Genomic DNA, 53,911 nt, shown 5'->3' on the forward strand with positions numbered 1-53,911 from the left:
GGCGCCTTGGTGGCATCGATCTCGTGGTCGACTTGCGCCTCGGGTGCGCGAGGACCGTAGCGAATTTCGTTGGCGCTCAACGTGCTCCTCCTTCGGTTTTCTCGGCATGCCGGCCGAGAACGTCAACCAGGTAGTCGGGCTCGCCGCGGGCGAGGATCGATGCCGCCTTCTTGCTGACGACTTGATCGGCCGGTGTGGGCGGCCCCATCATCCAGAAGCGGTCCGCCCGAATCCCTTCCACGACGAGGTCGGCTACCGTCTCGAGCGGGGTGAACTCGACATGTGCGCCGGCTGCCTCGAAGCGGGCCACCACCCGTTCCAGTGTCTGGTCGGGCGTGCGGCGTTCCTGCGTCGCGGCATAGCGCTCCGGGCGGTGCCGCCACGACTCCCAGATGCCGGTGTTCAGAAAGCCGCCGGGGAAGAGGACGTGCGCCCGCACCCGCGTCCCGGTCATCTCCAGGTGGGTATAGAGGCTTTCGGTCAGGCAAAGCACCGCTGCCTTGGTCATCGGGTAGACCGCCGTAGCCGGCCCGCCCATGGCCCCGCGGGCAATCGGTGCGAATCCCCCGTTGCCCGAGCACGTGTTGACCACGTGCCCGTCGCCCTGCTCGAGCAAGATCGGGACGAAAGCCTTGATGCCATGGATGACGCCGAGCACGTTGACGTCGATCCCCCAGCGCCAATCGGCCAGGTCGTGCTCCCACATGTAGCCCTCGGAGACCCCGCCGGTGCCCGCGTTGTTGCAGACGACGTGCACCGCGCCGAAGCGATCGAGCGCCTCCTTGGCCAGCGACTCGACCGAGGCATAGTCGGTGACGTCGGTGACCACGCCGACCGCCTCGATGCCCTCGTCCACCAGCGCCCGGGTCGCCTCGTCCAGCGGTTCGGCGAGGACGTCGGCCAGCACCACCTTCATGCCCTCCCGGCCGAAGCGCCCGCCCATGGCCCGGCCGATGCCACCGGCTCCCCCGGTTACGACGGCGGTCTTGCCTCGAAGGTCAGACATTGTGGTCATGGTCACATGGTCGCGCATGCCACCGCAAGAAGTCGCACTATGCGACCATAGGCACTATGGCTCCGCGCCCCTCCCCCCAGACCGAGCGGGTGGTGAACCTGTTTGAACACCTGGCGGGTGATGGCAGCGGGGGGATGACAGTGGCCCAGGTTTCGCGCCAGTTGAGCGTCCACAAGGCCAGCTGCCACTCGATGCTGACCGAACTACTCCGCGCCGGCTGGCTGCTGCGCGACCCGGTTCGCAAGACCTACCACCTCGGGCCCGCACTGGTCCGCCTCGGCCGAGAGGCCGCGGGCCGCTATCCCGCCCTGGTGTTGGCCCGCTCCGCGATGGCCGAGCTGTCGGCCGCGACGGGTGCGCATTGCGTTGCCTTTTCGGTGAGCGATGACTACTCGACCGTCGTCGATCAAGTCCGAAGCAGCCGCGGCGGCGGTAACCCGATGCCTGTCGGCACCCAGTTCCCGCACCGCCCGCCGTATGGCGCGTCGACCGTCGCCTGGGCCGGGCCAGAAGCTCGCGAACGCTGGCTGGCCACCCTTCCCGACGACGTGCGCGATCGCTACCGGCAGGCCATCGCCGCCGCCAAGCAACGCGGCTACGCGGTCGGCCTGCACATCCTGCCCGACCTGCGCCTGCGCGAACTGGCACAGATCGTCCGCAATGCCGAGGTGCGTTCCACCCGGCTGAGCCAGCTGGCACAGGAATTGACCGACGAGCTGATCCATCAGGAGGACTGGTTCCCGATCAGCCTGGAGCCGGACCGCACCTACGAGGTGAGCCACATCGACTCCCCGATCTTGGAGGCCGAATCCCGCATCGCCCTGATGCTCAGCCTGGTCCCCAGCGCCGAGCCGATGAGCGGCGCGGCGGTCACCCAGCTCGGCGCGCAGCTCGCCGCTGCGACCCGCCGGCTAAGCGAGGCGTTGGCGGAAGAGTCGTCGGCCGGTCACGAAGTGGCTGTCCGTCATACAGTGGAGTCGCTGATCAGACTCAGGTAACGCATCACCGGTGGCGGTTCCGTCTCGACCGCAACCGGTTTGGACATGCGGCCCTCGGCGAACGCCGCCCTTAGGTTGGTGCGTGCCGTGTCGACGTCGGTGTCGATCTCGTAGAGCGTGACGAACGAGTCACCATCGGTTTGCCAACGTCGGGCCGACACGAATCCATCAATTGTCAGCATCTCGGGCACATGCACCCGATCGTGCCAATGATTGTATTCCTCAACCAGTTCCGCTGATGCCGGCTTGCTCTCTACGAACAGTAGTGACTTTGTCATTCACGGTTCCCTTTACTGGATCGGCTCGTCGCCGAGGACGGTCGTGCGGAGCATTTCGCGGGCTGAACGGGGATCGTAGGGAGCCGCGCGATGGAGGACCCCTCGGTTGTCCCAGATGACGGTGTCCCCGACCGACCAGGTGTGGCTGTAGACGTTCGCGGGCACGGTGGCGCGCTCGAGGAGTTCGGCCAACAGGGCACGCCCTTCGTCGAGATCCATTCCGACGACGTAGTCGGCCGAGGCGCCCAGCACCAGTGACTTGCGGCCGCTGCGGTGTGTCCACACCAACGGGTGCTCGTGGGTACGCCGGGATCGCCATCGCGCCAACTGTTCTGGGGTCGGATCCGGGTTGACGCTCCGTTGTGAGGCTTCCAGGGAGTGCACGACACGTAACGTGCTGAGACGGCGCTTTTCTTCGTCGCTCAGCCTGTCGTAGGCGGCGTACGAGTTGGCGAATTCGGTTTCGCCGCCCCATTCGGCGACCTGCACGGCCGAAAGGACGGTGGCTTTTTGGGGATACTCGTCCCCTAGCGGGGTGCATCCGTCGATATGCCAGTCGAACGTGGCCCGAAGATAGTCCGCCGAGGAGTTCTTCGACTTGTCCAGCGTGATCGGGTATATCCCGGGCACGGGGTGGTGCCCGTCGGAGGAGTGATCGACCTCTCCCAGGTGGCGGCAGAAGGCGACCTGGGTCTCCGGTTGAAGCCGGAGCCCCGGAAAGACCAGCACACCGTTGTGCTCCAACGCATCCAGGATGACCTCACCGACCGGGTCGTCGGAACTGAGCTGAGCCGGATCCAGGCCGGTGACTTCGGCGCCGACGGACTCGCCGAGCTTGGTTATGGTGAGCAGACTCATGAAAATCCCTGCCTGGCCTTCCTTGTGGTCACGCGGATGTCACGGGACCGGTTCCTCGGTGCGGATCATGACCGCATCGGCGGCATCGGTCGGAACGGGCTGGTGCATGACCTCGACCGCCATGGCGACCATGATCAGCGAATAGATCAGGTGCAGCAGGTTGAGCGCATCCTCGGGTAGGTCGTCGAGCGGGAACTTGTCGCAGTAGTCGATGGCCTCTTCCAGGCGCGGGAAGAACGCATCGTAGAACTCGTGCATTTCGGGCATGGTGCTGGCCACCCGCGCGTTCCAGCGCTCGGTCTCTGTGGCCAGGCACCACATTTGGGCATAGCGCTCCAGCTCGGCGAATGCACTGGGCAGCAGGGCGTCCGGCATGATCAGACCCCCGCCGGCGCCGGAGCTTTTTCGCGTGGGTATGCCTCTACCCAGTCGACGATGACCTTGTGCAGGTGGCGCACCAGGATCTCCTGGTCGTTGAGCGGGAACTCGTCGACAACGCCGTACTCCAGTGCGGCCTGCGTTCCGCCGAGCATGCCGGCATCCTGCAGCGCGAACTCCTTCAGCACCACCGCGGCGACTTCGTGTTCAACGCGTTCCCGGACGGTGCGCGCCGGGTGGAAGTAGGTGTAGGCCTCGAACCGGTGGGTGTTGTACGAAGTCGGCCAGTACCGGTACAGGAGATACCAGCCGCCGTAGATCAATATCTCGGTGTTCGGGAAGATCTGGAAGTTGCTGATTCCCCAGGGCTCAATGCCCCCGGGATTGAGGCCGGCCGGTAGCTCCCCGATATCCGGGGTGCGCCACGGGCCGACGAGGCCGCTCTTGGTGGCCCGCTCGATGGGATACATGAACTCCGGCGGCAGCAGCCAACGGCGCCGTCCCGCGGTCGACACCAGCCGGTGCGGGCCGTCGAGTTGGAAATGCCCACAGGTGAATCCGGACTTAGGGTCGCGCACCTCCGCCGGCACCTGTTGTGGGTGCAGCGACGGCACGTGGTAGTACTCTTGGAACGCGTCGGCGAAGATTTTCCAGTTGCTGTTGTTGTGCGCCACCCACTCGTAGCGCTCGGTCAATTTGCCGAACGGGTAGTCGTCAAGGCCGGTGATCATCGGACCCAAGAACTCGCGCAGGTTTTGACGCGGTTCGGCATCAAAGTTGATGAATATGAAGCCATTCCACACATCGCAATGCACCGGCCGCAATCCGTAGTCCGCGACGTCGAGGTCGAAGAACTCTTCCGGCTGCTGCACGAATGTCAGCGCACCGTCGAGGCCGTAGCGCCACCCGTGGTACTTGCAGGTGAACTGACGACACGTCCCGCGTGTCGCTTCACCGGGAAAGTCGTTCCATACCAACTTGTTTCCCCGGTGGCGGCAGACGTTGTAGAAGGCGCGAATGCGATCGTCGCGGCCCCTGGCCAGAATCACCGACGTGCGGGCCACCTCGATTTCCTTGGTGACATAGCTGCCTACGCGCGGCAACTCCTCGACGCGGGCAACGTTCAGCCACGCCCGTTTGAACACGGCCTCGCGTTCCAGTTCGAAGAATTCCGGCGATGTCGAGTCTCGAAACGAGATGGGGCCGGTCCCCAGCTCGGGATAGTGCTCCGTCCAGGAGCCCTCCGAGGGCCTTCCGGACCGCGTCATCGTGAACCTCCCTGTGTCACCATGCTTTTAAGACCAACCTCGTCACATCACCGCTCCGCCGTTGACGCCCAGCACCTGACCGGTGATGAAGCCCGCCTCGTCGGAACACAGAAAACCGACCGCCGCGGCGATGTCGGCTCCGGTGCCCAGATGGCCCATCGGGATATTCCTGGCGATCTCCTCGTTGGACTTCACAAACCCCGCCTCCTGGGCCTGGAGCTGCATCGGCGTTTCGATGCCCGACGGCGGGATGTTGTTGACGGTGATCCCGTCCGCCGCGTACTCGCGGGCCAGCGATTTGGTGAGGGTGATGACCGCGCCCTTGGACGCCGCGTAGTGGGCGGCGAACGGCGATCCACGCTGGGCGCTCGACGACGAGATCATCACGATCCGGCCCCATTTCGCGGCGACCATGTCGGGAATAGCGACCTGGCAGCAGTGAAAGGTGCCCGTCAGGTTGACGTCGATGATATTGGCCCATGACTCTGCGGTGATCTCGGTGAACGGAGAGTGCCCGAACATGCCCGCACTCGTCACCAGGATCGAGACCGGGCCCAGCTCACTGCGCACCTTGGCGAACGCCTGCTCGACGGCGCCCCGGTCCGTTACGTCGGCGCCGACTCCGATGGCCGTGACACCCACTGCACGCAAATCCTCGGTGACGCGTTGCGCGGCTTGCTCATTGATGTCGAGAACCGCGACACGGTGGCCGCGCCGGCCCAGCTCGTGGCACGTCGACTCACCCATGCCCGATGCGCCCCCGGTCACAACGCAGACCCTGTTCACTCGTACACCACCCGCACCGTGGGGCTAGTCGGCAGTGCCTGACAGGTCAGCACCCAGCCCTCCTCCACCTCGTCATCTTCAAGTGCCTCGTTGTTGATCATCCGAGCGCTGCCCTCGACCAAGCGGGCCATACACGTTCCGCAGTTCCCGACTTCGCACGACGACGGTGGGCTTAGACCCGCCATGCGGCCCGTCTGCAGCAACGTGTCGCCAGGACTGTAGGTCACGGTGATAGTGCACCGGTCGAGCTCGATGGTCACCTCTACTGCGACGACGTCGGCATCGGTCGGCTGCACCGTAGCGCGGGAGTCTTCCATCGTTCGCCACAGTATCAACTACTTGCGATTAATCTCAAGTACTAGAGACGTGAATCAGCTCTCGATGTTGTCTTTGAACAACTCGTGCCCGGTGCCCTTTTCGACCACCCTCGCGAGCAGTTCACGCAGGGTTTCCTGCTCCTCGCCGCTGAGTACACCGAAGACCTCCTCGTGCGCGGTCAGGGCGTCACCCAGCACCCTCGCCACGACGTCGCGTCCTTCGTCGGTGAGATAGGCCTGCAGAATGCGCTTGTGTTGGGGGTCCTGCTTGCGTTCAACCAGGCCGCGGCGCTCGAGCGCGGTGAGAGCCAGTTGAACACCCTGCGGGCTGATCAGCAGGCGTCGGGCGAGTTCGGCGCCCGATAGCCCGGGTTCGTTGGAGAGCTGACGCAACACACCGATCTGGGCCGTGCTGACACCGTGGCTGCTGATCGCGTCGTTCACGCTGGTCAGCGAGAAGTAGAACGCCTGCTTGAGCAACCATAGGAGGTTTTCGGTGAGTTCCATGCCGGTCTCCTTGTCCCGATTCACGCGGCCAGCTCTTTGAAAATCCGGCCGTCCTTCATGACGAACGAGACGTCCAGCGTCGTGGCGATGTCCTGAGACGGATCACCGGGTACGGCGATGATGTCGGCGAGGTAACCCGGCGCCAGCCGGCCCAACTCGTGGTCGGCCTCGACGAGTTCGGCCCCCACGACCGTCGCGGCCCGGATCGCTTGCATGGGGGTCATGCCGCGCGCCACCAGCGCCCCCAGCTCCTTGGCGTTCTGGCCGTGCGGGATCGCCGGTGCGTCGGTGCCGCACGCAATCCGCACTCCGGCCGCAATTGCTTTGGGCAGCATCGCCTTTGCGCGGGGAAAGACCTCCTCGGCTTTCTTCCGGAGTTCCGGCGCAATCCGGTCGATCGCCATCGCCTCGGTCAGATAGGTGGTGGAAACCAGGAAGGTGCCGTGGTCGACCATCATCTGGATCGTCTCGTCGGTGGCCAGAAACCCGTGTTCGATGCAGTCGATGCCGGCGCGAATGCACGCTTGGATCGCAGTGTCGCCGACGGCGTGCGCGGCGACCCGCACCCCGGCGCGGTGGGCCTCGTCGGCGATCGCGGCGAACTCCGCATCGGAATACTGCTGGGCGCCCGGAGCGGTGCTGTGCGACATGACGCCCCCCGACGCCGAGACCTTGATCAGCTTGGCGCCGTGGCGAATCTGGTAGCGGACGCAGGCGATGACGTCGGGCACACCGTTGGCGATACCCTCGGCGATGGACAGCGGCATGATCCCGGGTGCCAGCCGCTGAAACACCGTCGGGTCCAGGTGCCCGCCGTAAGGAGTGACGGCGTGGCCCGCGGGATAGATGCGGGGGCCGATGTGCCAGCCCTGGTCGATGGCACGCTGCAGCGCGACGTCGAGCAGGTAGCCGCCGGTCTTGACCATGAGCCCGAGGTTGCGCACGGTGGTGAAGCCGGCGTCCAGCGTGGTGCGCGCGTTCACCGCGCCCCGCAGTGTGCGATACGCCGGATCGTCCTGCACGCCGTGCATCGGTGCCGGGAGGCCCTCGGGGCCGTCGGGGCCGCCGATCAGCAGGTTGAGTTCCATGTCCATCAGGCCGGGTAGGAGCGTGACGTCGCCGAGCTCCACCACCGTGGCCGGATCCGGTTGTGGCCCTTCGGGATTGACGGCGCTGATGCGCTGCCCGTCGATCACCACGACCGCCGGGGAGCGCACCCGACCGGCGTCGACGTCAGCCCAGCGCGCTGCCCGAAGCACGAGCGTCACGGCACGGGCTCGGACACGCAGTCCAGGGTGGAAGCACCGGAATCGGGAACGCGGGGCTGCTTCCAGCACTCCACCGGGAACGACACCATGATCATCGAATACAGCAGGTGCATCAGGTTGAGGACGTCGTCCGGCAAGTCGTCGAGGGGGAACTTGTCGCAGTAAGCCAGGGCCTCCTCGGCGCGCGGGGTGATCGCGTCGTAGAACGTCTTCATCTCGGTCATGGAGCTGGCCAGCCGTTTGGCGTAACGCTCGGGTTCGGTGGGCAGGCACCACTCCGCAAACGGCTCCAGGTCGGCGAATTCCGTTGGCAGCATGGCGGACACCGCGTTCACACTCCTGCCTTGGTTCGTTGATACTCGTCGATCCAGGCTGCGGTCTCCTTGTGCAGGTGGCGCAACAGTATTTCCTGGTCGTTGAGAAGAAACTCGTCGATCGCCCGTGACTCGATCATGCTTTGGGTCGCCTCTAAGGTGTTGGCGTCCTGCAGTCCGTACTCCTTGAACGTCACCGCCGCCAGTTCCTGCGCGACGCGGTCACGAGGGGTGCGTGGTTGCGGGAAATACAACGTCCCCTCGAACACGTGGCTGTTATACGACGTCGGCCAATAATGGTAGGTCAGATACCAGCCTTGACCCCAGAACAGCATGACGAAGTTGGGAAACAGCTGAAACGAATCCAGGCCCCACGGATTGCATTTCGCGGGATTGAGCCCCGCCGGCATTTCCCCTAGGTCCGGCTTTTCCCAGGGGCCGAACAGCCCGCTGCGGCAGATGTCGTCGATGGGCTTGCGCATCTCGTCCGGCATCTCCCAGGCCCGCACCCCCGACGTGCTGACCAGCCTGTGTGGACCTTCCAGGCGATAGTGCGGGGCCTCGAAGCCGGCCTCAGCGGCCGCCTTGGAGTAGGCGGTCGGCGACTGGTTCGCATGCAGCACCGGCGCGTGGTAGAACTCCTGGAACGCGTCCATGTAGAGCTTCCAATTCGCCTTCACCTGCGACCTGTAGTGCCAACGCGACGTCAGCTTCCCGAACGGGTAGCCCTCTAGGCCCGTCACCATCGGCCCCAGAAACTCGCGCAACGACTGGGCGGGCTCCTGCGCAAAGTTGATGAATATGAAGCCTTCCCAGACGTCGCAGTGCACCGGCACCAGCCCGTAGCGGCTCTTGTCGAGGTTGAAAAACTCCTCCTCCTGTTGCACGAACGTCAGGTTGCCATCCAGGTCGTAGCGCCAGGCGTGGTACTTGCAGGTGAATTGGCGGCACACGCCGCTGGTCTCCTCCAGCGGCATGTCGTTCCAGACCAGCTTGTTGCCGCGGTGCCGGCAGATGTTGTGGAACGCGTTGACCTCTCCAGAAGCGTTGCGCACCAGAACGACCGACGTGTTGGCTACCTTGAGCTCCTTGGTGAAGTAACTGCCCTTACGCGGAAGCTGTTCCACCCGGCCGACATTCAGCCACGCGCGTTTGAAGATCGCCGCCCGCTCCAATTCGTAGATCTCCGGGCTGATGGAGTCTTCGTAGGACACCGGCCCGGTGCCCAGTTCCGGGTAATGCTGCGTCCAGCTGCCCTCCGAGGGCTTGGGGAAGCGAGCCACAACCTCTCCTATCTGTAGGAGTCCGTCGGGCCGACGGTATATGCTGATCACCCGAATCGCAAGTAGTTGATACTCGGCAGACGAAGGGTCAAAAGGTGCGGTCGCAGGCCAAGCTCATCGAAGTCATCTCACCCCACACCGAGCAGACAATCGCCGAAGTCCCTGCCGCGACGCCCGCCGACGTCGACGAAGCCGTCAACGCAGCGCGCACCGCCTTTGACACGGCCTGGGGCGCGAGCAGACCCCCGGATCGCATCGCCGCGGTCCGCCGGCTCGCCGACGTCTACGACCAACGGCGCACCGAGATGGCCGAGACGATCACGGCCGAGATCGGCGCACCCATCACCTTCGCCCAGCGCGCGCAGGTCGGTCTGCCCGCCATGATGATCAACGCATTCTGCGACCTGGCCGAGCGCCACCAATGGCAAGAGAGCCGCGTCGGCTTTTTCGGCGCCGATGTAGTGGTCCAGAAGCAACCGGTCGGCGTAGTCGCAGCGATTGTCCCGTGGAACATGCCGCAATTTCTGATCATTACGAAGCTGGTGCCCGCGCTGCTGGCCGGGTGCACGGTGGTACTCAAGCCCGCACCCGAATCACCTTTGGATGCACTGCTTTTGGCGGAGATGATCGAACAAGCCGGTCTGCCTGAAGGCGTGGTCAGCGTGGTACCCGGCGACGCCGCGGTTGGTGAACGCCTCGTCGCGCACCCGAAAGTAGACAAGGTGTCGTTCACCGGATCCACGACCGCGGGGCGGGCGGTCGCCGCCGCATGCGCCGCCAACCTGACCAGGGTCAGCCTCGAACTCGGCGGCAAATCCGCCGCCATCGTGCTCGACGACGCCGAACCTGACAAGGTAGCCACCGGCATCCGGTCGGCCAGCCTGTCCAACAGCGGCCAGATCTGCAACGCGCTGACCCGAGTGCTCGTACCCGCACACCGCCACGACGAGTACGTCGACGCGCTCGCATCCGAGATGGCCAACCTGATTGTTGGCGACCCAAACGATCCCGCCACCCAACTCGGCCCCCTGGTCTCGCAACGTCAACAACGACGTGTCCGCGACTACATCCAGGTGGGTGAACGAGAAGGCGCCCGGCTCGTCATCGGGGGCACCGGCATGCCCAACGGCCTCGCACGCGGGTGGTACGTCCAACCCACGCTCTTCGCCGCCGCCGACAACGCGATGCGCATCGCGCGCGAAGAGATATTCGGACCGGTGATCACCGTCATCCCCTATCGCGACGAGGACGATGCGGTCGCCATTGCCAACGACTCCGACTATGGCCTTGCCGGTTCGGTGTGGACCGCAGATACCGTGCGAGCCTTGGCGATCGCCGGGCGCATCCGCACCGGCACCTTCGGGATCAATGCGGGCTACACCATGGATCCCTTTGCGCCGTTCGGCGGCGTCAAAGCCAGCGGTTACGGTCGCGAACTGGGCCCGGAAGGCCTCGACGGCTACCTGGACACCAAGTCCATCGCGGTCTTGCCGGGCGGATGACCACGATTCTCCGGCTTGAGTCCTGCTCGACGTCGACGTTCCCGTGACGTTCGACGAGCAACCACGCTATGCAGTCCTAGGATCGTTGCCATGCCCGACATCCATGCCCTGGTCACGGGGCGGTCCTTCTTGGAGGGTCCGCGTTGGCACGATGGGGCGCTGTATGTCTCGGACATGCACGGTGACGCCGTGCTCCGCGTCGGCGAAGACGGCGAAGTTCGCACCGTGGTCGAGCTGGAGCAGCCGTCGGGGCTGGGCTGGCTCCCTGACGGCTCGATGTTGATCGCTTCGATGGCACGTCGCCACCTGATGCGCTTCGACGGTTCGGATCTCGCGATCCACGGCGACTTGAGCCCATTCGCATCCCACGAAATCAACGACATGTGCGTCGACCCCCGCGGCCATGCCTTCGTTGGCCAGTTCGGCTACGACTACGCGGCAGGCAACGAGCCGGTGGCAGCCGCCCTGTTGCGTGTCGACCCGGATGGCTCGGCTTCCGAAGTGGCCCACGATCTCCAATTCGCCAATGGCATGGCGATCACGGCCGACGGGTCGACGCTGCTGGTGGCGGAGAGTTTCGGACGTCGGATCACCGGCTTCGACCTGGCGGATGACGGCTCGCTTGATAACCGCCGAGTGTGGGCCCAGCTCGAGGATTTTCCCGACGGCATCGCCATCGATGAAGACGATGGCGTCTGGGTGGCCAGTCCGGCGTTTGACCGGTTCGTCCGCGTGGTTGCCGGTGGCGCGGTGACGACAACCATCGACACGCCAGGTCGCCACGCGATCGCGTGCGAATTGGGCGGTGCCGACGGGCACACGCTGTTCATGCTCACGGCCACCACCCTTGGTCAGCGTGCCGAGTCGCAGACTGCGATGGGCGCTGCCATCGAGACGGCGCGCGTCTAGAACGGGTCTGCCGTCCGGCCACGAATCTCCCTGTACGCGAACGGATTAGCACTCGCGTAGTCAGACTGCCGTGGTGCCGCCGTCGACCATCAACTCCATACCATTGACATAGCTCGAGTCGTCCGAGGCGAGAAACAGTGCGACCGATGCAATCTCCGCGGGGCTGCCCATCTTTCCCCGCGGGATCATTGCCTCGAACTGCGCCTTGGTCTCCTCGTCGAACAACTGTTCCTGTATCGGCGTGGCGACCTGGCCCGGGGTCAGCACGTTGACCCGAATCCTCCTGTCCTTCAACTCGTTCAACCACACGCGGGCGTAGGCATGCAGCACGGCTTTGCTCGCCGCGTACACACTAAAGTGAGGAAAACCCTTCACCGAAGCGATCGACCCGGTCATGAAGATCGAGCCACCGTCGTTGAAAAGCGGCAATGCCTTCTGCACCGTGAACAGCGTGCCACGCGCGTTCAGCCCGAAAGTCGCGTCGAAGTGCTGCTCCGTGATCTCGCCGAGCTTGCCCTCCTCGCCCATCCCCGCGCTCACCCACAACACGTCGACGGCGCCCTTCTCCCGCCTGACCGCGTCGAACAACCGGTCCAGATCGTCCAGGTTGGCCGAATCCGCTTGCACGCCCGTCACATTCCGGCCGATCAGCTCGACGGCTTCATCCAGCGCTTCCTTCCGCCGACCCGAAATGAAGACGTGAGCTCCTTCTTCAACGAACAACTTGGCACCGGCCAGCGCCATCCCGCTTGATCCGCCCGTGATCACCGCTACCTTGCCGTCAAGCTTTCCCATCATCACCCCATCGATCGATTACTTGGCTGGCGAAGTCGAGCATCTCGCCAAGGCTAGAAAACATTGCGAAGGCATCTACGATTCCCTCATCAGCCCCCGACCGGGCGAGGCGCTCGAGCCTGAGCGCAACCGAGTCAACGGACGTGCCTGGTTCGAGATTGATCCGCATGGCCGTCTTCAGCGCGTCAGGATCGCGGCCGGCGTCCTTCGCCGCACGGCGCGCAATCGACCACAGGTGGTCGGTGACCTCGTCCTGCAGCCCCTCGACCCCGAGCCATCCGACGGCGCGGCGGCCGACCCGGCGCATCGCGGCCTCGCTGGCACCTCCGATCCAGATGGGCGGACCGCCGGGCTGGACCGGGCGGAGGTCGGCATGGACCGGCGGCAGCGAGAAGAACTCGCTCTCCCAGGACACCGGAGTCGTCGTCCACCACTCGTGCAGGAACGCCAGCACGTCATCGAGCATCCGCCCGCGCCGGCGCCAGTCCGCGCTCCGGGCGATGTCGTGTTCGTCCTTCATCCACCCGATTCCCACGCCAACATCAAGGCGGCCATCACTGAGCACGTCGAGCGTGGTCAGCAGCCGGGCCAAATGCACCGGCTCGTAGTAGAACGTGCTGAGCGTGCTGGCGTTCAGCCGCACCCGGCTGGTCGCCGTCGCAGCGACGGTCCACAGCAGCACCGGATCGAGGTAACGGGTCATCTGCGGCGGGTACGGCTGTTCCTTGCCCGGATAGGTGCTGTGCATATCGACCGGCGTGACGAATCGATCGCCGACCCACAGCGTGTCGTAGCCAAGGTCCTCGAGCCCGCGGCAGAACGCGCTCAGGCCAGTGGCGCTGCTGATAGCGGGCCCGACTATGGGAAGTGCGAAACCGAGCTTCATAGCGAATCCTTTCGGTGATCCATCAACCAGTCTTTGCGTGCACGGCGCCCCTGTTAGTCGCGGCTTAGCCAGGAACCGCGGCGCCGAGGGCGAAGTCGAAGTTCCCCACTCCGTGACGCGCGAGACCCATCACGACCAGGCCGGTTCCCTCCAGCCAGTGCGCCATGTCCAAGCCGCCGACGTCCAGCGGGCGCAGCCCGAGGCTCTCGATGAACTCCGCCACGCTCGCCTTGGCGCGCGCATCGTCGCCGGCCATGAAGACGTCGAGTGGGCGCCCCTGGGCCAGGACGACGCCGAAGACGGTGTTGAATGCCTTCACCACGCTGGCGCTGGCCGGGGCCGCCTTGGCAACTTCCTGCGCGATCGAGGTGTCCTCGGGGATGGCCAGCCCGTCGGCCGCGGCGTTGAAGGGGTTGCTGATGTCGACGATGACCTTGCCCGCCAAGGCGTCTCCATATTGAGCGACGACCGGAACGACGTTGGCGTACAACAGGGCAACGACGACGATGTCCCCGGTCGGGACGGCGCCGAACTCTCCCGTCGTGGCGCTGCCGCCGAGGGCCTTGGCCAGGTCAACGACCTTGGCTCGATCGCGGCCGATGACCTCGACGCTGTTGCCGCCCGCTATCGCCAGCGCGCCGATGGCGCGGGCCATGTTCCCGGTGCCGATGATGCTGATGCTGCTCATGAGGTGTCCTGTCCTAATTGACGGTCGAAAAGGTTGACGTCTCAACCTTAACATGCTTTGTTGATGCGTCAACAAATCGGTACTATGGACGCCGATGGAACCGAAATGGCTGACCCCGCGTGAAGACCGCGCCTGGCGGGCCTTCCAGCACGCGCATCACCAGCTCGCCGTGCACCTGAACCGGGGCCTGCAGCAAGCGGGCCTCTCCGCGGCCGACTACCAGATCCTGGCGGTGCTCTCGGAGCACGACGGGGACCGCATGCCCGCGCACGACCTGTGCAACACACTGGGCTGGGAGAAAAGCCGGGTCTCCCACCAGGTGCGGCGCATGCAGGAGGACGGGCTGATCTGCCGCGAGCCCAACCCCGACGACGCCCGCAGCACCATGGTCCGCCTGCTGCCGGCCGGCCGCGCCGCCATCGAGAAGGCGGCGCCCCGCCACGTAGAGGACGTCCGTCGCAAATTCATCGATCTGCTTTCCCCGGCGGAGCTCGACATGCTCGCCGCCCTCAACGAACGCGTCCTGCATCACTTGGCCAACGACGACGACTCTGCCGAAGACGAGCGCTCACAGCCTTATCAGCCGTGAGGCCTTGACCTTCACGCCGGCCGCGAGTTACCGCCCTCAGGACGACAACCCTTGGCCTCCAAGCCATAACGGGGGCTCCTGGTCGTTGTACATGCTCTTGGGCCGCCATCGCTGTCTGCGCAGCAGACGACCGGCGTGGTGCTCGGCAACGTCCTTCAGGTACTCGACGTCGTCGCTGGTCCACGGATGCTGGCCGGTCCCGTCCAACCACCACCTCGGTTGGCCGTCCTGCTCATACCGGGTTATCCGGTAGCGCCAGGCGATGTGCCTACCCTTGGCGTCAATCTCCCAATCCAGCAGTCGCGGGCGGAGTGCTTCGGGCGTCGACTCGAGAGATTCCCAGGGCTGGGTTATGCGGATCTCGACGAACTCGCCACCCATGAATCAACCCTAATCGAATTGATCGAGGCCGCATCGGATCAAATTCGAAGCTACTGGTGTTGAAGGGCTTGACCGCGTCCTGTGACCCGGCACTGGTGTATCGACGAAAGGCGCAGCTGGCAGCTTGCGCTGATGTTTAGGTTGGAATCATGAGCGACCTGCAGTCCCAATTTTCGGCCCTGAAACGAACCGCCGATCCGGACATCGCAGACGCTGTCGCGCGGCTGATCCAGGACGGCGAAGATCATGAGCTCAATCGAATCAACGCCCTGGACTTTTCCGAGCGCACCGGCTTCGACGAAGAGAAGGTGATTTCCGGCTTCCTGCATGCCTCGCGGCTTGGCCTGTTCGATCTCACCTGGAATGTGCTTTGTCCTGGTTGCAGCGGCGTACTGGACGCGCACGACACGCTGAAATCGCTGCGTGATGACGACTATCGCTGCGGATTATGCGCGTGCGGCTATGAGCCTTCCGTCGACGAGCAAGTCGAGGTGGCGTTTACGGTCAGCCCCAAGGTCAGGCGGATCGGCGCGCACGATCCCAACACGCTCCCGCTGTGGGACTACTACAAGCAGGTGTTCTGGAGTTCGGGCATCGATCTCGGCGAGGATTCTTTTGCCTCGCTGTCCGGGGAAGCGACGTTGGATGCGATGGAGCTGGCCGCCGGCGAAAAGGCTGTGCTGTCGTTGGAGCTTCCGCCCCAATTCATCATCGTTTTCGAGCCGGTGACGCATTCCGCACATTTCATCGACGTCCAGGGCGAGCCGACCGAGGAAACTCAGCAGCTCGGGCTGACCTTCAACAAGGCGCATCCGCCGACCGAGTCGATCACCTTGCGACCGGGTCCATTGCGGCTCGCGCTCGACAACCGGTGCAGCGTGCGGACACTGCCCACCGTCTTTGTCGCCGACGCGCTCCACGATTTGCTGGCCAAGCGCAGGCCGTTCCTCACCGCCAAGCGGATGCTGTCGAACCAGACGTTTCGCGATGTCTTCAAGGCCGACAACCTCACCATCGATCAGCGCCTCAAAATCACCTCGCTGACCTTCTTGTTCACCGACCTCAAGGGTTCGACCGCGCTTTATGAGCGGGTGGGCGACCTTGCCGCTTTTGACTTGGTGCGCGCGCATTTCCACGCGCTTCTGGAAATCATCGCGGCCGAAAAGGGCGCCGTGGTCAAGACCATCGGGGACGCTGTGATGGCGACCTTTGTCCAGCCGGACCACGCGCTCGCCGCGGCCTTGCGGATGCGGGCCGCGATGGAAAAGCTCAATGCCGAACGCGGCAGGACCGACCTGATCGTGAAGATCGGCATCCATGAGGGGCCTTGTCTTGCAGTGATGCTGAACGAGCGGCAGGACTATTTCGGCCAGACCGTCAACATCGCGGCGCGGGTGCAGAGCCTGTCGACGGCGCAGGAGATCCACATCACCGGTCCCGTGATCGACGCTCCCGGCGTCGCCGCCATCCTTGAGAAGGAGTCGATCCGACCGGTTCGGAAGGAGGCCGCCCTGCGCGGCATCGCCGACAAGATGGTTGTGTACGAGATTCCGTAGCCCGCGTTCGAGCGCCGCGTCCCCTCATCCGCTCTGGCCTTTAACTCGGGCCGGTGAATCGCAAAAACCGATTTGATATCGACTGCTGCCGGCTACTTCTGTTCACAAAAGTCGAATACTTAACATCACGCGATGCAGGACTTTTCGGTAAATGTGTGTCTCCAGCGACCGCGCGCTATTCCCCGCCGCGACGTATTGCGCTACGCCGCTGCTATCTCTGTGTTGCCAGCGTTGTATGCGGCATCGGCAGTTGTCACCGCCCGTGCGGCGGTTGGCACTACTCCCACATTGATCGACTTCGCCATGCGCCAGATTCCAGCGCAGCAGATTCGAGCTGCCGGCCACTCCGGCGTCATCAACTACGTCTCGCTATCGCGTCCCGGCTCGTCTATGGGCGCCAAGCCGATCACCCGGTCCTACGCCGAGCAGCTGACCGCTGCTGGGCTGATGATCGTCAGCAATTACCAATACGGAAAGCCGGGCGGGACGGCACCATCGGACTTCAGGCGCGGGTTCGAGGGCGGCGTCGACGATGCTCGCACCGCCTGGAAGCTGCACACCGCGGCGGGTGGCGGTCAGAGCGCCCCGATCTTCTTCAGCGTCGACGAGGACATTAACCACGACACCTGGAACAACTTGGCACTTAAGTGGTTTCGCGGAATCAATTCGGTACTGGGAGTGCAGCGCACCGGGGTCTACGGCGGTATCGATGTGTGCCGATGGGCCGCCGCCGACGGCGTAATTGGAAATTCGCGCACCCCCGGCCACCGGTGGGCCTGGCAGACCCGGTCCTGGTCCCGCGGCCAGGTCGAGCCGACCGCGGTCCTCTACCAACGTGTGGTGAGTACAGCGTCGAATCCTGGCCCTGTAGTCGGAGGACTCGAAGTCGACGTCAACGACGTCCTTGCCGAAGATTGCGGTCAGTGGAACCTGCATCCCTGAGCCTGGTGCTTTGTCGGCGATCGTCAACGAGCCTTGACTGACGATATGGTCGTATGTGACGATTTCGTCATCAGAAGATGATGCAGCCAACGCGCCGTACATAGCAACCGATTGTCGAAGCGCACCGCGGCGCGGTAGGCGTAGCACCCTCGTTCCGTCCGTGCCCACGGGCGGGCATTGACGTCAACAACTAAGGCGAGCTGTGGTGCACCGACCCCGCGACATTCCGTCGTACCGGCCTGACGTCTACAGCACGTCGGCCATCCTCGACCCTTACCCGCACTACCGGACGCTTCGGCGCCTTGGTCCGCTCGTCTGGCTATCCCGCCGCCGCATGGTCGCTCTCCCCCGCTACGCCGAGTGCAAAGCCACCCTGCGCGCCGACGACTCGTACCTCTCCGGACATGGTGTCGCCGCCAACGCCGCTGCCAACTGGTTGTCCCGCGGGACCACCCTCAACAGCGATGGGGCCGACCACGACCGGCGTCGCAAGCTCGTTGCCCACCGTCTGATGCCCAGGGCGCTGCGTGGGGTCACTACCTCCGTGGAAGACGCGGCGGGCGCCATCGTCGACCTCGCGCTGACCAGGCGCCGAGTCGACGGTGTCGCCGATCTAGCGACCGCACTGCCGCTGGCTGTGGTTCCGGATCTGGTCGGCTGGCCGCAGGACCAACGCGAGCACCTGATTCCCTGGGCCGCAGCAACCTTCGACTTCCTTGGACCGCTCAACCATCAGGCAATCCGAGCCATTCCGCGCAGCATGCAGATGCTGCGCTTCGCGCGTGCTGTAGTGCGTGACCGAAACGTCCTGCCCGGCAGCATGGCTCACGAACTCTTGACGGCCGTCGATGAAGGCGCTTTGTCGTTCGAAGACGTGCCGCCGCTGATCATTGACTACATTGCACCGTCGTTGGACACCACCATCAGCGCGATCTCCAGCGCGATCTACCTGTTCGCGACCAACCCCGATCAGTGGGAAATGCTGCGAGCAGAACCAGAATTGCTGTCGAACGCGATCAACGAGGTGGTGCGGTACGAATCGCCGGTGCGTGCGTTCACGCGGAAGACCGCCCGCAATACCTCAATAGCCGGAACGAACATCCCTGCCGGTACCCGATTACTGGTGCTGTACGCCTCGGCAAACCGCGACGAACGCGAATGGGAGACCCCTGAGGTGTTCGACATCCGCCGTGATGCCGGACGGCACATTGGGTTCGGCAACGGCGCTCATGCCTGCGCCGGCCAGGGTCTGGCCAGGATGGAGACCGCCGCCATCCTCTCCGCGATGCTCGAACGCGTCAAGCGTATCGAGGTCGACGGCACCCCAAAGTGGGGAGTCAACAACGTGATTCGCCGCCTCGAACGGCTGCCGGTCACGCTGATTCCGGCGTGACCTCCCGGTCACGACGGCTAGGAAGCAGTCCGCCTGCGACGAGGCGTCCAAATCCGGAAGCGGCTTTCAGCGCATGTCGTTAAGCTCCTCGCCGGACTCGGCGCTGCTAGATGACGGGATTGCGTGCTACTGAGAACCGTTCGAGCTGCATAGGCGGTCCGCCCGCGGGCGGCGGCGGTACCACGCTGGCCACCCCGTCCACCACAGCCATGACGGTTGAGGTCTGCCGGTTGAAGCTCAGTGTGCCGTGCTGAAAGTTCTGCACGATCCACTCCGGCTCGTGAATCTCGGCGCTGGTCGGCAGGCCCAGCGGGCCGCGCTCGTAGCCCAGCGTGGCCCAGGCCTCGTAGATCCTGCCGGTGAGCGGCTGAGCCCCGGTGGCCGGTGACCAATAGATCGCGCCCTTGGCGAAGACAACGTAGCGGATCGAATCACCGATGGGCGCTTCGGGTGACGTCGGTGCGCCGAGCCCGCCGGTCATGCCGCCGGTCGCCTGCCAACGGTCGTAGATCGCACCGCCGTTCAGCGACTGCGCAACATCTTGTGGGTTGGGCGGTTGCTTGTACCGGGCGGCGATGTCGCGGATCCTTTCCATGAACGCGTACCCGGCGTTGCCGGGGCAGGCGGTTTCGCCGACGTCACGATGGGCGAAGATGCTCGGTAAGGTCGCCGTGGCACCTCTCGGGAAGCGTGTGTTAGGGCCGCCGGCGGAAGTCAGGGTGACGGTGTCCTTCGGGTCCACCGTGTCCATCGCGAGCCGCCATCCCAGCAGCTGGCCGACCGCCCGCACTTGTTCGGGCGTGGGCGGCGCCTGGCTGAGATCGCCGATCATGCATACCGCCCAGGTGTCGGTGTTGAATCCGCCGGTGTGGACGCCCAGGACGGGTTTGGCGATGCCGCCGAACCGGCCCTCGAAGACCTGGCCGTACTTGTCGACCAACGCGTTGTAGCCGATGTCGCCCCAACCTTCAGTCAACGCGTGGTGCTCGTAAATCGAGCGCACGATGGCCGCCGAGTCTGTCGGCGCGTAGTCGTTGCCGGTCGCGGAGTGGTGCACGACCCCGGCACGAATTCCATTGCCCCAGAGGGGCCCTCCGCGCCGTATCGACTCATTGGCGCCCCACCCGGCGCGGGTGATGATGTTAATCGGCTGGCCTGGCGCCATCGCCGCTGATGACAAGTAAGGGTCCGCGGGTGCGCGCGCCGGGCCCACGAGCACGTCCGTGGCGATCCCCAAACCGAGGACAACTGGCGCGGCCGCAGCGCATTTCAGCACACTACGCCGGGAGGCCCGCGGTTGCGATCCACAGCTGCAGCGATGTTGCACGGCGACACGGTAACCCGCGTCCGGTCGAACGAAGTTTTGCCGCGCCGTTACCGAAACGAATGAATTACGTGCCCATTTCGAGTTGCGAAGCCGCCACACATCCCGTGGAGGCCGCCACCGCGGGACCAAACCGGTATCTCACGCGCTCACCGACCGCCAAGGCCCTCAACGTTTTCGACGATGACAACGCAAGTTTGCAGTCTTATGCGGACCCGTCACGTCCATCCATCCGCAGCCGCGGCTCCTGGCCGTTGTACATACTGCTGTCTGCGCACTCGACGTCGTCGCTGGTCCATGGGTGCTGAACGCTCCCGTCCAGCCACCACCTGGGTTGGCCGTCCTGTTCGTAGCGCGTGGTTACGCGACCGAGGCGCTGTAAACGGTTCGTCAATCCGGCGATCAGCAGCCACCACATCAACCCGAGAAAAACCCGGCCGGTGACCGGGCAATTTGTAACCCGGGCGGCGACTGATCTCACGTATGGCTCAACTCATCACATTGGTGGAGCTAAGGGGAGAACTCTCGAACCCGCAGACGGCCGATCGCCTCGAACGTTTGCAATCAAAGATCGCCGGTTCGAACGACGAACGGTAGCCCTGCAGCTTAGCCGTCAGGTCGTTGAATACATTGCCGAGCGGCCGCCGAAGGCCACTTGTCTGTTGCTCGTACTAGCGTCGATTGCATCGCCGGGCGAGGCAGAGCGTGGAGGGTGTGGAGGCCGGTTCGATGACGAAGACCGAGCGTTGGTATGCGATTGTCGAGGAGTTGCGCGCCGTATCGCCACGACCTCGAAGTGCGCGGTGGTTGGCGGACAGGTTTGAGGTCAGTACCCGCACCATTGAGCGTGATCTCGACGGCCTCCTTCAGGCGGGGGCCCCGCTTTACACCCATGCCGGCCGCACCGGCGGATGGGTCCTGGACAAAGCTGCAACGTTCGCCGCACCAGCTTTGGACGTCGCCGAGATGACCGCGCTGGCCGTAGCCGTCGCGCGGCTCGCCGGTACTCCGTTCGCCGAGGCCGGACGGTCGGCAATGACAAAAATCGCGGGTTCCCTCGGCGAAGCCCGTCGCGGCGACGTTGCGCGGTCGGCGCCAATGGTCGGACTCATGAACTGCAGCGACGACGATGCGCAATCGATACCTCGCGACGTGCAACGGGCGCTGCGTGACCGCCGCGTCATCCGCCTGCAATACGTCGATGCGACCGGCTCGACGTCGGTCCGCGAGGTTGAACCGGTCGGGCTCCTTGGCGGGCGCAGCTGGTATCTCGTGGCGTGGTGTCGGCACCGCGAGCAGATGCGGACATTTCGGATGGACCGCATCTGCGCCACGGAGGTCTTGCCCGAATCAGTGCCCCCGCGCCCGGTCGATCTGAACGACTTTGCGCGCGGCTACCCACTAGATGTCATTGATCCTGTCGGAAACTCCGACACTACGGTGTCGCTTCACCGCTAGAAGCTCAGATCGTCCACTGATCGACGACCTGAGTGAGGATCAAATGAACGCCCTCGAGTTGGCGCAGCGCTGGACGGCGCTGTGGAACGGCGAGCTCGACATCGCCGGGAGCCTGTTGGCCTCGGAATTTCGAATCCACTTTGGCGACAATGTCGCTGGCGCTGCCGGTGACGCCGTTCGCAACCCGGCCGACATGGTCGCCTACATCCGCAACGTGCACCGGCAGCGTCCGGGAACGATTTTCGACATGGACATGCCGGTCGTCGCCGACACCGACCGCTTTGCCATGCGGTGGAGCGCCCGCGGCGCCGACGGCCAGATCAGTGGCATCGACGTCGCACACCTGTCCCACGGGCAGATCGCGGAGGTGTGGTCGGTCGCGGGATCCCGCCGCATCTGATCGCGGCTTTTCTCAACCTCCCTCGACAACCCCAACGCCCGGGCGCGCACCTCCGTCCGCGCCGCGCGCCACGATTACCGGAAAGACACGCATGAGCACCGACAAACAGGACCGCAACGCCCGCCGCGTTCTAGAAGCCTTCGACACCCTCTTCAACCGCCACGACTTCGCCACCGCCGAGTCATTCTGGTCGCCGCACTACATCCAGCACAGTCCCGCGATCCCGCCCGGCCGCGACGGTCTGTTCGCTCACGTCAACGCACTACCCATGACCGTGAAATACGAAAACCACGTCATCGCCGGCAGCGGCGACTTCGTCATCGCCCACGGCCGCTTCGCCGGTCCGGGGCTGCCGAAGGCGATCATCTGCGCCAACATCATCCGGATCGAGGACGACATGTTCGCAGAACACTGGGAAGTCCTTCAAGACGAAGTCAGCCGTACCGAGTCCAAGAGCGGACTGCCGATGTTCGGCACCGAATTCCCTTCCTAATCCCTGATGCCCTTGCCGACCAATCCTGCAATGACCACCGACGAAAGGCCGTGTGCCATGATCGCCAATACCGATGACTGGGCCCCCGACAGCGTGCACGAAACAATTCCCACCGCCCTAGGAGCCGTGCACGTCAGAGTCGGCGGCCGCGCCGACGGCACACCGATGGTGTTCTGGCACAGCCTGCTCACCACCGGATCGATGTGGCGCTATCAATACGAGCACTACGCTCCAACCCACCGGATCGTGCTCATCGACGCCCCCGGCAGCGGAGCTTCCGACCCGCTACGCTCCACCATCACTCTCGAAGAATGCTCCGCCTGCCTACTCGCGGTCCTCAACGCGCTCGCTATTGAGAAATGCGTCCTCGTCGGCAACAGCTGGGGTGCGATTTTGGGCAGCGTATTCGCCGCATGGCACCCAGAAAGGCTCATAGCAGTGGTCGCTGCCAACGGAACCGCTTCCCCCGCAACAATATTCGACAAAACTGGTCATTGGCCCCATCGTCGCACTCATCGGCACTTATGACACAGCGCCCGGCTGGATTGTGCGGTTCGCGCAAGCTGGTCTGGCAGGCAAGACCGCGAAGCGCACCAAACCCGAATTCCTCGACTCCTTCCAATCCGTTCTCGAGGAAGACCCGAAATCAGTCGCGCTGCAGATGAAGAGCATCCTGCTGGGACGCGAGGACACCCATCGCGCTCTCCAGACCATCGCCGGCGTTCCCGTACTGGTCATCGCCGGCGACGAAGACCGCCAGTTCACCGTCAATGCAGTCAAAGATCTCGCAGAAACCATCTCCGGCAGCACCTTCATCGAACTCCCGCGGACCGGCCACCTCTCGGCGCGAGAAAGCCCCGAATTATTCAACAACGCGGTCGACGACTTTCTACGACACCTCGGCGACGGAGCCGCGTGACCCCCGCGGGGTTCGATCCAGACACCTTAGGTGTCCGGAAAGTGGAGCTAAGGGGACTCGAACCCCTGACCCCCACACTGCCAGTGTGGTGCGCTACCAGCTGCGCCATAGCCCCAAGAAGTTGTGCCCATCGAAGCTACACCACTGTCATCCAGCGTTCAAAGTCGCTGGTCAGGCCGGCTCGAGCGCCGTCCGCGTTTCCGGTGCCGGCACCCAGGCAAGGGCGGCGACCAAAAGAACAATCCCACTGATGCCGAACGCCCAGCCGTAGCTCAGCCGCTCGGCGACCCAGCCGACCACTATCGAGCCGACGATCGCGCCCAGATCAGACGCCATCTGAACCGCGGCCACCGGAGTGCCCGCACGCGCCTCCCTGCCGAGGATGTCGGCGACGGCGGCCTGCATCGGCGACATGAAGATGCCCGTCGTCACGCCGGACACAAACCCCACGACCATGAACGCGGGCAGCGACGTCGCGGCGCCCAGCCCGGCCGTGGCCACACCGGACGCCGCCAGCCCGACGATCAACAAACTGCGCCGTCCCATCCGGTCCGATAAGTAGCCGCTGGGAATGACGGCCACCGCGTTGCCGGCCGCGAACGCCGCGAGCACCACGCCGATGACGCCGACGGTGCGGCCCATGACGTCGGAAATGAACAGCGGGACCAGCGCGACGCGGAGCCCGAACGCCGACCAGCCCATCGCGAAGTTGGACAACAGCGCCGACCGATAAGCACGGAACCCCAACGCTTCTCGGATCGTCACCGTCGATCGTGTCGGCGGCAGGGGCGCGGCCAGCGCGGAATTGCGCAAGCCGTAAAACAGCACCACGGCCACACCCAGCATCGCGGCGCCGTAGACGATGAACGGAGCCGTCAGCCCCCAGCCCGACGTTAGGGCGCCGACCGCCGGCCCGCCGACCGCGCCGATCATGAACGAGCTGGTGAAAATGCCCGCGATCCGCCCGCGCACGTCGGGCGGGCTGATGTGGATCATCAGCGCCAAGGCCGAGACGTAAAACAGTGTCGACCCCAAGCCGCTGAGCGCGCGGAAAAACAGCAGTTGCCAGTACGCCTGGGAGAACGCGCACGCGGCGGTGGCCAACCCCACAATCAGCAAACCACCGATGTAGATCCGCCGTTCACCCAACCGTTGTGCCAACAGTCCGCTTATCGGTGCGAAACACAGTCGGGTCAACGAGAAGACGGTGACCAAGAAGGTCACCGCTTCGATGCTGACCCCGAATGTACGGGCGAAGGCCGGCATCGCCGGCGAGATGACGCCGTACCCCAGTGCCACCATGATGTTGGCCCAGCTGAGGATCCAGACTTCGCGCGGCAGCCGTTCAGAACGAGGACCACGCCCCCCCAGGCGGGTACGGCGGAGGGAAAGGGTCACCCGATGACTTTATTCACCACCTCGCGCGCGGCTTCCTGCACCTCCGCCAAATGCTCAGATCCCTTGAACGATTCCGCGTAAATTTTGTAGACGTCTTCGGTGCCCGACGGCCGCGCAGCAAACCACGCATTGGCGGTCGTGACCTTGAGCCCGCCCAGTGGTGCACCGTTGCCGGGGGCGCTGGTCAATTTGCCGGTGATCGGCTCCCCCGCCAATTCTGTGGCGGTCACCTGCTCGGGCGAGAGCTTGGAAAGCCGCGCCTTTTGGTCCCGGTCGGCGGGCGCGTCGACGCGCGCGTAGAACGGGGTGCCGTACTCGGCCGTCAGCTCCCGATATCGCTGAGACGGGCTCAAACCGGTGACCGCCAGGATCTCGGAGGCGAGCAGCGCCAGGATGATGCCGTCCTTGTCGGTGGTCCACACCGAGCCGTCGCGCCGCAGGAACGACGCCCCCGCCGACTCCTCGCCGCCGAAGCCGATGGTGCCGCCGATCAGCCCGTCGACGAACCACTTGAACCCGACGGGCACCTCGACGAGCTTGCGACCGATGCCGGCGACGACCCGGTCGATGATCGACGAGCTGACCGCCGTCTTCCCGACGGCGATGCCGTCCGGCCAGGACGGCCGATGGGTGTACAGGTAGTCGATGGCCACCGCCAGATAGTGATTCGGATTCAGCAGCCCCTCGTCGGGCGTGACGATCCCGTGGCGATCGGAGTCGGCGTCGTTGCCCGTGGCGATCTGGTAGCGGTCCCGGTTGGCTATTAATGACGCCATCGCGTCCGGCGAGCTGCAGTCCATCCGGATCTTGCCGTCGTGGTCGAGGGTCATGAACCGCCACGTCGCGTCGACCAGCGGGTTGACGACGGTCAGGTCCAGGCCGTGCCGCTGCGCGATCTCGCCCCAGTAGTCCACGCTGGCGCCGCCGAGCGGGTCGGCGCCGATGCGCACCCCGGCCTCGTGGATGGCGGCGACATCGACCACGTTGGGCAGGTCGTCGACGTAGGTGCCCAGGTAGTCGTAGCGCTCGACGCTTTCCAGCGCTCGGGCCAGCGGGACCCGGCGCACACCCGATCCGGTGCGCAGAATTTCGTTGGCGCGCTTGGCGATTGCGTTGGTCGCGTCGGTGTCGGCGGGGCCCCCGTTGGGCGGGTTGTACTTGAAACCGCCGTCGGGCGGCGGGTTGTGCGACGGCGTGACGACGATCCCGTCGGCCAGGCCGTCGATGCGGCCGCGGTTGTAGGTCAGGATGGCGTGGCTGACCGCCGGCGTCGGCGTGTAGCGGTCGCGGGAGTCGATCATCGCGACGACGTCGTTGGCGGCCAGCACCTCCAGCGCGGACACCCACGCCGGCTCCGAGAGGCCATGGGTATCGCGGCCGATGAACAACGGTCCGGTGGTGCCGTGCGCCGCGCGGTACTCGACGATGGCCTGGGTGATGGCCAGGATGTGGGCCTCGTTGAACGCCCCGTTGAGCGCCGACCCGCGGTGCCCCGACGTCCCGAACACCACCTGTTGGGCGACGTCTTCCGGGTCGGGCTCGATCGAGTAATACGAGGTGACCAGGTGCGGGAGGTCGACGAGGTCTGCGGGCTGGGCCGGCTGACCGGCGCGCGGGTGGGCCATGGTTACCAATTCTGCGCGCTGCTGCAGTCGCATGTCCCTCTATGCTGCGAAGCGTTCATCCGCCGGAAAGGAACCGAACGCGTGGCACGACCCGACTATCGCGAACTGGCCGCGGTTTTCGTCGGCGGAGCGATCGGCGCGCTGGCCCGGGCGGGGCTGAGCACGGTCCTCGTCCGTGACACGGATCAGTGGCCGTGGCCGACGTTCATCGTCAACATCGTCGGCGCCGCCCTGGTCGGTTACTTCACCACCCGACTGCTGGAGCGGTTACCGGTGTCGAGTTACCGGCGCCCGCTGCTCGGCACCGGATTCTGCGGCGGCTTAACGACTTTCTCGACGATGCAGGTCGAGACCGTCCGGATGATCGAGCACGGCCACTGGGCCATGGCCGCGACCTACACGGTCACCAGCGTCATCTTGGGATTCCTGGCCGTCTACATGGCCACCGCCTTCGTTCGCCGGGTGAGGGTGCGCCGATGACGACCGTGTTGGTCTGGTCCGGCGTCGCGCTCGTCGGGGGCATCGGGTCGGTGCTGCGGTTCGTGATCGACCGCGCGGTGGCCCGGCGGGTGGCTCGGTCGTTTCCGTTCGGGACGTTGGCGGTCAATGTCAGCGGCGCCTTCCTGTTGGGTTTCCTCGGCGGCCTGGCGCTGAGCAAGGACGCGGCGCTGGTCGTGGGGACCGGGTTCGTCGGCGCCTACACCACGTTTTCCACCTGGATGCTGGAAACGCATCGCCTCGGTGAGGAACGCCAGACATGGACGGCGCTGGCCAACGTCGTCGTCAGCGTCGCCCTGGGCATCGCCGCGGTGGTTGTGGGCCAGTGGGCGGCGGCGCAGGTTTGACCCCGGCGCTCAGGCCTCGCGGAGCTTCGGCACGTCGTCGGGAGTACGGGGCAGCGCATACAGCGCCATTCGCCGGTTCGACATTTCGTGCTCGCCCAGGAACGCGCAACCGGCGCGCTCGCAGAATCGCCGCGCGGTCTTGTTCCTGTGATCGGGATCGAACATGATCCGGCGACACCGTGGGTCCTGGCCGAGCACGCTCGCCACGAAGTACGGCAGCACGTACCCGGCGATACCCCGATTCACGAACTCCTCGTCGGCGATGGCGGCATGTATCCCGAGATCGTACGGGTCCGCCTCGTACCGGGTGGCGATGGAATCCTTTGCGGCCCGGTACAACTCGATGTAAGCATGGTCTTGGCCATCCTGGCTGGCAAAAAACGGTCGGGAATAGCTGCCGTCGAGTTGCGCGCTGAGGTATCGGTGCCAGCGCTGGGGCGGCCAGGCGTATTCCCATGATTCGGCGAGGGCGGGCCGGTTCATCCACTCCGAGATCATCTCGGCATCTTTGTCCGGGTCGGCAAGCCGGAAAGCATACGGTTCGGGAACGTCGGCGGTGCCGGGCGGCGGGGGCACGCGACGCACCTCTTCGCTGATGTCGGTCAGTTCCCGCGGCAAGATCACTTCGGGTTCGCTCATATCAAACGCGCAGCCTACCCAAGCGCCTCCGCCCACTTGTCGGCCAACGCGGAAACCCAGCCGGTAGCGGCCTCGGGGCGGTCGGGCGGCGCCGCCACCAGGACCAGTTCGTCGACGCCCGCCTCGCAAAGCGCGCCGATGTCGCGGACAGTTGGCTCCCGCAGCGCCACGAACACCCTCAGCTCGGCGCGGTCGCGGCCCTCGTCGGCACAGAGCCGCTCCAGCCTGTCGATGCGTTCGCGCACCGCGGCCGGGCCGTCGAGGTTGAACCCGTACCAGCCGTCGCCCCAAGCGGCCACCCGCCGCAGCGCCGCATCGCTGTTGCCCCCCAAAACAATTGGGATGCGGCGCTCACGCAACGGCTTTGGGTTGACCCGGATCGCATCGAAGCGGAGGAACATCCCGTCGAACGAGGCGAGGTCGTCGCGCCACAACGTGCGCATCGCCGCCACGTATTCGGCGGTGCGGGCCGCCCGCTGCTCGAAAGGCACACCAAGAGCGGCGAATTCCTCCCGCGACCATCCGACGCCCACGCCCAGCGTCAGGCGCCCGCCGCTCAGCCGGTCCAGGCTCGCGGTCTGCTTGGCCACCACGACCGGGTTGTGTTCGGGGAGCAGGAGCACACCCGTCGCCAGGTCGATTCGGGACGACGCAGCGGCGGCGAAGCTCAGTGCGATCATCGGGTCGAGCCAATCCGCTTGCGCGGGAACGGCTATGACGCCGTCGTCGGAATAGGGGTAGCGGGACGCGGATCGATCCACCATGACGACGTGTTCACCGGCCCAGAGTGTGGCAAAGCCACAATTGTCCGCGGCCGATGCGACGGCGTCGATCACCGCGCGGTCGGCGCCGGACCCGATTCCCAGCGCGTGCAATCCCAACCGCATTTCAGTTGCCTTTGAGGAGCTTCGCCAGCACCGCCGCGTGACTGCCGTCGACTTCGCGGGCGGCGGTTACCAGGGTCACGACGCCGTGCTTGGCCAGCTTTCGCAGCTCCGCCAGCGCCGGGCTGTCGTGCAACTCGTCGGTGTAGCGCGCCGCGAATTCGTCGAACCGTTCCAGGTCACGGTGGTACCACTCGCGCAGCTCCTTCGACGGCGCGACGTCCTTGCACCAGATGCCCACCCGCGGGTCGTCCTTGCGCACCCCGCGCGGCCAGATGCGATCGACCAGCACCCGCTGCCCGTCGTTCGGCTCGGTTTCGTCATATACGCGCGCCACACGAATGCGGCTTTTGGCGCCCACGGGCTCAGGTTAGCGATCTTGTCGGCGGCCCCGGTACAATCGAACTTATGTTCGAACCGAATGCGGACGAGGCCGCTCTCATCGACAGGATCGCCGAGTTGGAGCGCGAAAAGTCGGCCGCCGCCGCGGGTCAGGCGCGGTTGGCCGCGGCCCTGGATGCGTTGCGACGCTCGAACGAAGCCGCCGCCGGCGTGCCGGCCGCACAGCGCGGACGGGGGGTGGCCAGCGAGATTGCGCTGGCGCGACGCGATTCCCCCGCCCGGGGCGGCCGGCATCTGGGATTCGCGAAGGCGCTGGTGTACGAGATGCCGCACACGCTGGCGGCACTGGAATGCGGGGCGCTCTCGGAGTGGCGGGCAACCCTGATCGTGCGCGAGAGCGCCTGCCTGGACGTCGAGGATCGCCGCACGCTGGACGCCGAGTTGTGCGCCGACCCGGAAAAGCTGAACGGCGTGGGCGACGCGCGGCTGGCCGCGGCCGCCAAGGCGATCGCCTATCGCCTGGACCCGCATGCCGTCGTCGAGCGAGCGGCCAAGGCCGAGAACGAGCGAACGGTCACCATTAGACCGGCGCCGGACACGATGACCTACGTGACCGCGCTGCTGCCGGTGACCCAGGGAGTCTCGGTGTACGCGGCGCTGCGCCGTGAGGCGGACACCCGGTGCGACGGGCGCTCACGCGGCCAAATCATGGCGGACACCCTGGTGGAACGGGTCACCGGACGCGACGCGGCAATCCCCACCCCGATCGCGGTCAACCTGGTCCTCACGGACGCAACGCTGCTGGGCGGTGACAATGCGCCGGCGGACCTGGGCGGCTACGGCCCGGTTCCGGCGGCGGTCGCCCGGGCCATGGTCGCCGGCGCGCTGGCGGACCGGCGCTCCCGGGCGACGCTGCGCAGGCTCTACGCGCATCCGCGTTCGGGGGCGCTGGTCGCGATGGAGTCGCGGGCGCGCCTGTTTCCGCGCGGCCTGGCCGCCTTCATCGAGATGCGAGATCAACGTTGCCGCACTCCTTATTGCGACGCGCCGATCCGACATCGCGACCACGCCCGGCCGTGGGCCGCGGGCGGCCCCACCACCGCGGACAACGGGATGGGCTGCTGTGCGCTGTGCAACTACGCCAAGGAGGCCGCGGGCTGGCGGGTGAGGACCACTGTGGACGAAAACCATACGCACACAGCCGAGTTCACCACGCCGACGGGGCAGACGTACCGGTCGACGGCCCCACCTCGGGCTCCCACGATCGAAGTCAGCGAGATCGAATTACGAATCGGCGTCGCCATTGCCCGACACGCGGCTTAGTCCCTCGAGGTCGATGACTTCGCCGCGGTTGATGCTGACCCAATCGCGCCCATCGAGATACGGGCGCAGGCTTCGGCCGATGAGATCGAGATCGGCCGGCGCCTTGGGCCGCTGCAGTTCGTAGACATGCGGCAACTCGGCCATCCCGGTTACGACGTTCCACAGGGTCAGCGCGGGAGGCCCGGTCGGCGGATCCACCAACACGGGTCCAAACAGGCACTGGTCCAACAGAAAAAGCGTGGGCACACCGAACCCGCCCGCGTCGAGGACGCGCTGATGTTCCTCGCGAATCTCGTCGTGGGTGGTGGGGTCGTCCAGCGCCTCGTCCAAAACCGCCGCGTCGACGCCGATGTCGCCCAGCAGTTTTCGCGCCACCGCCGGATCGTGCGGCTTGCCGCCTAGCGTATGCAGCTCGCGCCCGATCGTGCCGTACCACCGGTCCAGCAATGACATGTCCGTCCGGCGCAACAGCGCCCCGATCCGCATCAGCGACCAGCCGTAGGACCACTCCCGTTCCCACGGGTGCTTTTGGCCCTCCGACCGATTGACCTCCTCGAGGCTGAAGAAGCGCCAGTTGATGGTTATGCCGAGCTGCTCACGAATGTCGCGGATCCACAACGACGTCTGGTAGGCGAACGGGCACATGGGGTCGAAGTGGAAGTCCACCGTGGCGCTCATCGGACCAACTCCTAGTAGTGATACGTGTCCGACGGCGCGGGCGAGTGCACGCGCTCCTCGTCGTCGAACTCCGACACCTCGATGCCGTAGGCGCGGGCCAGATCCAGGATCTTGGTGGCCCTCGCGATACGCGGCAGGTCGGAGCCGTTGCGGATCTCTCCCCCGTCACGTTCGAACTCGGCGAAAAACTCCTTGGCCCAGGAGATTTCGTCCTGAGATGGGGAAAGTCCCTCGTTCACCACGGCGCACTGATCCGGCGTCAAGCAGATCTTGCCGGTCATCCCGAATTCGACGGAAACGGCCGTGGCCTCGATGAGCTTCAACGCGTTGGAGCCGATCGTCGGCCCGTCGATCGCGCTCGGCAGGTTGGCCGCCTTCGCGGCGATCGTGAAGCGCGAGCGCGCGTACGCCAGGGTGCTCGGGTCCTCGCCGAAGCCGGTGTCGCGGCGGAAATCGCCGATCCCGAACGCGAGCCGGAATGTGCCCTTGGCCGCGGCGATCTCGGTGATGCGCTCCAGTCCCCGGGCCGTCTCGACCAACGCCACGATGGGCACGTTGGGCAAGCGTTGCGCGGTCTCGGTGACGTGGTCCACCGATTCGACCATCGCCAGCATCACCCCACCGACGGGCGTACCGGCCAGTGCCGCCAAATCATCGGCCCACCACGGGGTGCCGAACCCGTTGATGCGGACCCAGTCGGTGTTTTCGGCGTTGAGCCAACGCACCACGTTCTCGCGGGCGGCCTGCTTGTCTTTGGGCGCCACCGCATCCTCGATGTCGAGGACGACGATGTCGGCGCGGGAATGCGCCGCCGCCTGGAAACGGTCAGCGTGCGCGCCGTTGACCAGCAGCCAACTGCGGGCGAGAACGGGATCGATGCGCCAGCCGATGTCGGCGGGATCCGGCGCCTGGTCGTCGACCTGTTCGTACATCTGATCTGTCGCCATGTTCATTCCGTTGGGTGAAATTCGTGTTCCTTAGACCGTAGTCGCCCGGCGAACCGATGATCACGCGGGCTTGCGCGAGCGCCGCCAGAGCAGGCCCCCCACAACCAGGACGGCGAACACCAGTAGCGCGGCGAGCAACGACTGCAGCGCAAAGACCGCGAAGTCGTTGACGTCGTACGAGTCGCCGTCACCGACACACTGGAAGCTCACGCTGGTGCCCGACTGGCCCGGCTTGTAGCTGTAGTGCGAGGTGTTGTACGCCATCGCGTATCCGCTGCGGCACACGACGGGACTCATCCACAGCGCGCTCGACGGGATGAGGGCGGTCGCCGCCGCCGCGATGCCTACGCAGAGGCCGATCCCCCCGCCGAGCAGCGCAACGATCGGCCCGATCCAACCGGCCCCGGAGATCTTGCGCTGCGGCGCCGCGAAGCCCTGACCGCCATAGGCTCCCCGCGGGCGCGGTGCCAGGAAAACGGAATCGGATGGGTCGCAACGCTGGTAGACGACTTGTCCCCCGACTTTGATCGTGCCTCCCGCGCGCAGGCCGGCCCGGTCGAGGACGTCTCTGTACTGCTGCTGCGACAGTCCCGCGTCGACGACGGCGCGTGCAAGTGCCTCCCGAAGCGGCGCCGGTCCCCCGAAGGGCTGACTGCGGTCGGCCGCCAAGGCCTGCGCCAGCCGGCGCGCGTGCTCGTCGATGGCGGCCAGCTGCACCGCGGAGACCTCGGCCGGACGCTCGACTGGCTGGCCGTCTCCCGCGGCCGCTCTCGCGTCGGCCAGCTGGCGCTCGAGCTCCGCGATGCGCTTCTGCTGCGCGAGCTGCAGCTCCAACTCGGCGATGCGCTGTTGCGGGTCCTGCTGATCCATCGGCAAACGATCGTACTGGGCAAAATCCTTGGGTGCAGTTTCAATCCTCTCACGCCGGGTAGCCCAGCCCTTGCGACATTCGGGCCCTTTTTCGCGTCGCACTCTTTCTCGGTCAGTTCACTCGATCGAGCACAACAAATTCAGGAGCAAACATGCGTAAGACAATTGCGGTCATTTCTGCCACCGGAGCACTGCTGTTCGGCGGGGCGGGCGTCGCCAACGCCACCACTCAAAATGTGCCGGCGCCGTCATCGACCACAACGACGCTGGCCGACAACAACAATGGCCAAAACACCGACCAACACAGCGACGACAACGGCCTGTGGGGGCTGCTTGGCCTGCTCGGGTTGGGTGGACTCATCGGCCTCAAGCGCCGCAAGGACACCGACACAATCGCGGCTGTCGGAACACCCACCACACGCGGCAACATCTAGCTGAATCCGCGGAAGCCCCCGTCGGATGCTGCAAGCGGTCTGACGGGGGCTCGCGTTTACCCGTCCCAGCGCCGGGTATTTCTGGCAAAGCGGTGCACAGCCCATAGCCCGCACCCCCGAATCCCCTATCGATGGAGGTATCGGCGATGGCCGACATGATTGTTCAGTCTCCCGAGGAGGTCGTCGCGTTTCTCAAAGCGCAGCACAACCTCATCGAGGACATGTTTGACGAAGTGCTGCACGCATCCGACCCCAAGGCACGCGAGAAGCCGTTCGTGGAGTTGCGCCAACTGCTGGCCGTGCACGAGACGGCCGAGGAGATGGTGGTGCATCCGCGGACTCGCCGCGAGGTAGACGGCGGCGACGCAATCGTCGACGCCCGGCTCAAAGAAGAGCACGAAGCCAAGGAACTGCTGTCGGGGATCGAGAAACTCGACTTCACCTCGCAGGAGTTCATCGACGAGCTGACCAAGCTGCGCGACGCCGTGCTCGACCACGCCCGGCACGAGGAGGACGAAGAATTCCCCCTGCTGCAGAAGGAAGTCGACGCGAACGACCTCAAGCGGATGGGCTCGGCGGTGCGTGCGGCCGAGGCGATAGCCCCAACCCGTCCGCATCCGGGCGTGGAATCGGCGAAGCTGAATTTCGCCGTCGGGCCGTTTGCCTCGATGCTCGACCGCGCCCGCGACTTGATCGCGCAGGCCATCGGCTAGGGACGGGACTTTCCGTAGTCTCGGTGAAGTGAGCGTTGCGCCGGATACCACCGTTGCTCTGCAGGACCGGTTCCTTCGCCAGCTGCCGGAGATGGCCGTCCGCTGGCAGGCCGAGCCGGCCCCCGACCTGCGGCTGCTCGCGATCAACGAGCCGCTGGCCGCCGAGCTCGGTCTCGACGCCGACTGGCTGCGGAGTCCCGACGGGCTGCGTTTTCTGGTGGGCAACCTCGTCCCCGGCGGCGCCGTTCCGGTGGCCCAGGCGTATGCCGGGCACCAGTTCGGCGGGTACGTCCCGCGGTTGGGCGACGGCCGCGCCCTGCTGTTGGGCGAGCTCGTCGACGACGGCGGGCGCCTGCGCGACATCCACCTGAAGGGGTCGGGACCCACGCCGTTCGCGCGCGGTGGCGACGGTCTGGCGGCGGTGGGTCCGATGCTGCGCGAGTACATCGTCAGCGAGGCGATGCACGCGCTGGGCGTCCCAACGACCCGGTCGCTAGCCGTCGTGGCCACCGGGCGGCCGGTGCAGCGCGAGACGGTGCTGCCCGGCGCCGTGCTCGCCCGCGTGGCCAGCAGTCACCTGCGCGTGGGCAGCTTCCAATATGCGTCGGCCACCGGCGACGTCGATCTGCTGCGCCGCCTCGCCGACCACGCGATCGCGCGACACCATCCGAGCGCGGCCGAGGCCGAGCGGCCGTACCTGGCCCTGTTCGAAGCGGTGGTTGCCGTCCAGGCGTCGCTGATCGCCCGATGGATGCTGATCGGCTTCGTGCACGGGGTGATGAACACCGACAACATGACGATCTCTGGTGAAACCATCGACTACGGGCCGTGCGCCTTCATGGAGGCGTATGACCCGGACACGGTTTTCAGCTCGATCGATTTCTGGGGTCGCTACGCTTTCGGCAACCAGCCGGTGGTCGCCGGGTGGAACCTGGCGCGGTTCGCCGAATCGCTGATTCCGTTGTTGTCCAACGACGTTGACGAGGCGGTGGCGCTCGCCGAGGAAGCGTTCGGAATTTTCCGGCCCAGCTATGACGCGGTGTGGTCGGCCGGCATGCGCGCCAAACTGGGTCTGTCTCAGGACCTGGACGCCGGAGTCGTTGCGCCGCTGGCCGACGAGTTGCTCGCGCTGCTGAACGAGAGCCATGTCGACTACACGTCCTTCTTCCGCCACCTCGGTCGGGCGGCGCGCGGCGAATCGGAGGGAGCGCGCGGGCTGTTCATCAACCTCGCCGGGTTCGACGAGTGGTTGGCGCGCTGGCGCGCCCTCGGCCCGGACGCCGAATCTATGGACCGCACCAACCCCGTCTACATTCCGCGCAATCACCTGGTCGAGGAGGCACTGGCCGCGGCCACGGTGGGCGATCTCGATCCGCTCGGGCGCCTGCTCGACGCAGTCACCGCCCCGTACGACGAACGCCCGGGCCTCGAGCGCTACGCCAGCCCCGCGCCCGAGGATTTCGGCGCGTACCAAACGTTCTGCGGCACTTGAACTATCGCGCGACGGCGCGGTCCTCGTAGGCCGCCGTCAACCAGAACACGGCGCGCTCGATCCCGGGCACGATCTCGGTGACCTCGATCTCGCCCTGCGCAAAGCGCCCCAGGAAGCCGAAGACCACGCCCGTCAGGATCAGCTCAAGATCTTTCGCATAGTCCGAATCCACCTTGGCCGTAATCGATTTTGCGACGGGGACCACGGCGTCGACGCCGCGCTGGATCAGCCGTTCGCCACCCGGCCCGGACCGTGCGCGAAAGTACGATCGCAGCATCGTCGGGTGCCGCTCCCACGGCTCGAAAATCGTCCGGAACACAGCCATCAGGTCGGAATAAAGCGATTCGCCGCCTTCGCCGGTGGCCGGTGACGGCAGGTTCGCGTAGCGATTGGTGTCCATCCACCATTCGAGGGCGGCGACGATGAGCTCGTCGCGGGTCGCGTACCGCTTGTAGATAGTGGCGAGGGATACCCGCGCGCGCTTGGCCACCTCGCGGAGCTGCACGGCCTCGTAGCCCTGCGTGTCCAGCAGCTCGACCACGATCTCGATGATCGGGTCCGGCTGGCGACCCCCTTCTGCAACCACAGTAACCATGTTACTCTACCGTTCGGGTAACCACGTTACTGAAGGGCAGAAGCATGGGCCAACTGGAAGGCAAGGTCGCCTTCATCACCGGGGTCGCTCGCGGACAGGGCCGCAGCCACGCGATTCGCCTGGCGCGCGACGGGGCCAACATCGTCGGCATCGACATCTGCGAAGACATCGCCGCGAACGGCTACCCGATGGCCAGCCGCGTCGAGCTCGACGAAACGGTGGCCCTCGTCGAGGCCGAGGGCGCCAAGATGCTCGGGCTGGTGGCCGACGTCCGCGACTTCCATCAGGTCAAGTCGGCGGTGGACGCCGGCGTCGAGCAGTTCGGTCGCCTCGACATCGTGCTGGCCAACGCGGGGATCGCGCCGGTGGCCTTCCGCGAGCTGACCATCGAGGAGGAGCTGGAGCAGTGGAAGGCGGCGACCGGGGTCAACCTCGACGGCGCATACCACACCGCGTGGGCGGCGATTCCGCACCTGCTCGCCGGTAATCGCGGCGGGGCGATCATCTTCACCAGCTCCACCGCTGGGCTGAAAGGTTTCGGCGGCCTGCAGGGCGGCGGCCTGGGCTACGCGGCCTCCAAACACGGTATCGTCGGGCTGATGCGGACGCTCGCCAATGCGCTTGCGCCGCTGAACATTCGGGTCAACACCGTGCACCCGACCGCGGTCAACACCATGATGGCGCTCAACCCCGCCATGACCGAATTCCTCGAGAACTACCCGGACGGCGGCCCGCACCTGCAAAACCCGATGCCGGTCGGCCTGCTGGAGCCCGAGGACATCAGCGCCGCCATCGCCTACCTGGTCTCCGACGAGGCCAGGTACGTCACCGGGGTGACCTTCCCCGTCGACGCCGGGTTCTGCAACAAGCTATGAGTGCCACTGGGCGAGTCGCAGGCAAGCGGGTGCTGGTAACCGGCGCCGCGCGGGGAATGGGCCGCAGCCACGCCGTGCGCCTGGCCGAGGAAGGGGCCGACCTCATCCTGGTCGACATCTGCGCCTCGCTACCGGAAATCGAATATCCCCTCGCCTCGCGCGCGGACCTCGAGGAAACCGTGCGGCTGATCGAAAAGCATGACCGCCGCGCCGTCCTCCACGTGGTCGACATCCGCGACGCGGCGGCCCTGGCCGCGGCGGTCGACGACGGCGTCGCCGAATTGGGCGGCTTGGACGCCGCCGTGGCCAACGCCGGGGTGCTGACCGTCGGCACCTGGGACACGACGACGCCGGAGCACTGGCGCACCGTCGTCGACGTCAACCTCATCGGCACCTGGAACACCTGCGCCGCCGCCCTCCCCCACCTCGTCGGCCAGGGCGGCAGCCTCATCCTGGTCAGTTCGTCGGCCGGGCTGAAGGGCACGCCGCTGCACCTTCCGTACACGGCGTCCAAGCACGGCGTCGTCGGGTTGAGCCGCGCGCTGGCGAATGAGCTTGCCGCGCACAGCGTTCGCGTCAACACCGTGCATCCGACGGGGGTGGAGACGGGAATGCGCCCGGAATCCCTGCAGGGCCTCCTGGCCGAGACGCGGCCCGACTTGATCCCCATCTTCCTCAATGCCCTGCCCACCCTGATGGCCGAGGCGATCGACATCAGCAACGCGGTGCTGTTCCTGGTGTCGGACGAGTCTCGATTCGTCACCGGGCTGGAGTTCAAGGTGGACGCCGGCGTCACCCTACGGTGACGGCCATCAAACCCGAACGCCGAGAGTGGGTTTCATGACAGAACGCTCCGAACTGGGCAGACACCGTTTCGCCGAGGTGATGACGATGCCCCCGCCCGACGATCCGAGCCCCACGACCACCAGTGGCCTGATCGATTTCGTCTTCGCCGAAATCTGGTCGCGGCCGATCTTGAGCCGCAGGGACCGGCGTTTCGTCACGCTGGCCTGCGTCGCGGCCGCCGACGCCGAGGAACCCCTGCAGGATCACGTGTACGCGGCGTTGAACAGCGGCGACCTGACCATCACCGAGATGCGCGAAACCGTACTGCATTTCGCGGTATACGCCGGCTGGCCCAAGGCGTCCCGATTCAACATGGCCGTCGACGCGCAATGGGAACGGATCCAGCGCGAGCGCGGCCAGGACGTGCCGCCACCCGAGCCGCTGCTGCCCTTGGTCACCCCGAGCGATCCGGAGGGCCGGTTGGCGGGCGGGGAGGAATGCTTCAGGGCGGTCAACTGCATTCCGTTTGTTCCGATCCGCGACAACCCCTACTCGGGCGCGGGGATTTTGAACTTCGTGTTCGGCGAGATGTGGCTGCGGCCGGGCCTGGGAATCAAGGAGCGGCGGCTGGTGACGGTGGCCTGTGTGGCCATCCAGGACGCGCCCATCCCGATCCTCAGCCACGTCTACGCCGCGCTCAAGAGCCGCGACATCTCGTTCGACGAGATGGACGAACTGGCCCTGCATTTCGCCGCCTACTACGGCTGGCCGAAGGCTTCCCACCTGAGCCAGGTGATCGGCGAGCAGAAGCAGCGGGTGTCGGCGGAATGGCGCGCGGAAGCCACCGCAACGTGAACTCGTCACTGTCCGGAGGACTACTGATCGGCGGCGACCGCGTGACCCGGTCGTCCGGCGGGGTCCACCAGCACATCTACCCGGCCACCGGCCGGCCCAACGCGAGCGTGCAATTGGCCGGCGCCGCCGAGATCGACGAGGCGGTCGCCTCCGCATGGGCGGCCCATCGAGAATGGATGTCGCTCACCGCCGATCGCCGGCGGGATAAGTTGATCGACCTGGCCGACGCGGTGCGCGACGATCTGGACGAGCTGGCCCAGCTCAACGTGCACGACTACGCCGTCCCAATCTCGCTCGCCGGCAACGCAATTCTGCTCGAACGGTTTTTGCGCCACTTCGCGGGCTACGTCGACAAACCGCACGGCCTCAGCACGCCGGTGGCCGAATCGTTCGACGTCAACCTCGTCGAGCGTGAGCCCTACGGCGTCGTCGGCGTCATCACCCCGTGGAACGGCGCGCTGGTGGTGATCGCGTCGTGCGTCGCCCCGGCGCTGGCGGCGGGCAACGCCGTCGTGCTCAAGCCGTCGGAGGTGGCGCCGTTCGCCGCCTTGCGATTCGGCGAGCTGTGCGTAGTGGCGGGCCTACCCGCCGGGCTCGTCAACGTGGTGCCCGCCGGACCCGAAGGCGGTGACGCGCTCGTCCGCCACCCGGGCATCCGCAAGGTGCACTTCACCGGCGGCGCGGCAACCGCCCGCAAGGTCCTCGAGGCGGCCGCGACGAACCTGACACCGGTGGTCGCCGAGCTCGGCGGCAAGTCGGCGATGATCGTCTTCGACGACGCCGACCTCGACGCGGCCGCCATGCTGTCGGCGCACCAGGGCCCGCTGATCCAGTCGGGACAGAGCTGCGCCTGCGCCAGCCGGATCCTGGTGCACGAATCGGTCTACGACGCGTTCACCGAACGCTTCGTGGGTGCCGTCACGAGCGCCAAGGCGGGTGACCCGTTCGACCCGGGCGTGGTGTTCGGGCCTGTCATCAACCAGCCCGCCGCCGATCGCATCATCGCCGAGATCGATGGCGCCGTCCGCAACAAAGCGGGTGAAATGCTCACCGGCGGAACCAGATTGGGCGGCGAGCTGTCGGCGGGATACTACATCGAGCCGACCGTGTTCGGCGACGTGGACAACGCTTCCACGCTGGCCCAAACGGAGACCTTCGGCCCGGTGGTGTCCCTGATGAAGTTCGGCAGCGAAGCAGAAGCGGTGCGCATCGCCAACGACACGCCATACGGCTTGAACGCCTTCGTGCAGACGCGCGACCTCGCCCGCGCGCACCGCATGGCGCGCCGGCTCGAGGCGGGCTCGGTGTGGGTCAACACGTTCAGCGACATCTCGCCGCAGGGACCGTACGGCGGTTTCAAGCAAAGCGGCTTCGGCCGCACCGGCGGCCTCGACGGCCTCTACGAATTCCTGCAAGTCAAGAACATTCGAATCGGCATGGGCTGAAGCGTTTAGAGTTCCAGGATGGCTGGAAACGTCGCGGTGATCGGGGCGGGACCGGGTGGTCTCATCGCGGCGCGTTGGCTGCTGTCGCAGGGGTTCGAGCCGACGATCTTCGAGCGCTCACCCGTGGTCGGCGGGCAATGGGCGGGCCTCGACGGCCGCAGCGGCGTCTGGCCCAGCATGCACACGAACAGCAGCCGCGTCCTGACGGCCTTCAGCGACCTCGAGCACGAGACCGGCCTGGTCTATCCGTCCAACCGCGCCATTCTCGACTATTTGCGCCGCTTCGCCGAAAGGTTCCGGCTCGTCGAACGCATCCTGTTCGGAACTCCGGTCGAACTCGTCGCGCGGGACGGCGCCCGCTGGCTCGTTCGTCATGCCGGCGGGGAGGAAAGTTTCGAGCGGGTCGTGGTGGCCACCGGAAGGTTCCACGCTGCGGCCATTCCCCCGGTGCCTGGGCTCGAGACCTTCGCCGGCCCGGCCGGAGCGACCCCGACGTACCACTACCGCGGGCCCGCCCCGTATCAGGGTAAGCGCGTTCTGGTGGCGGGCTGCGCGATCAGCGCACTCGAGATCGCGACGGAGCTCGCGCAACTCGGCGCGGCGCGCGTCGTGGTGACCCAGCGACGCCAGCGGTACGTGCTGCCCAAGTTCGCCGCCGGCGTCCCGTCGGATCACCGGGTCTATACGCGCTACGGAACGCTGGCCGACGAGACGCTTCAGCCGGCCGAGATCGACCGGCAACTCAAGGAGATGGTGATCGCGGCCGGAGGGAGCCCCGAGCAGTACGGCGCGCCGGCGCCGGACCCTTCCGTCTCGGTGGCCGGCCTCACCCTCAACCAGCACTACCTGCCGCTGGTGGCCGAGGGCCGGATCTCGGTGCGTCCGTGGATGGCGTCGGTCGCGGGCACGACGGTGGCGTTCGCCGACGGCCGCACCGAGGAATTCGACGGGATCGTGTTCGGCACCGGGTTCAATCTTTCGATGCCATTCCTCGGGGAAGACATCCGGCGCGTCCTCGACCTGGACTCGGTGCACCTGGACGCCGACCGCTACACCTTCCATCCCGACCTTCCGGGTCTGGCCTTCGTGGGCATGTGGGATCAGTCGGGCGGATACTTTGTGCCGCTTGAACTTCAAGCTAGGTGGATCGCCTATACATGGGGCGGCACCATCCCGTCGCCCACCGAGACCGACCAGCGGACGGCGATCACGGCCTACCGCTCCCGGCGAGGGACGTCGCAGAAGACGCGGATGAACCTGGTCGCCATGACCTTCGCCCGGGCCGCTGGTGTCGAGCCGAAGCCGGATGACTGGCCGGAGCTGCGGCGCGCCCTGCTGTTCGGTCCCCTGGCGCCGAGTTGTTTCCGGCTCCAAGGCCCGGACGCGTTGCCCGACGCGCCGACCCGGTTCGCGCGCGACGCCGCCACCTTCGGTGCGATCACATCCAACGAGCTGACCGAGCGGGAACGCAGCTATTGGTCGCTCCTGGAAGCGGCCCTGGTCCGTTAGATCCCCTGCCCGGCAATGGTTTACGCCAATTGCGCGAACTCGGCCTGCAGCTCATCCAAACGCCGCAGCGTCTCGTCACGCGGCTCGGTGGGCAGCTCCACCAAAACCTGCTCCACCCCCAGCGGCGGGTAACCCTCGAGTGCTTGCGCCGTGTGCTTCCCCATGTGCATGTTGATCACCGGGACGTCGTGCCCGGCAACGGCGCGCAGCTCCTCCAGCTGACCCGACAGGGCGCCCGCCGACCCGCTCATGGCCAGCCAGCCGGCGTTGAGCCGGGCGATGCGCTTGAAAGCCCCCGGCCCGCCGCCCACATACAGCGGCGGATACGGCTTCGTCAGCGGCTTGGGCCAGCTGTAGATCGCATCGAAGTTCACGAATTCGCCGTGGAACTCGGCCTTTTCCCGCGTCCAGATCTCGATCATCGCGTCCAGCCGCTCGTCCGCCGTGCGGCCGCGCACACCGGGATCGACGCCATGGTTGGCGATCTCCTCGCGCAGCCAGCCCACGCCCACACCAAAGCGGAATCGCCCCTGCGATACCAGATCGAGCGAGACCACCTCCTTGGCCGTCAGGATGGGGTCTCGCTGCGGGACCAAAGCGATCCCGGTGCCCAGGACGAGTTGCTCGGTCGCGACGGCCGCCGCGGTCAACGCCACGAACGGATCGAACGTCCGGTAGTACTTCCGCGGAATCGGCCCGCCCATCGGATACGGCGTCTCGGCGTCGACGGGGATGTGCGAGTGCTCCGCCAGGAACAGGGAGGCAAACCCGCGCTCCTCGAGTGCCCGGCCCAACTCGACCGGGCCGATTCCTTCGTCGGTGATGAACGTCAGGACGCCGATTCTCATGGTTGCTCCCCTCGTCGCCCGACGACGTTACGCCGCGTCGCGCCCCAAAGCCCCACACCGATACCGACGACGGCACCGCCGAGGCCGATCAGCCGCTGCGACGGCTTCAACTCGTCGTGCACGCTCATCCCGCCGAGCAGGTCGGCCGCGTCGGCACCGCCCGAGGCCAGGAACCAGCCGCGGGTGTCCTTGCCGCGCAGCGCCGCGGCGGCGAGCAGCCCGCCGATCAACGCATCGCGATAGCCCATGGAACGCAGCAACAGTCGCGCCGTCGGCGTCGGTTCCTCCGGGTCGCCCCACAGCCGGTTCGCCCGGAGCGGGTCGGCGAGGAAGGAGATGCCCGACGCGAGTCGGATGCTGCCGGCGACAAGCGCGGCCCGGTCGATTGCCATGGCCGCAGCCTAGAGCGAATCGCTCCGGTGCACGAGCACGATGTTTCGCTCGCCAGTGAACTAGGGTTCACCGAAATGGTCGTTTTCAGTTATGAATTTTGACCAGTAAGACGTTTAAGGAAGTTGCGGTACGTTGCTCGACTTCAGCAAACCCGTTCGGGTGAAACGCAATTGCCGCGTCGCCGTTTGCGACCCGCAAGCCACGCCATCGAAAGGGCCGAGACCAGCCACAAGTCGGCGAGAACAATTCGCGCGCGAACAATTGTGCATTTGTCTAATAGAAGACCCGGCCAACATTTCCTTCGCTCTCGCTGCTGCGCGACGTCAACTCGCCCGACACGGTGTTTTCGAAAGCGGGTGTGTATGACCGATCAGCGGATTATTTTTACAAACTATGACGGGACAGGGGGAGCCGCGAGCGCGTCCGCAGCAATATGCCAGCCACACGGTCACGCCACGCCGCAAGAAGCTTGCGCCCGACCCCGACGTGCGCCGCGCGATCGTCGATGCCGCGGCGAAATCGGTTCGCGAGCAGGGTGTTCGGGGACTCAGCGTCGCCACGGTGCTCGAACGCGCGCAGCTGAGCACCCGAGCGTTCTACCGCCATTTCGAGTCGAAGGACCAACTGGTGGCGGCGGTCTTTCTGGAGATGACGCGCAGCGAAGTGACGCGGCTGCGCGACAAGATGTCGCAAGCCACCGACCCGATCGAGGCGGTGGCCGCCTGGATCGACGGGCGGCTCGACCTCGCATTCGACGAGGACGTCAGGGCGGAGCTGCGGCAGGTGTCGCTGGAAGCCCAATCGAAAATGGTCTCGACTCCCGAGGCGGTGACACCCGCCTACGGTGCAATCCTCGAGCCGCTCATCGAGCAGCTCCAGCGGGGCCTGGAACTGGGCGTGTTCAAGGACATCGTCCCGGCGGTCGCGGCCAAGTCGATACACGGCGTCGTGTGGGCCGGCACGCAGCGGCAGTGGGCGACGAACCATTGGGACCGAGACGAGGTCCGCGACCGAGCGGTGCGGTTCTGCCTGCGCGGGTTGGGCGTGGCGCCGAACACCATCGAGCAAGTCACCGCCTTGGGCTAGCCAGAGATTTCGAAAACGTTAATTTTCGATCGGGCGATGTTTGGAGGTTTTCACTGGCAATGGCGCGGGGTACCTACGCACCTATGAAACGTCTGTATAACCGGACCACCCTCTTCTGACCCATGACTACCTCGTTGACGCAACGACGGAACAAGCTCGCCCCCGACCCGGACGTGCGGTGCGCCATCCTGGACGCCGCCTCTCAGTCAATGCACGACCACGGCGTCCGAGGGCTTAGCGTCGCCGCCGTGCTGGAACGCGCGCAGCTCAGTACCCGCGCCTTCTACCGGCATTTCGACTCGAAGGATCAATTGGTTGCGGAGGTCTTTCTGGAGCTGGCCCGCATGGAGACGCAACGGTTGAGGGGCCGGATGGCGAACACCACCAACCCGGTCGAAGCCGTCGTTGCGTGGGTCGACGGGCGACTCGAACTCGCCTTTGAAGATAACGGCGAATCGGGTTCGCGCCGCCTGTCGTTGGAGGCTCACTCGAAAGCGCTCTCCTCGCCGGAGATGGTGGCCCCCGCCTACGGTGCGATACTCGAGCCGCTCATCGAGCAGCTCGAGCGCGGGCTCGAACTCGGCGTGTTCGAGGACATCGTCCCGTCGACCGCGGCGAAATCGATCCACGGCGTCGTTTGGGCAGGCACCCAGCGGCAGTGGGCCACCCATCGTTGGGACCGAGCCGTCGTCCGCGAACGCGCGCTGCGGTTCTGCCTGCGCGGACTCGGCGTTGCGCCCCACACGATCGAACGGGTAACCGGGGACGACGCCGCGGCGGGTTAGCCGTTACCTGGCCGGGCACGCATCGGCGATTTGAATCGAAGCCGGCCACAGCACCGCCGTCAGGCCAAATGCCGCGACGTCGGGGGCCGCCGGGAACACGGGTTCGAGTCGCGCCTGGATTCGCTGGGTCTCGTCGGTGTGCAGGACCGCCCACACGAAGCCGATGGACAGGTACGGGATCGCGAGCCACAGCGCCAGTTCGATCAGCGCCCCGACGCTGACCTCGTATTGCAGCACGCGCCGAAGCAAATCCATCGCGCGCTCGACGCGGCCTCCGGAAACGCCCCGGTCGTCCGGGTCGGCGTGATGGTCAGGCGAGGCTGACATAGCGCGAGGTTCTCACAATCGCTCGGCGATGGCTACGATGGCCGTCATGGCCGAGCCGTCTCCGGCTGCCGACGAAACGTTCGGGCTCAACCGCGCCGAGACGGTTGCCGTACCCAATCACGCGGCTTCGGACGAAGCCGACCGCACGTCGGCGCGCGACTACGACGATGTCCGGGATGAACCACCGGAAGACCGCCAATCATGGAGCGCCACTTGGCGAAAGGCCGCGGCGCTGCTGATGGGCGGTCTGGGGTTGGCGGGCGCGATCGTCCTGGTCTTCTGGCTCTTCAGCCCGTCCCCCAAGGGTCCGCAACCGGCCGCGCCAACGCCTGCACCGACCGCATCCACGGCGCCGCCTTCAGCGGCCGGGCCGTCGTCCATCGTGTCCACGCCGGATCAGGACAACAAGTACGTGCAGGACCTGAACGATCACGGCATCTCGTTCGCCAATCCCGAGGCCGCCATTCACAACGGGAAGGTGGTGTGCGACGACATCCGTCAGGGGATGACGGTGCCACAGATAGTCGGGGCGTTCCGGACGAGCAATCCGGGGCTCGACGCCGATACCTACGTGACGATCTCCGTCCACGCGTACTGCCCGCAGAACGCGAACCTGGTCGGCCCGGTGTCCTAGCGCGGTCTGTACGGACCGCCGCCGCCATGACAGACTTCGACATCGGCCATTGACGTGTCGTTGAACTCCGGAGCGTAAACGGTGCGATATTGATTGGACTTGGGGTTGCCTGGAGAGTCCGGGCGAGGGGTCGGCGTGATCCACGAAGCGCGAGCGCCCTTGGCGACCATCCGGGAGTCAGAGGAGGCCGCGCATGACGGGCAGCCAAACCAGGCAGACGCCGGTTGGGGTGCTCATCGGCGGGGCGGCTCTCGCGGTAGCCGCCCTGGCGGGCCTCATTTCGGTGGGGGTGTACCTGTCACGGGACAAAACGGCGATGTCGCCGGGCCCGCAAACCGTCACGGTCAGCGCCTCGAGCGCCGCCAACTCGCCAGCCGACGGCGCGGACGGTCAATTCCTGTCCACGCTGGACAGCTACGGCATCACGGACAGCGGCAAGGCGGCCATGCGTCAGCGGTTCATGGAGCTCGGCCACCACACCTGCTTCCTGATGTTGCCGCCGCGACCGGAGCCTATCGAGTCCACGGTCAACAACATCCTGGAGGCACAGAACCAGGACAAAGCCGCGGGTAATCCGTGGCCGAAACGCTTCGGCCATGACGACGCCTTGCATTTGGCGCAGGCCGCCGTCTTTGCGTACTGCCCGAGTGCGGCGAAGTAGGAGCGCTGGCCCATGGTCGACCGCCGTCAGCTGCTGCGGCTGGCGGGCGGCATCGGCTTGTCGGTGATCGGCGCGGGTGCGGGACGGACGGACGTCGCCTCGGCCGCTATGTCGGCGCAATTGCTCTGTCGAGACGCCTGGGGGGCGCGACCTGCCCGCGCCGGCGGGAAGCCGCACACCATCACCCGCATGACGCTGCACCACGAGGCGGTGGTCCTCGGCGAAAACCGCAACGCCCCAAGCCATTTGCGCCAAGACCAGCGGTACCACCAAGACGAGAAGGGCTGGATCGACATCGCGTATCACGTCGGCGTCGACCGTGACGGCAACATCTACGAACTGCGAAGCACCGAATTCGCGGGCGACACAGCGACGGACTACAACACGACCGGCCATTTCCTGGTGCTCTGCGAAGGCGACTTCGACCAGGAAGCGGTGTCCGAGGCGCAGCTGCAGGGAGCCGCGCTCGCGTTCGCCTGGGCCGCGCAGAACTTTCGGGTCGCGAGCAACACATTGGCGGGCCATCGCGATCTCGCCTCGACGTCCTGCCCGGGCGCGAACCTCTATGCGCATCTCTCGTCGGGTGACCTCAAGCGCCGCATTGACGATCTGCTGGCCGCCGGCCCGGTGGGCCTCCAGCGGTTTTGCGGGCCCGACGCGGCGGCAAAAGTCGCGGCCATCGAGGCGGGCAGCTGATCCGGCTCACACGTCGTAATACAGCGCAAATTCGTACGGGGTCACCCGGAGGTTGAACGGCGCGATCTCGTAGTCGCGCTTGTAGTTGATCCACGTCTCGATCAGGTCGGGCGTGAAAACGCCTCCCTCCGTGAGGTATTCGCTGTCCTCCTCTAGACGGTCGATCACCGCGGACAGCTGGGTGGGAGCCTGAACGATTTCCGCGGCCTCCTCGGGCGGCAGCTCGTAGAGGTCCTTGTCGACCGGTGGTGGCGGCTCGATCTTGTTTTTGATGCCGTCCAGGCCGGCCATCAGCATGGCCGAGAACGCCAGGTAGGGGTTGCCCGACGAGTCGGGGCAACGGAACTCCAGTCGCTTGGCCTTCGGATTGTTGCCGGTGATGGGGATGCGTACGCACGCCGAGCGGTTGCGCTGGCTGTACACCAGGTTGATGGGGGCCTCATAGCCGGGAACGAGCCGCTTGTAGGAGTTGACCGTGGGGTTGGTGAAGGCGAGCAACGACGGGGCGTGATAGAGCAACCCTCCGATGTAGTGCCGCGCGGTGTCCGACAGGCCGGCATAGCCCTCCTCGTCGTACATCAGGGGGACGCCGTCCTTCCACAGCGACTGGTGGCAGTGCATACCGGAGCCGTTGTCGCCGAACAGGGGCTTGGGCATGAACGTCACGGTCTTGCCCGCCTGCCACGCGGTCTGCTTGACGATGTACTTGTACATCTGATGGTCGTCGGCCGCGTGCAGCAGCGTGTTGAACTTGTAATTGATCTCGGCCTGGCCGCCACCCCCCACCTCGTGGTGGCCCTTTTCGAGGGAGAAGCCGGCGTTGGTCAGGTTCGTCAGGATCCTGTCGCGGAGGTCAACGTAGTGGTCGGTGGGGGCGACCGGGAAGTATCCCCCTTTGGGGCGGACCTTGTAGCCGCGGTTGGGGCTGCCGTCGGACTCGGTCTCCTCGCCGGTGTTCCACCACCCTGACGTCGCGTCCACCTTGTAGAAGGAGCTGTTGATGTTGGAGTCGAACTTGACCGAGTCGAAGATGTAGAACTCCGCCTCCGGGCCGAAGTAGGCGGTGTCCGCGATGCCGGAGCTGATCAGGTAGTTCTCCGCCTTGCGGGCGACGTTGCGCGGGTCGCGTGAATACAGCTCGAGGGTGAAGGGGTCGTGCACGAAGAAGTTCACGTTCAGCGTCTTGGCCTCGCGGAACGGATCGATCGTCGCGGTCTCCGGGTCGGGAAGCAGCAACATGTCGGACTCGTGGATCGATTGGAAGCCGCGAATCGAGGAGCCGTCGAAGGCCAGGCCTTCCTCGAACACGTTCTCGTCGAACACGTAGATCGGAATCGTGAAGTGCTGCATGGTGCCCGGCAGGTCACAGAAGCGGACGTCGACGTACTCGATGTTCTCGTCCTTGACGAGTTTGAAGATGTCGTCGGGCGTGTGTTCGGACACGGAATGCTCCTTCGCTCGCCACTATCAGACTGTTGACGCGAGTAGCAGTGGCGCCAGGGTTTTTTACACCTCAACTATTTCGTCAGCGTGACGCGCCCGAGTCGAACCTGTTGCACCGCACGACTTTCTGCATCCGTACTCCTCAGGTGGCATGAGCCGGCACGGTGGCCGATAGTCATAGGGACGAAAAGCGAAAGGCCGAACCATGAAGACGATGTCATCGGTTCCCCGGCTTAGGCCACAGATCGACCATCTCGACGCTCGCATGGAGCAACCCGTTTCCCAACCGGCGCGCGAGATCATGCATCGCGAAATCATCGTCGCCGGTGACGACGCTCTGTCGAGAACCATCGCCGAGGAGTTGCGAGGCGCCGGCGCGCGGATCATCAAGATCAATACCGCCGCCGATCTGCTCGGCGCCGGAGTACATCGCGCCCGGGCAGTCGTCTGCGCCGGGCCAAACGACGCGATCAATCTCGAAATCGCGTTGCTGGCAAGGCAATACAGCCCCGACGTCCGTGTGGTGGCCCGGCTGGCCAATGACGTGCTGCGCGAAGCGGTGTCGACCGTCAACGGACCCGGCGCGATCCTGGACGTCGCCGAGCTGGCGACGCCATCGCTCGTCGAGGCGGTCCTTTCGCGCAACGCGCACCAGTTCGAAACGGCCGGTATCGAATTCGTCGTCTGGGGAGCCGAGGCACCGCACGACGGGACACTGCGCGAAATATACGGCGACCTGGCACCGGTGGCGGTGGTCCACGGCAAGAAGTCACCCGCCCCCGGCGAGGTGGTGCCATGCCCCGGGCGAGATCAGCGGGTTTATGCCGGCGACTGGACGTCGATGATCGGCGTCAAAGACGAGTTGGAAGCCCGGGGGATCAAGGTGCCCCCCGCGACCGCGACGCGCTCTCGCCACTCCCGGGTGCGGCGCATCATCGATGCCACGCGCGCCATGCGCGACGACATCAACCCAATGCTTTATCCCTCGTTGGGATTCGCGCTATTCCTCACGCTCGGTTCGACAGCCGTGGTGCACTTCGCCTACCGGAACCCGCGGATGTCGTGGATCGACGCCCTGTACTTCACCTCCGAGACGATTACCACCGTGGGCTACGGCGAATTCAACTTCACCCAACAACCCGTTTGGCTGCGGCTGTTCGCTGTCGGGTTGATGTTCAGCGGCGCGATCGTCACGGCCATTCTCGTCGCGTTCCTAGCGGACCTGCTGCTCTCGCGCCGCTTCGTCCAGTTGGCCGGACTTCGGCGGGCCCGCCAAATGCGCGACCACGTCGTCGTCATCGGGCTGGGTTCCGTCGGCATCCGCGTCGTGAGCGACCTGGCCGCGGCCGGATACGACGTCCTGGTCATCGAGAGCGACGAGAACAACCGCTTCCTGTCGACCGCTGCGGAACTCGACGTCCCGGTGATCTTCGGAGATCCGGCGATGCGCCAGACGCTGGAGTCGGCGCGCGTCGATCGCGCCCGAGGAGTGGCGGTGGTGACGAGCGACGACATGGAGAACATCGAGACCGGGATCGTGCTGCTCGAGATCCTCGGATCCGATACCAAGACGCCGATCGTCATGCGCGTTCAGGGCCGGGCGCTGGGCACCGCGGTGAATCGGCGGTTCGGCTTCGAAAACGTGCGGTCGATCGTCGACCTGGCGGCGCCCTGGTTCATCGGCGCCGCGATGGGCCTGCAGGTGCTGGGGACGTTCTGGGTAGGCCAGCGCTCGTTCATGGTGGGCGGGATGCTTGTGGCGGAGGGCAGCGAGCTGGACGGGCTGACGATGGTGCACATGTCCACGCAAACCCGCGTGATCGCGATCATCCGGCCGGAAGGGCCGATCAGGCTGCGCCCTCGCCGCGACGCTCGACTGCAAGCGGGCGACACCGTCTACCTCATCGGCCCGTACCGCGAGCTGATCGCGACGCTGCGCAAGGGCCAGCCGCCGCCGCTCACCGCGATCAACGGCGGGACTGCGGCGACACTCGCCGCGGCGCGCTCGCCGCACAGCCGGGAAACGCGCCGGCCGAGATGGGCGCAGGAGACAGAGGTTTAACGGCCCGCACCGTCAATAGGGCCCGCTCAGCTGGACTTTTCTTGCTCGTCGCCGTCCTCGGACTCGTCCGACTCGTCGGAATCGTCGGCCTTGTCGGAGTCCTCGGACTTGTCGGAGTCGTCGGACTTGTCGGACTCATCGGAATCCTCGGATTTGTCCGAGTCGTCGGATTTGCCCGAGTCCTCCGACTTATCAGAGTCCTTGGATTTGCCGGCGTCCTTGGACTTGTCGAGCTTGTCTGCGTATTTCGTCAATAGCCCACTCAATTCGCGGGCCTCGTCGGCCGCTAACAAGTCGTCGAATAACCGCTCGTCGCTCTCAGAGACGCGCTCGAGGTAGACCGCGTCGTCCTTGGTGCCGACGTCCCATCGGCCCCCTTCGTGACCAGGCATCCGATGCCACCTTCCGATTACTGACGTGATTGGCCAATCTGATGCCGTTTGTTTACCCACTTCTGCTGCAGCACAGGCCGCGATTTCCGTCCGCGGTAGCGTTGGCATCGGACCTGTCCGGGAAAACGGTGAGGATTCATCTCCATTGACGCCCTTCCAGCGGCCGTGTGCCGTATTGGCGGAAGTGCTCGCGGCCGGCGTCGTGCTAGTACAATGCACCGCCGCGCCGCCACCGCATGCGGCCACCTCGTCTCCGTCGTGGTCAGCGGCCGTGTCGTCGTCACCCACCGCGCCGTCGCCGGTGAGCGCGCCGCCAGCACCCGCGGGTGCGACGGTAGAGCCGGTCACCACCGCAGAACTCGGTGCGACCTGGCGGCCCGGTTGTCCCGTCGAACCCGAGCAGCTGCGACGGCTTGACCTCGACTACCTCGGTTTCGACGGCCAGACCCACCGCGGCCAGCTCGTCGTGCATCAGGAGCTGGCGCCGGAGGTCATCGCGATCTTCGAGCAGCTTTACCGGCTGGGCTATCCGATCGAGAAAATGCAGACGGTCGACCACTATTCGGACGCCGACGACGAGCTGTCGATGGAGGACAACAACACGTCGGCGTTCAATTGCCGACTCATCCCCGGAACCGATGAATGGTCACCGCACGCTTACGGGCGGGCTATCGATATCAACACGCTTCTCAACCCGTGCCTCTACGCCAGCGGTTATTTCGAACCGCGGAACGCCGCGGCCTACCTGGACCGCACCCGCACCGACCCCGGAGTCCTACACGTCGGCGACCCGGCGGTGCGTGCCTTCACCGACCGTGGTTGGCGGTGGGGTGGCGAGTGGACGGCTCCCCTCGACTATCAACATTTCGAGCGGACCTAGAGGCCCCATTAGAGGCCCAACGCCCGCGCCGCCACAGTCGCCACTTCGCCGCGCAAATCCGAGATCGGTTCACTGCCCCGCGTGTGGATCGAGTTGGCGAGCAGAACCACGTAGGTATCGGAGCGCGGGTCGAGCCAGAGTGAGGTTCCGGTGAACCCGGTGTGACCGAAGCTGCCGATCGGAAAGATCATGCCCCGCGCCATCGAAAGGGGCGTATCGATATCCCAGCCAAAGCCGCGCAGGTTTTGGCCCGCGATCGCCGGATAGCGCGCGGCGAGCAGCGGATATGCGGGGCTTCGCCGCATTGCGAGGGCTTGGCGGGCGGCGTCGTTGGCCGCCTGGAGCTGCTGGGGCGTATGGCCCGGCTGCTGCGGAGTGGTCATCAACTCCAAAGTCGTTTGCGCCAGGGGAAATTCGCTTGGACGGCCAGCAAGCCGATCGAGCAGCGCCTGCGCGTATATGCCCACATCGTGCGCCGTCGAAAAAACGCCGGCATGCCCGGCCACTCCGCCCATGCGCCGCGCCGTGGTGTCCTGCACGGTGCCCCGAATCAGGTAATCGAGATCGGGATTCTTGCCCGGATCGGCCCGGCCATCTTCGTCGCGCGCCGTCGGCGCGATGCGCGGCAAAAGGTCCATGCTCCACGCGCCCGCGGGACATCCGTTCCCGGTTGACGGGCCGGCCCATCCAATCGCGGCTCCCCGGACCGTGTGCGGGCCACAGGCTTTGTCCGCGGGGAGGTAGCGGGTGTCTTGCATGCCAAGAGGTGCGAGCACGTGTTCGGCAACGTAATCGTCTTCCGCCTCGCCGGTGATTTTCTCGATCAGCGCACCGAGCAGGATGAAGTTGATGTCGGAGTAGCGGAAGACCCCGCCGGGTTCCGACTCCAGCGGCGTCGTGAGCGCGCGATGGATGCCTTCCGCTTTGTTCGCTTCGTCCAGTCCCCATGGATCTTTGAGTTCGACGTCGCCCGTTTCGCCCGAGGTGTGCGTCAGCAACATGCGAACGGTCACCTTTGCGCGCCGTGGGTCGTCCGTCGTGTTGAAGTCAGGCAGGTACTGCTGCACCGGGTCGTCGAACTGAACCTTGCCTTGTTCATAGAGCTGCATGACGGCAGGCGCGGTGGCCAGGATCTTCGTCAGGGACGCCATGTCGAAGATCGTGTCCTCGGTCATCGGCTCGGCCGGTGCGGGCGATCCGTCCAGCCCGGGTTCACCGGCGAGTTTGCGCGAGCCGTACGCCTGGTGGAACACGACCTGTCCGGCGTGCCCGATCACGACCACGGCACCGGGCAGCCTGTTCGCGGCAATCGCGTCGTTGATCAGCTTGGAAACCGTTGCGAAATCAGGTGCCGGGGCCGCGTCGGGCGGTTTGGAGAGGGTTGGGAAGCTGGGCGCGGGAGCCGCGGCGGGAGCGGGCGCTGGCCTTGGCGTTGGCTGCGAACTGTCGATTACCGCCGTCTGCGAGACATGGGCATGCGAGCAACCCGCCACGAGTACGACGGCTGCGACGGCGATGGCCCTTCGCATGCGCTTCATGTTGATCCCGCCATGATGTTGGGTCCGACGGCAAGGCTTGTCAAGGAAGCGGATTTCATTGCGGCGCACCCATAATGAGCGCGTCCCGCACACGTCCGCGGGCCCGGTCGAGCCGACGGGCGGCCTCGGCCGCGTCGACGCCGGCGAGCAGCGTGACGATCGCGGTCTTGGCGTGGCCGCCCGCGGCGGCGAGCGCGGCGACCGCGGCCTCTTCGTCGACCCCGGCCGCGTCGCGGACGATGCGCACGGCGCGGCGGCGCAACTTGGCGCTGGTGGTGCGGACATCGACCATCCGCGGCCCGTAGGCTTTGCCGAGCGCGATCATGACGCTGGTCGAAAGCGCGTTGAGCACCACCTTCTGGGCCGTCCCCGCGGTCAGCCGGGTCGAGCCGGCGAGCACCTCCGG

The 53,911-nt window shown here is 65.8% G+C and carries 61 protein-coding genes, 1 tRNA gene and 2 pseudogenes (2 of these 64 only partly in view); 30 read left to right on the forward strand and 34 right to left on the reverse strand.

Annotation, left to right across the window (positions count from 1 at the left end; all coding sequences use genetic code 11):
- Positions 1–80, reverse strand: the beginning of a protein-coding gene (locus AWB92_RS09165) for an acetoacetate decarboxylase family protein (protein ID WP_085185046.1). It extends 724 nt beyond the left edge of the window; 80 of the gene's 804 nt are visible here — the first part of the coding sequence; the start codon lies at positions 78–80; its stop codon lies beyond the left edge, outside the window.
- Positions 77–1,006, reverse strand: a complete 930-nt coding sequence (locus AWB92_RS09170) for an SDR family NAD(P)-dependent oxidoreductase (RefSeq protein WP_241523405.1) — start codon at positions 1,004–1,006, stop codon at positions 77–79. Before AWB92_RS09170 ends, AWB92_RS09165 begins: the two co-directional genes overlap by 4 nt.
- A 65-nt stretch (positions 1,007–1,071) precedes the next feature.
- Between AWB92_RS09170 and AWB92_RS09175 the strand changes: the two genes are divergently transcribed.
- Positions 1,072–2,013 (forward strand): helix-turn-helix domain-containing protein, encoded by a 942-nt coding sequence (locus AWB92_RS09175; protein ID WP_085185047.1) that lies wholly within the window; start codon positions 1,072–1,074, stop codon positions 2,011–2,013.
- Here the strand turns inward: AWB92_RS09175 and AWB92_RS09180 are convergent.
- The 10 genes and pseudogenes from AWB92_RS09180 to AWB92_RS09225 form a co-directional block, all read right to left on the reverse strand.
- A complete protein-coding gene (locus AWB92_RS09180) occupies positions 1,980–2,291 on the reverse strand; it encodes a hypothetical protein (RefSeq protein ID WP_085185048.1) in 312 nt (103 codons plus the stop codon). The two genes, AWB92_RS09175 and AWB92_RS09180, sit on opposite strands and share 34 nt — an antisense overlap.
- Before the next feature lie 12 nt (positions 2,292–2,303).
- Positions 2,304–3,149 carry a TauD/TfdA family dioxygenase gene (locus AWB92_RS09185; RefSeq protein ID WP_085185049.1) on the reverse strand — a complete coding sequence of 282 codons (846 nt, stop codon included), beginning with the start codon at positions 3,147–3,149 and terminating at the stop codon, positions 2,304–2,306.
- Between the two features lie 39 nt (positions 3,150–3,188).
- Positions 3,189–3,524: a hypothetical protein gene (locus AWB92_RS09190; protein ID WP_085185050.1), complete on the reverse strand. Its 336-nt coding sequence runs from the start codon at positions 3,522–3,524 to the stop codon at positions 3,189–3,191.
- Positions 3,525–3,526: 2 nt separating this feature from the next.
- Positions 3,527–4,795, reverse strand: coding sequence for an aromatic ring-hydroxylating dioxygenase subunit alpha (locus tag AWB92_RS09195; protein ID WP_085185051.1), 1,269 nt, complete (start codon positions 4,793–4,795; stop codon positions 3,527–3,529).
- A 42-nt stretch (positions 4,796–4,837) separates the two neighbouring features.
- Entirely contained in the window at positions 4,838–5,581 is a 744-nt protein-coding gene (locus tag AWB92_RS09200) for an SDR family NAD(P)-dependent oxidoreductase (RefSeq protein ID WP_085185052.1), read from the reverse strand.
- Positions 5,578–5,844 (reverse strand): annotated as a pseudogene (locus tag AWB92_RS09205) (2Fe-2S iron-sulfur cluster-binding protein); the annotation flags it as partial. The pseudogene AWB92_RS09205 and the gene AWB92_RS09200, both read right to left, overlap by 4 nt.
- Positions 5,845–5,952: 108 nt before the next feature.
- Positions 5,953–6,405, reverse strand: coding sequence for a MarR family transcriptional regulator (locus AWB92_RS09210; RefSeq protein WP_067149243.1), 453 nt, complete (start codon positions 6,403–6,405; stop codon positions 5,953–5,955).
- 20 nt (positions 6,406–6,425) lie between these two features.
- Positions 6,426–7,673: an amidohydrolase family protein gene (locus AWB92_RS09215; RefSeq protein WP_085185054.1), complete on the reverse strand. Its 1,248-nt coding sequence runs from the start codon at positions 7,671–7,673 to the stop codon at positions 6,426–6,428.
- Positions 7,670–8,008 carry a hypothetical protein gene (locus AWB92_RS09220; RefSeq protein WP_085185055.1) on the reverse strand — a complete coding sequence of 113 codons (339 nt, stop codon included), beginning with the start codon at positions 8,006–8,008 and terminating at the stop codon, positions 7,670–7,672. The genes AWB92_RS09215 and AWB92_RS09220 overlap by 4 nt, the downstream gene beginning before the upstream one ends.
- Positions 8,005–9,270, reverse strand: coding sequence for an aromatic ring-hydroxylating dioxygenase subunit alpha (locus AWB92_RS09225; RefSeq protein WP_085185056.1), 1,266 nt, complete (start codon positions 9,268–9,270; stop codon positions 8,005–8,007). Before AWB92_RS09225 ends, AWB92_RS09220 begins: the two co-directional genes overlap by 4 nt.
- 95 nt (positions 9,271–9,365) lie before the next feature.
- On the opposite strand from AWB92_RS09225, the gene AWB92_RS09230 reads away from it, so the two are divergent.
- Both AWB92_RS09230 and AWB92_RS09235 read left to right on the forward strand, forming a co-directional pair.
- Positions 9,366–10,772, forward strand: a complete 1,407-nt coding sequence (locus AWB92_RS09230; protein WP_085185057.1) for an aldehyde dehydrogenase — start codon at positions 9,366–9,368, stop codon at positions 10,770–10,772.
- Between the two features lie 90 nt (positions 10,773–10,862).
- Positions 10,863–11,681, forward strand: coding sequence for an SMP-30/gluconolactonase/LRE family protein (locus AWB92_RS09235; protein ID WP_085185058.1), 819 nt, complete (start codon positions 10,863–10,865; stop codon positions 11,679–11,681).
- Positions 11,682–11,741: 60 nt separating this feature from the next.
- Here AWB92_RS09235 and AWB92_RS09240 read toward each other — a convergent pair whose 3' ends face one another.
- The 3 genes from AWB92_RS09240 to AWB92_RS09250 all read right to left on the reverse strand — a co-directional run bounded on the left by AWB92_RS09240 (position 11,742) and on the right by AWB92_RS09250 (position 14,050).
- Positions 11,742–12,476: an SDR family oxidoreductase gene (locus AWB92_RS09240; RefSeq protein WP_085185059.1), complete on the reverse strand. Its 735-nt coding sequence runs from the start codon at positions 12,474–12,476 to the stop codon at positions 11,742–11,744.
- A complete protein-coding gene (locus AWB92_RS09245) occupies positions 12,463–13,362 on the reverse strand; it encodes a TIGR03619 family F420-dependent LLM class oxidoreductase (protein ID WP_085185060.1) in 900 nt (299 codons plus the stop codon). Before AWB92_RS09245 ends, AWB92_RS09240 begins: the two co-directional genes overlap by 14 nt.
- A 64-nt stretch (positions 13,363–13,426) precedes the next feature.
- A complete protein-coding gene (locus tag AWB92_RS09250) occupies positions 13,427–14,050 on the reverse strand; it encodes an NAD(P)-binding domain-containing protein (protein ID WP_085185061.1) in 624 nt (207 codons plus the stop codon).
- Between the two features lie 94 nt (positions 14,051–14,144).
- Between AWB92_RS09250 and AWB92_RS09255 the strand changes: the two genes are divergently transcribed.
- Entirely contained in the window at positions 14,145–14,639 is a 495-nt protein-coding gene (locus tag AWB92_RS09255) for a MarR family winged helix-turn-helix transcriptional regulator (RefSeq protein ID WP_085185062.1), read from the forward strand.
- Positions 14,640–14,675: 36 nt separating this feature from the next.
- Here AWB92_RS09255 and AWB92_RS09260 read toward each other — a convergent pair whose 3' ends face one another.
- A complete protein-coding gene (locus AWB92_RS09260; protein ID WP_085185063.1) occupies positions 14,676–15,020 on the reverse strand; it encodes a hypothetical protein in 345 nt (114 codons plus the stop codon).
- A 149-nt stretch (positions 15,021–15,169) separates the two neighbouring features.
- Here AWB92_RS09260 and AWB92_RS09265 point away from each other — a divergent pair, with 149 nt between their 5' ends.
- From AWB92_RS09265 to AWB92_RS09275, 3 genes are all read left to right on the forward strand, one after another.
- A complete protein-coding gene (locus tag AWB92_RS09265) occupies positions 15,170–16,576 on the forward strand; it encodes an adenylate/guanylate cyclase domain-containing protein (protein WP_085185064.1) in 1,407 nt (468 codons plus the stop codon).
- 132 nt (positions 16,577–16,708) lie between these two features.
- A complete protein-coding gene (locus AWB92_RS09270; protein ID WP_085185065.1) occupies positions 16,709–17,518 on the forward strand; it encodes a DUF1906 domain-containing protein in 810 nt (269 codons plus the stop codon).
- A 202-nt stretch (positions 17,519–17,720) separates the two neighbouring features.
- Complete coding sequence (locus AWB92_RS09275; RefSeq protein WP_085185066.1) at positions 17,721–18,911, forward strand: cytochrome P450; 1,191 nt, start codon at positions 17,721–17,723, stop codon at positions 18,909–18,911.
- A gap of 106 nt (positions 18,912–19,017) precedes the next feature.
- Here AWB92_RS09275 and AWB92_RS09280 read toward each other — a convergent pair.
- Positions 19,018–20,130: pseudogene (locus tag AWB92_RS09280) on the reverse strand (N-acetylmuramoyl-L-alanine amidase); the annotation flags it as partial.
- An 834-nt stretch (positions 20,131–20,964) separates the two neighbouring features.
- On the opposite strand from AWB92_RS09280, the gene AWB92_RS09290 reads away from it, so the two are divergent.
- From AWB92_RS09290 to AWB92_RS30220, 5 genes are all read left to right on the forward strand, one after another.
- On the forward strand, positions 20,965–21,693 hold the full coding sequence (locus tag AWB92_RS09290; RefSeq protein WP_085185168.1) for a WYL domain-containing protein: 729 nt from the start codon (positions 20,965–20,967) through the stop codon (positions 21,691–21,693).
- Positions 21,694–21,736: 43 nt separating this feature from the next.
- Complete coding sequence (locus AWB92_RS09295; protein ID WP_085185069.1) at positions 21,737–22,093, forward strand: nuclear transport factor 2 family protein; 357 nt, start codon at positions 21,737–21,739, stop codon at positions 22,091–22,093.
- A gap of 91 nt (positions 22,094–22,184) precedes the next feature.
- Positions 22,185–22,586 carry a nuclear transport factor 2 family protein gene (locus tag AWB92_RS09300; protein ID WP_085185070.1) on the forward strand — a complete coding sequence of 134 codons (402 nt, stop codon included), beginning with the start codon at positions 22,185–22,187 and terminating at the stop codon, positions 22,584–22,586.
- A 30-nt stretch (positions 22,587–22,616) separates the two neighbouring features.
- Positions 22,617–23,114, forward strand: coding sequence for an alpha/beta fold hydrolase (locus AWB92_RS30215; protein WP_206601293.1), 498 nt, complete (start codon positions 22,617–22,619; stop codon positions 23,112–23,114).
- Between the two features lie 19 nt (positions 23,115–23,133).
- Positions 23,134–23,505 carry an alpha/beta hydrolase gene (locus AWB92_RS30220; RefSeq protein WP_206601294.1) on the forward strand — a complete coding sequence of 124 codons (372 nt, stop codon included), beginning with the start codon at positions 23,134–23,136 and terminating at the stop codon, positions 23,503–23,505.
- Positions 23,506–23,547: 42 nt separating this feature from the next.
- On the opposite strand, the gene AWB92_RS09310 is transcribed toward AWB92_RS30220, so the two are convergent.
- The 3 genes from AWB92_RS09310 to pgm all read right to left on the reverse strand — a co-directional run bounded on the left by AWB92_RS09310 (position 23,548) and on the right by pgm (position 26,528).
- A tRNA-Ala gene (locus AWB92_RS09310) sits at positions 23,548–23,620 on the reverse strand.
- Between the two features lie 56 nt (positions 23,621–23,676).
- Positions 23,677–24,846: an MFS transporter gene (locus AWB92_RS09315; protein ID WP_277622285.1), complete on the reverse strand. Its 1,170-nt coding sequence runs from the start codon at positions 24,844–24,846 to the stop codon at positions 23,677–23,679.
- Positions 24,847–24,899: 53 nt separating this feature from the next.
- Positions 24,900–26,528, reverse strand: coding sequence for a phosphoglucomutase (alpha-D-glucose-1,6-bisphosphate-dependent) (gene pgm, locus AWB92_RS09320; protein WP_085185072.1), 1,629 nt, complete (start codon positions 26,526–26,528; stop codon positions 24,900–24,902).
- Positions 26,529–26,609: 81 nt separating this feature from the next.
- On the opposite strand from pgm, the gene crcB (AWB92_RS09325) reads away from it, so the two are divergent.
- On the forward strand, positions 26,610–27,008 hold the full coding sequence (crcB, locus tag AWB92_RS09325) for a fluoride efflux transporter CrcB (protein ID WP_085185169.1): 399 nt from the start codon (positions 26,610–26,612) through the stop codon (positions 27,006–27,008).
- Positions 27,005–27,373, forward strand: coding sequence for a fluoride efflux transporter CrcB (crcB, locus tag AWB92_RS09330; protein WP_085185073.1), 369 nt, complete (start codon positions 27,005–27,007; stop codon positions 27,371–27,373). Before crcB (AWB92_RS09325) ends, crcB (AWB92_RS09330) begins: the two co-directional genes overlap by 4 nt.
- Positions 27,374–27,382: 9 nt before the next feature.
- Here crcB (AWB92_RS09330) and AWB92_RS09335 read toward each other — a convergent pair whose 3' ends face one another.
- Genes AWB92_RS09335 through AWB92_RS09345 form a run of 3 tightly spaced genes read right to left on the reverse strand, consistent with a single transcriptional unit; the run spans position 27,383 to position 29,257 of the window.
- The gene (locus tag AWB92_RS09335) at positions 27,383–28,012 is read right to left on the reverse strand and encodes a GNAT family N-acetyltransferase (protein WP_085185074.1); all 630 of its coding nucleotides are present in this window, start codon (positions 28,010–28,012) and stop codon (positions 27,383–27,385) included.
- A gap of 14 nt (positions 28,013–28,026) precedes the next feature.
- On the reverse strand, positions 28,027–28,899 hold the full coding sequence (locus AWB92_RS09340) for an LLM class F420-dependent oxidoreductase (protein WP_085185075.1): 873 nt from the start codon (positions 28,897–28,899) through the stop codon (positions 28,027–28,029).
- A gap of 1 nt (position 28,900) precedes the next feature.
- A complete protein-coding gene (locus tag AWB92_RS09345) occupies positions 28,901–29,257 on the reverse strand; it encodes a DUF488 family protein (RefSeq protein WP_085185076.1) in 357 nt (118 codons plus the stop codon).
- A 47-nt stretch (positions 29,258–29,304) separates the two neighbouring features.
- On the opposite strand from AWB92_RS09345, the gene AWB92_RS09350 reads away from it, so the two are divergent.
- The gene (locus AWB92_RS09350; RefSeq protein ID WP_085185077.1) at positions 29,305–30,561 is read left to right on the forward strand and encodes an HNH endonuclease signature motif containing protein; all 1,257 of its coding nucleotides are present in this window, start codon (positions 29,305–29,307) and stop codon (positions 30,559–30,561) included.
- On the opposite strand, the gene AWB92_RS09355 is transcribed toward AWB92_RS09350, so the two are convergent.
- From AWB92_RS09355 to AWB92_RS09365, 3 genes are all read right to left on the reverse strand, one after another.
- Positions 30,523–31,239 carry a DsbA family protein gene (locus tag AWB92_RS09355; RefSeq protein ID WP_085185078.1) on the reverse strand — a complete coding sequence of 239 codons (717 nt, stop codon included), beginning with the start codon at positions 31,237–31,239 and terminating at the stop codon, positions 30,523–30,525. The genes AWB92_RS09350 and AWB92_RS09355 overlap by 39 nt on opposite strands.
- A gap of 11 nt (positions 31,240–31,250) precedes the next feature.
- Positions 31,251–32,171, reverse strand: a complete 921-nt coding sequence (locus AWB92_RS09360; protein WP_085185170.1) for a CoA ester lyase — start codon at positions 32,169–32,171, stop codon at positions 31,251–31,253.
- A gap of 75 nt (positions 32,172–32,246) precedes the next feature.
- The gene (locus AWB92_RS09365; RefSeq protein WP_085185079.1) at positions 32,247–33,056 is read right to left on the reverse strand and encodes a hypothetical protein; all 810 of its coding nucleotides are present in this window, start codon (positions 33,054–33,056) and stop codon (positions 32,247–32,249) included.
- 152 nt (positions 33,057–33,208) lie between these two features.
- Between AWB92_RS09365 and AWB92_RS09370 the strand changes: the two genes are divergently transcribed.
- From AWB92_RS09370 to AWB92_RS09380, 3 genes are all read left to right on the forward strand, one after another.
- Entirely contained in the window at positions 33,209–33,490 is a 282-nt protein-coding gene (locus AWB92_RS09370) for a WGxxGxxG family protein (protein ID WP_085185080.1), read from the forward strand.
- 146 nt (positions 33,491–33,636) lie between these two features.
- Positions 33,637–34,203, forward strand: coding sequence for a hemerythrin domain-containing protein (locus AWB92_RS09375; protein ID WP_085185081.1), 567 nt, complete (start codon positions 33,637–33,639; stop codon positions 34,201–34,203).
- A 28-nt stretch (positions 34,204–34,231) separates the two neighbouring features.
- A complete protein-coding gene (locus AWB92_RS09380) occupies positions 34,232–35,695 on the forward strand; it encodes a protein adenylyltransferase SelO (RefSeq protein ID WP_085185082.1) in 1,464 nt (487 codons plus the stop codon).
- A 1-nt stretch (position 35,696) separates the two neighbouring features.
- Here the strand turns inward: AWB92_RS09380 and AWB92_RS09385 are convergent, their stop codons facing one another.
- A complete protein-coding gene (locus AWB92_RS09385) occupies positions 35,697–36,290 on the reverse strand; it encodes a TetR family transcriptional regulator (RefSeq protein ID WP_085185083.1) in 594 nt (197 codons plus the stop codon).
- A 44-nt stretch (positions 36,291–36,334) separates the two neighbouring features.
- Between AWB92_RS09385 and AWB92_RS09390 the strand changes: the two genes are divergently transcribed.
- Genes AWB92_RS09390 through AWB92_RS09410 form a run of 5 tightly spaced genes read left to right on the forward strand, consistent with a single transcriptional unit; the run spans position 36,335 to position 41,760 of the window.
- Positions 36,335–37,165 (forward strand): mycofactocin-coupled SDR family oxidoreductase, encoded by an 831-nt coding sequence (locus AWB92_RS09390; protein ID WP_085185084.1) that lies wholly within the window; start codon positions 36,335–36,337, stop codon positions 37,163–37,165.
- Positions 37,162–37,971: a mycofactocin-coupled SDR family oxidoreductase gene (locus tag AWB92_RS09395; protein WP_085185085.1), complete on the forward strand. Its 810-nt coding sequence runs from the start codon at positions 37,162–37,164 to the stop codon at positions 37,969–37,971. The genes AWB92_RS09390 and AWB92_RS09395 overlap by 4 nt, the downstream gene beginning before the upstream one ends.
- Before the next feature lie 34 nt (positions 37,972–38,005).
- Positions 38,006–38,806 carry a carboxymuconolactone decarboxylase family protein gene (locus AWB92_RS09400; protein WP_085185171.1) on the forward strand — a complete coding sequence of 267 codons (801 nt, stop codon included), beginning with the start codon at positions 38,006–38,008 and terminating at the stop codon, positions 38,804–38,806.
- Positions 38,779–40,251 (forward strand): aldehyde dehydrogenase family protein, encoded by a 1,473-nt coding sequence (locus AWB92_RS09405; protein ID WP_085185086.1) that lies wholly within the window; start codon positions 38,779–38,781, stop codon positions 40,249–40,251. The genes AWB92_RS09400 and AWB92_RS09405 overlap by 28 nt, the downstream gene beginning before the upstream one ends.
- A gap of 18 nt (positions 40,252–40,269) precedes the next feature.
- Complete coding sequence (locus tag AWB92_RS09410) at positions 40,270–41,760, forward strand: NAD(P)-binding domain-containing protein (protein ID WP_085185087.1); 1,491 nt, start codon at positions 40,270–40,272, stop codon at positions 41,758–41,760.
- 20 nt (positions 41,761–41,780) lie between these two features.
- On the opposite strand, the gene AWB92_RS09415 is transcribed toward AWB92_RS09410, so the two are convergent.
- Both AWB92_RS09415 and AWB92_RS09420 read right to left on the reverse strand, forming a co-directional pair.
- The gene (locus AWB92_RS09415; RefSeq protein ID WP_085185088.1) at positions 41,781–42,608 is read right to left on the reverse strand and encodes an LLM class F420-dependent oxidoreductase; all 828 of its coding nucleotides are present in this window, start codon (positions 42,606–42,608) and stop codon (positions 41,781–41,783) included.
- Positions 42,605–43,000 carry a DUF4267 domain-containing protein gene (locus AWB92_RS09420; RefSeq protein ID WP_085185089.1) on the reverse strand — a complete coding sequence of 132 codons (396 nt, stop codon included), beginning with the start codon at positions 42,998–43,000 and terminating at the stop codon, positions 42,605–42,607. The genes AWB92_RS09415 and AWB92_RS09420 overlap by 4 nt, the downstream gene beginning before the upstream one ends.
- A gap of 394 nt (positions 43,001–43,394) precedes the next feature.
- Here AWB92_RS09420 and AWB92_RS09425 point away from each other — a divergent pair, with 394 nt between their 5' ends.
- Complete coding sequence (locus tag AWB92_RS09425) at positions 43,395–44,087, forward strand: TetR/AcrR family transcriptional regulator (RefSeq protein ID WP_085185090.1); 693 nt, start codon at positions 43,395–43,397, stop codon at positions 44,085–44,087.
- A gap of 122 nt (positions 44,088–44,209) precedes the next feature.
- Entirely contained in the window at positions 44,210–44,872 is a 663-nt protein-coding gene (locus tag AWB92_RS09430; protein ID WP_085185091.1) for a TetR/AcrR family transcriptional regulator, read from the forward strand.
- 3 nt (positions 44,873–44,875) lie between these two features.
- Here the strand turns inward: AWB92_RS09430 and AWB92_RS09435 are convergent, their stop codons facing one another.
- Positions 44,876–45,127 (reverse strand): hypothetical protein, encoded by a 252-nt coding sequence (locus AWB92_RS09435; RefSeq protein ID WP_085185172.1) that lies wholly within the window; start codon positions 45,125–45,127, stop codon positions 44,876–44,878.
- 109 nt (positions 45,128–45,236) lie between these two features.
- Between AWB92_RS09435 and AWB92_RS09440 the strand changes: the two genes are divergently transcribed.
- From AWB92_RS09440 to AWB92_RS09450, 3 genes are all read left to right on the forward strand, one after another.
- On the forward strand, positions 45,237–45,833 hold the full coding sequence (locus AWB92_RS09440) for a DUF732 domain-containing protein (RefSeq protein ID WP_085185092.1): 597 nt from the start codon (positions 45,237–45,239) through the stop codon (positions 45,831–45,833).
- A gap of 193 nt (positions 45,834–46,026) precedes the next feature.
- On the forward strand, positions 46,027–46,494 hold the full coding sequence (locus AWB92_RS09445) for a DUF732 domain-containing protein (protein WP_085185093.1): 468 nt from the start codon (positions 46,027–46,029) through the stop codon (positions 46,492–46,494).
- A gap of 12 nt (positions 46,495–46,506) precedes the next feature.
- Positions 46,507–47,190 carry an N-acetylmuramoyl-L-alanine amidase gene (locus AWB92_RS09450; RefSeq protein WP_173817387.1) on the forward strand — a complete coding sequence of 228 codons (684 nt, stop codon included), beginning with the start codon at positions 46,507–46,509 and terminating at the stop codon, positions 47,188–47,190.
- A gap of 6 nt (positions 47,191–47,196) precedes the next feature.
- On the opposite strand, the gene glnA is transcribed toward AWB92_RS09450, so the two are convergent.
- Positions 47,197–48,633, reverse strand: a complete 1,437-nt coding sequence (gene glnA, locus AWB92_RS09455) for a type I glutamate--ammonia ligase (protein WP_068102970.1) — start codon at positions 48,631–48,633, stop codon at positions 47,197–47,199.
- A 301-nt stretch (positions 48,634–48,934) separates the two neighbouring features.
- On the opposite strand from glnA, the gene AWB92_RS09460 reads away from it, so the two are divergent.
- Entirely contained in the window at positions 48,935–50,695 is a 1,761-nt protein-coding gene (locus tag AWB92_RS09460) for an NAD-binding protein (RefSeq protein WP_085185174.1), read from the forward strand.
- A gap of 26 nt (positions 50,696–50,721) precedes the next feature.
- Here AWB92_RS09460 and AWB92_RS09465 read toward each other — a convergent pair whose 3' ends face one another.
- The gene (locus tag AWB92_RS09465; protein ID WP_085185094.1) at positions 50,722–51,087 is read right to left on the reverse strand and encodes a hypothetical protein; all 366 of its coding nucleotides are present in this window, start codon (positions 51,085–51,087) and stop codon (positions 50,722–50,724) included.
- 271 nt (positions 51,088–51,358) lie between these two features.
- Here AWB92_RS09465 and AWB92_RS09470 point away from each other — a divergent pair, with 271 nt between their 5' ends.
- Positions 51,359–51,967, forward strand: a complete 609-nt coding sequence (locus tag AWB92_RS09470) for a M15 family metallopeptidase (protein WP_346962947.1) — start codon at positions 51,359–51,361, stop codon at positions 51,965–51,967.
- Positions 51,968–51,975: 8 nt separating this feature from the next.
- Here AWB92_RS09470 and AWB92_RS09475 read toward each other — a convergent pair whose 3' ends face one another.
- Both AWB92_RS09475 and AWB92_RS30440 read right to left on the reverse strand, forming a co-directional pair.
- A complete protein-coding gene (locus AWB92_RS09475; RefSeq protein WP_241523408.1) occupies positions 51,976–53,496 on the reverse strand; it encodes a serine hydrolase domain-containing protein in 1,521 nt (506 codons plus the stop codon).
- A gap of 64 nt (positions 53,497–53,560) precedes the next feature.
- A protein-coding gene (locus AWB92_RS30440; RefSeq protein ID WP_158090371.1) for an N-acetylmuramic acid 6-phosphate etherase crosses the window boundary here: on the reverse strand, positions 53,561–53,911 show its 3' portion. The gene runs 1,356 nt beyond the window's last position; only the last 351 of its 1,707 coding nucleotides appear in the window; its start codon lies beyond the right edge, outside the window; its stop codon occupies positions 53,561–53,563.

The sequence above is a fragment of the Mycobacterium sp. IEC1808 genome (assembly GCF_002101935.1).
Taxonomy (GTDB): domain Bacteria; phylum Actinomycetota; class Actinomycetes; order Mycobacteriales; family Mycobacteriaceae; genus Mycobacterium.

Excerpts from the sequence above, each read along its gene's own strand:
- AWB92_RS09170 (WP_241523405.1), bottom strand. The coding sequence starts at position 1,006 with ATGTCTGACCTTCGAGGCAAGACCGCCGTCGTAACCGGGGGAGCCGGT.
- AWB92_RS09175 (WP_085185047.1), top strand. The coding sequence starts at position 1,072 with ATGGCTCCGCGCCCCTCCCCCCAGACCGAGCGGGTGGTGAACCTGTTT.
- AWB92_RS09180 (WP_085185048.1), bottom strand. The coding sequence starts at position 2,291 with ATGACAAAGTCACTACTGTTCGTAGAGAGCAAGCCGGCATCAGCGGAA.
- AWB92_RS09185 (WP_085185049.1), bottom strand. The coding sequence starts at position 3,149 with ATGAGTCTGCTCACCATAACCAAGCTCGGCGAGTCCGTCGGCGCCGAA.
- AWB92_RS09190 (WP_085185050.1), bottom strand. The coding sequence starts at position 3,524 with ATGCCGGACGCCCTGCTGCCCAGTGCATTCGCCGAGCTGGAGCGCTAT.
- AWB92_RS09195 (WP_085185051.1), bottom strand. The coding sequence starts at position 4,795 with ATGACGCGGTCCGGAAGGCCCTCGGAGGGCTCCTGGACGGAGCACTAT.
- AWB92_RS09210 (WP_067149243.1), bottom strand. The coding sequence starts at position 6,405 with ATGGAACTCACCGAAAACCTCCTATGGTTGCTCAAGCAGGCGTTCTAC.
- AWB92_RS09235 (WP_085185058.1), top strand. The coding sequence starts at position 10,863 with ATGCCCGACATCCATGCCCTGGTCACGGGGCGGTCCTTCTTGGAGGGT.
- AWB92_RS09240 (WP_085185059.1), bottom strand. The coding sequence starts at position 12,476 with ATGGGAAAGCTTGACGGCAAGGTAGCGGTGATCACGGGCGGATCAAGC.
- AWB92_RS09245 (WP_085185060.1), bottom strand. The coding sequence starts at position 13,362 with ATGAAGCTCGGTTTCGCACTTCCCATAGTCGGGCCCGCTATCAGCAGC.
- AWB92_RS09250 (WP_085185061.1), bottom strand. The coding sequence starts at position 14,050 with ATGAGCAGCATCAGCATCATCGGCACCGGGAACATGGCCCGCGCCATC.
- AWB92_RS09255 (WP_085185062.1), top strand. The coding sequence starts at position 14,145 with ATGGAACCGAAATGGCTGACCCCGCGTGAAGACCGCGCCTGGCGGGCC.
- AWB92_RS09260 (WP_085185063.1), bottom strand. The coding sequence starts at position 15,020 with ATGGGTGGCGAGTTCGTCGAGATCCGCATAACCCAGCCCTGGGAATCT.
- AWB92_RS09265 (WP_085185064.1), top strand. The coding sequence starts at position 15,170 with ATGAGCGACCTGCAGTCCCAATTTTCGGCCCTGAAACGAACCGCCGAT.
- AWB92_RS09270 (WP_085185065.1), top strand. The coding sequence starts at position 16,709 with ATGCAGGACTTTTCGGTAAATGTGTGTCTCCAGCGACCGCGCGCTATT.
- AWB92_RS09290 (WP_085185168.1), top strand. The coding sequence starts at position 20,965 with ATGACGAAGACCGAGCGTTGGTATGCGATTGTCGAGGAGTTGCGCGCC.
- AWB92_RS09295 (WP_085185069.1), top strand. The coding sequence starts at position 21,737 with ATGAACGCCCTCGAGTTGGCGCAGCGCTGGACGGCGCTGTGGAACGGC.
- AWB92_RS09300 (WP_085185070.1), top strand. The coding sequence starts at position 22,185 with ATGAGCACCGACAAACAGGACCGCAACGCCCGCCGCGTTCTAGAAGCC.
- AWB92_RS30215 (WP_206601293.1), top strand. The coding sequence starts at position 22,617 with ATGACCACCGACGAAAGGCCGTGTGCCATGATCGCCAATACCGATGAC.
- pgm (WP_085185072.1), bottom strand. The coding sequence starts at position 26,528 with ATGGCCCACCCGCGCGCCGGTCAGCCGGCCCAGCCCGCAGACCTCGTC.
- crcB (WP_085185073.1), top strand. The coding sequence starts at position 27,005 with ATGACGACCGTGTTGGTCTGGTCCGGCGTCGCGCTCGTCGGGGGCATC.
- AWB92_RS09335 (WP_085185074.1), bottom strand. The coding sequence starts at position 28,012 with ATGAGCGAACCCGAAGTGATCTTGCCGCGGGAACTGACCGACATCAGC.
- AWB92_RS09340 (WP_085185075.1), bottom strand. The coding sequence starts at position 28,899 with ATGCGGTTGGGATTGCACGCGCTGGGAATCGGGTCCGGCGCCGACCGC.
- AWB92_RS09350 (WP_085185077.1), top strand. The coding sequence starts at position 29,305 with ATGTTCGAACCGAATGCGGACGAGGCCGCTCTCATCGACAGGATCGCC.
- AWB92_RS09355 (WP_085185078.1), bottom strand. The coding sequence starts at position 31,239 with ATGAGCGCCACGGTGGACTTCCACTTCGACCCCATGTGCCCGTTCGCC.
- AWB92_RS09360 (WP_085185170.1), bottom strand. The coding sequence starts at position 32,171 with ATGTACGAACAGGTCGACGACCAGGCGCCGGATCCCGCCGACATCGGC.
- AWB92_RS09365 (WP_085185079.1), bottom strand. The coding sequence starts at position 33,056 with ATGGATCAGCAGGACCCGCAACAGCGCATCGCCGAGTTGGAGCTGCAG.
- AWB92_RS09370 (WP_085185080.1), top strand. The coding sequence starts at position 33,209 with ATGCGTAAGACAATTGCGGTCATTTCTGCCACCGGAGCACTGCTGTTC.
- AWB92_RS09375 (WP_085185081.1), top strand. The coding sequence starts at position 33,637 with ATGGCCGACATGATTGTTCAGTCTCCCGAGGAGGTCGTCGCGTTTCTC.
- AWB92_RS09385 (WP_085185083.1), bottom strand. The coding sequence starts at position 36,290 with ATGGTTACTGTGGTTGCAGAAGGGGGTCGCCAGCCGGACCCGATCATC.
- AWB92_RS09390 (WP_085185084.1), top strand. The coding sequence starts at position 36,335 with ATGGGCCAACTGGAAGGCAAGGTCGCCTTCATCACCGGGGTCGCTCGC.
- AWB92_RS09395 (WP_085185085.1), top strand. The coding sequence starts at position 37,162 with ATGAGTGCCACTGGGCGAGTCGCAGGCAAGCGGGTGCTGGTAACCGGC.
- AWB92_RS09400 (WP_085185171.1), top strand. The coding sequence starts at position 38,006 with ATGACAGAACGCTCCGAACTGGGCAGACACCGTTTCGCCGAGGTGATG.
- AWB92_RS09405 (WP_085185086.1), top strand. The coding sequence starts at position 38,779 with ATGGCGCGCGGAAGCCACCGCAACGTGAACTCGTCACTGTCCGGAGGA.
- AWB92_RS09410 (WP_085185087.1), top strand. The coding sequence starts at position 40,270 with ATGGCTGGAAACGTCGCGGTGATCGGGGCGGGACCGGGTGGTCTCATC.
- AWB92_RS09415 (WP_085185088.1), bottom strand. The coding sequence starts at position 42,608 with ATGAGAATCGGCGTCCTGACGTTCATCACCGACGAAGGAATCGGCCCG.
- AWB92_RS09420 (WP_085185089.1), bottom strand. The coding sequence starts at position 43,000 with ATGGCAATCGACCGGGCCGCGCTTGTCGCCGGCAGCATCCGACTCGCG.
- AWB92_RS09425 (WP_085185090.1), top strand. The coding sequence starts at position 43,395 with ATGACGGGACAGGGGGAGCCGCGAGCGCGTCCGCAGCAATATGCCAGC.
- AWB92_RS09430 (WP_085185091.1), top strand. The coding sequence starts at position 44,210 with ATGACTACCTCGTTGACGCAACGACGGAACAAGCTCGCCCCCGACCCG.
- AWB92_RS09435 (WP_085185172.1), bottom strand. The coding sequence starts at position 45,127 with ATGGATTTGCTTCGGCGCGTGCTGCAATACGAGGTCAGCGTCGGGGCG.
- AWB92_RS09440 (WP_085185092.1), top strand. The coding sequence starts at position 45,237 with ATGGCCGTCATGGCCGAGCCGTCTCCGGCTGCCGACGAAACGTTCGGG.
- AWB92_RS09445 (WP_085185093.1), top strand. The coding sequence starts at position 46,027 with ATGACGGGCAGCCAAACCAGGCAGACGCCGGTTGGGGTGCTCATCGGC.
- AWB92_RS09450 (WP_173817387.1), top strand. The coding sequence starts at position 46,507 with ATGGTCGACCGCCGTCAGCTGCTGCGGCTGGCGGGCGGCATCGGCTTG.
- AWB92_RS09460 (WP_085185174.1), top strand. The coding sequence starts at position 48,935 with ATGCATCGCGAAATCATCGTCGCCGGTGACGACGCTCTGTCGAGAACC.
- AWB92_RS09465 (WP_085185094.1), bottom strand. The coding sequence starts at position 51,087 with ATGCCTGGTCACGAAGGGGGCCGATGGGACGTCGGCACCAAGGACGAC.
- AWB92_RS09475 (WP_241523408.1), bottom strand. The coding sequence starts at position 53,496 with ATGCGAAGGGCCATCGCCGTCGCAGCCGTCGTACTCGTGGCGGGTTGC.